This window comes from Streptomyces sp. NPDC041122 (genome assembly GCF_055592445.1).
In genome coordinates this window covers 732,575-787,973 of sequence record NZ_JBVIYQ010000003.1, presented here as the reverse complement: position 1 = coordinate 787,973, position 55,399 = coordinate 732,575, and the positions used below count along the sequence as shown (strand labels likewise).

Below are 55,399 nucleotides of genomic sequence, written 5' to 3'. Positions count from 1 at the left end.
CACCTCCGCGATGGCGAGGCCCTCGTAGGCGAAGCGCAGCACGAAGCAGCCGGCGACCGCCGCGGCCAGCGAGCCGACGGCGGCACCCGCGCGGCGTGCGCCGTAACCGCCGTCGTGGTCCACCCAGGTCGTCCCGAAGAAGCGGATGGGCTCGGGCCGCGGGCCGGGGGCGGTGGCGGTGGCAGGGCCGGGGGCGACGGGAACGTCCGCCGTGCCGGTGGACGGGCCCTGAGGCGCGTCTGGAGTGCCTGGGGTACCTCGGGTTCCCTGGATTCCCTGGGTGCCCTGGGTGCCTTGGGTGCCGGATTCATCGCTCACCGTTTGATTATCGCCTGCCGCGCGCAAGGCGACCGGAGAGCGGGAGAGCTCCCACCGCGCCCACGCACGCCCCGCCACGCCCTTTTCGTCCCCCGCCTTGCCAGGGCACACCGCCCGGCAGCTAGTTTGGGCAGCGTCATGCATGACGGCATGGAGGCATGACGGCATGAATACGTGAGGGCTCAGGGCCTACGGCACACAGGGTGCGACGCAGGACAGAGCCACGTAAACCGCGTAACCGGGAGCACGGGGGAGGTCGGTGGGCATGACGCTCCGTGGCGGCGACCCGGAGGAGATCGGCGGCTACCCGCTCGAGGCGCGCCTCGGTTCGGGCGGCATGGGCACGGTGTTCCTGGCGCGTACGGCGTCCGGGCGCCCCGTCGCGATCAAGCTGATCCACCGGCAGTTCGCGGACGACGAGGAGTTCCGGATCCGCTTCCGGCAGGAGGTGGCGGCGGCCCGCCGGGTCAGCGGCGCCTTCACCGCGGCCGTGATCGACGCCGATCCCGAGGCCGAGCACCCGTGGATGGCGACGACCTTCATCGAGGGGCACACCCTCGCCCAGCACATCGCCAAGAAGGGCCCCATCGGCGGCCCCGCGCTGCGCACCCTGGCCATCGGTCTGACGGAGGCGTTGCGCGACATCCACCGCGCCGGGGTCGTCCACCGGGACCTCAAGCCGTCCAACGTGGTCCTCTCCCCCGAGGGCCCGCGGGTCATCGACTTCGGGATCTCGCGCGCGACGGACCAGCAGACGCTGACGATGACGGGCCGGGTGATCGGCACGCCGCCGTTCATGTCGCCCGAGCAGTTGCAGGCGCCGCGCGGGGTCGGACCGCGCTCCGACGTGTTCTCGCTGGGCACGCTGCTGGTGTACGCGGCGACGGGGCAGGGTCCCTTCGACGCGGACAGCCCGTACATGACGGCCTATCAAGTGGTGCACGAGCCGCCGTCGTTGGGCTCGGTACCCGACACGCTGCGCGCGGTGGTCGAGCCGTGCCTCGACAAGGATCCCGAGGCGCGCCCCTCCGCGGACGAACTCCTCGTACGGCTGCGGGACCTGCCCGCCGACCTGGGCGGCGCGACGGGCCCCGCCGACGGGCCGCGGCGCAGCACCCGCGAGACCGACACCCAGCACCACCTGGCGACGGACGACCACACGCCGGTGCCGGGTCCGGCCGCCCCCTCCCGGACAACCCCGACCCCGGCCACCACTCCCAGCTCCGGATCCGAGACCTCCGGATCCGAGACCTCCGGATCCGACACCCCCGCATCCGGCACCCCCCACTCCTCCGGCACCCCCGAATCCGGCACGCTCCTCGGCCGTCGGCTGCGCCGCCGCTGGCGTCCCGTGCTCGCCGCCGCCGTGGCCGTGGCCGCGATCGGTGGCGGGGTCGCGCTGGTGCGGGCCGTCGGGTCCGACGGGAACGGCGGTACGGAGGCCAAGAGCCCCGACATCGCGGCGGCCGGGGCGCGGCTGCCCGGCGGGTTCCGGCCGTGGCACAAGACCGTGCCGGGCGGACGCGAGGACATCCCGGACGAGCTGCGCTGCGTCGCGCGCGACGACGCGCTGTTCTGCGGGGGCGGCGGGGTCGTCGCGACCCGGCTGCGGCTCTCCGACGGCTCCCGCGTCTGGTCGGAGAAGAGCCCCGGCGTCCCGGTGCAGGGCATGCACCTGGTGGGCATGACCGGCGACACCGTGCTCGGCTACCGCTTCGCGGCCGAGGGCGAGCCGGGCGACCCGCCCACCGAGGTCGTCGCCCTCGACGCCGACAAGGGCAAGGAGTTGTGGTCGGTGCCGTCCGGCGCGCAGTCGGCGGCCGTGACGGGCGGCCGTACGCGGGACGCCGCGGTGGTCGGCTCCACGGTCGTGACGGTCGACGCGTCGAACACCCGCTTCGAGGCCCGGCGGGCGCACTCCGGCGACGTGCGCTGGAAGCAGCCGTTCCCGGCGGGGAAGGAGTGCGCCCCGGTGCCGGCCGGCGGCACCCTGCTGTACGCGATGTGCGCGCCCCGCTCCGAGGTCGAGGCCGGCATGGTGCGCCACCCCACCCTGCACGTCGTCGACATGAAGTCGGGGGCGCTCGGGAAGACCATCTCGCTCCAGGGCCCCGTCCAGCCGGTCGGCACCACCGGTGACAGCCTCGTCCTGCTGCACACCCGGCGGAAGGGCTGGGAGACGTTCGGATACGACGGGGTCACGCGGGTGGACCGGAAGTCGCACGAGGTGACGTACTCGCGGCTGTCGAAGGTGTACTACGGGACGCCCGGCCTCGCGAACAACACCGTCGTCGTGAGCGGGCAGACCGGCGTCGTCACCGCCTTCGACCCGGCCACCGGCTGGAAGAAGTGGGACCGGCAGACCGGCGTCGAGGGCCTGTCGGGCCCGGTGGGCGGGGACGCCGGAGGTGACGGCGCCCTGTACCTCAGCTCGGCCAGCGGCCGGGTCGTCACGCTCTCCACTCGCAAGGGTGAGGTGCTCGCGACCACGGACCCGCGCGCCGAGGGCCTGGCGGGCGAGCAGAACGCAAGCCCGCGCGCGACCGTCGCCGGTGGTGTGGTGGTGGTGACGGCCGCCAAGAACACGGTGTTCGCCTACGACGCGGCGAAGCCGCCGCAGTCGGGCTGAGCGGCCGTACTCAGGCCGCCCCCGCCCCCGGATCTCAGCAGCGCGGCGCCACGTACCCGCTGCTGCCCGTACGGACGTACGTGTCCGAGATGTACCGGCCGCTGCCGATGCGGTCCCAGATCTTCGAGGTGCCGGTCGGACCCGTGACCGTCTCGCCGGGCCGCTGGCAGGAGATGGTGACGCGGGCGCCGGCGCGCAGGCTGCCGACCTTGCCGTACGAGGTGCCGGGTCCGGAGCGGACGTTGACGTCCGCGACGATCGGGTAGCTCCGGGCGGTCAGGGCCTCGACGGTCTCCGCCACGGCGGCCACGTCGACCACGGCGGCCACATCGACCACCGCGGCCGCATCGGCGGCACCCGTCCCGGCCGGCTCCTCGACGACTTCTGGTGTGATGACGTTCTCGCTCACAGTGCTCTCCCCCGTACGTAGAGAACGGCACGTAAAGAACGGCGCGGGCGCGCCCTCGGCGTGTGTTCCACACCAAGGACGCGCCCGCGCCCCAAAAGGTTTCGAGCCCCGGCCGGCGGCTCAGCCGAGTCGCGACACGTCCCGCACCGCGCCCTTGTCGGCGCTCGTGGCCATCGCCGCGTACGCGCGCAGGGCGGCGGAGACCTTCCGCTCGCGGGACTTCGGCGCGTACACCCCGCCGAGCGCCGCGCGGCGGGCGGCCAGCTCCTCCTCGGGGACGAGGAGTTCGATGGTGCGCCCGGGGATGTCGATGCGGATCCGGTCGCCGTCCTCGACGAGCGCGATCGTGCCGCCGGAGGCCGCCTCGGGCGAGGCGTGGCCGATCGACAGGCCCGACGTGCCGCCGGAGAAGCGGCCGTCGGTGACCAGCGCGCAGGCCTTGCCGAGGCCGCGGCCCTTCAGGTACGAGGTGGGGTAGAGCATCTCCTGCATGCCGGGGCCGCCCTTGGGGCCCTCGTAGCGGATGACGACGACGTCGCCCTCCTTCACCTGCTGGGTGAGGATCTTCTGGACGGCTTCCTCCTGCGACTCGCAGACGACGGCCGGGCCCTCGAAGGTCCAGATGGACTCGTCGACGCCGGCGGTCTTCACGACGCAGCCGTCCTCGGCCAGATTGCCCTTGAGGACCGCGAGGCCGCCGTCCGCGGAGTAGGCGTGGGCGACGTCGCGGATGCAGCCGTGCGCCGCGTCCGTGTCGAGGGTGTCCCAGCGCTTGGACTGCGAGAAGGCGGTGGCGGAGCGCTCGCAGCCGGGGCCCGCGTACCAGAGGTCGGTGGCCTCCTCACTGGCGCTGCCGCTGCGCACGTCCCAGGTGTCGAGCCACTCCTTGATGGAGGGCGAGTGCACGGTGTGGACGTCCTCGTTCAGCAGGCCGCCGCGGTACAGCTCGCCGAGGATCGCGGGGATGCCGCCGGCGCGGTGCACGTCCTCCATGTAGTACGTCTTCGAGCCCGCGACGTTCGGCGCGACCTTGGCCAGGCACGGGACGCGGCGCGAGACGGCGTTGATGTGGTCGAGGTTGTAGTCGACCTCGGCCTCCTGGGCGGCGGCCAGCAGGTGCAGGATCGTGTTCGTGGAGCCGCCCATGGCGATGTCGAGCGCCATGGCGTTCTCGAACGCGGCGTGGGTGGCGATGTTGCGCGGCAGGACCGAGGCGTCGTCCTCGCCGTAGTAGCGCTTGGTCAGCTCGACGACGGTCTCGCCGGCGCGCTCGTACAGCGCCTTGCGGGCGGTGTGGGTGGCGAGGACCGAGCCGTTGCCCGGCAGGGAGAGGCCGATGGCCTCGGTGAGGCAGTTCATCGAGTTGGCGGTGAACATGCCGGAACACGAGCCGCAGGTCGGGCAGGCGTTCTCCTCGATGCGGAGGATGTCCTCGTCGGAGATCTTGTCGTTGACCGCCTCCGACATGGCGTCGACCAGGTCGAGCGTGCGGACCGAGCCGTCGACCAGGGTGGCGCGGCCGGACTCCATCGGGCCGCCGGAGACGAAGACCGTCGGGATGTTGAGGCGCAGGGCGGCCATCAGCATGCCGGGGGTGATCTTGTCGCAGTTGGAGATGCAGATCAGGGCGTCGGCACAGTGCGCCTCCACCATGTACTCCACGGAGTCCGCGATCAGGTCGCGGGAGGGCAGCGAGTACAGCATCCCGCCGTGGCCCATCGCGATGCCGTCGTCCACGGCGATCGTGTTGAACTCGCGGGGGATGCCGCCGGCCGCGCTGATCGCGTCGGAGACGATGCGGCCGACCGGCTGCAGGTGGGTGTGGCCGGGCACGAACTCCGTGAAGGAGTTGGCCACGGCGATGATCGGCTTCCGCCCGATGTCGGCCCCGGGTACACCGGAGGCGCGCATAAGGGCGCGAGCGCCCGCCATGTTGCGGCCGTGGGTGACGGTGCGGGACCTGAGCTCGGGCATTGTCGCTCGCTCCTTCGGTGGGCCCCGGGCGGGGCCTTCGCGGCAGGGTATGACTTGCTGCCGAGCGTACGCCGCCGCTCCACGATCTGGACAGGCTGTCCGGATGCCGGGACGGGTGTCTCGCTGAGCGACCACCTCCGCCGGGACGGGCGCAGGGGCGGCCGCCGGCCGGGTGCCGGATCAGCCGTCGGCCAGGTGCCGGGTCAGGCGCCCGTCAGATGTCCCTGCACCACCGGAGCCACCCGCGCCACGAGCTGCTCCACGTCCGCCGACGCGAGCGGTTCGACCTTGATCACGTACCGCAGCATGGCGATGCCCACCAGCTGCGCGGCCGCGAGCTCGGCGCGCAGCTCCGCGTCCGGCAGGTCGAGGCGTCCGGCGACACGGGAGAGGAGCTGGGCGGCGACGAGGCGGCGGAAGACCGCGGCGGCCGTGTCGTTGTTCATCGCGGACCGCACGATGGCGAGCAGCGGGGCGCGGGTCGCGGGGTTCTCCCAGACACCGAGGATGAACCGGGTCAGCCGCTCGCCGACGCCGTCGAGGGGGCCCTCCTCGATCGCGGCGGGTGCCTCCAGGGCGGGCGCGAACGCGACGGTGACGGCCGCCTCGAAGACCTGTTCCTTCGTGCCGAAGTAGTGGTGCACGAGGGCCGGGTCGACGCCGGCGGCCTTGGCGATGCCGCGCACGGACGTCTTCTCGTAGCCGCGTTCGGAGAACTCCTCGCGGGCCGCGCCGAGGATCCGGTCGCGGGTCGCGGGCCCGGTCTCGGACTGCGTACGGGAGGGGCGGCCCCGGCGGCGCGGGGCGGGCGCCTGCGACGGTCCGCCGCGCGCGGGCCCGCCGCGGGTCATGAGCGGGGCACCCGCACGGCCGACGCCAGGTGCAGCCGCGTGTAGGCGAGCGCCTCGGCGAGGTCGGCCTCACGTTCGGCGCTGGACATCGCGCGCCGGGTGTTGACCTCGATGACGACGTGCCCGTCGAAGCCGGTCGTCGCCAGGCGCTCCAGGAGCTCGGCGCACGGCTGGGTGCCGCGGCCGGGGACCAGGTGCTCGTCCTTGGCGGAGCCCTTGCCGTCGGCGAGGTGGACGTGGCCGAGCCGGTCGCCCATGCGGTCGATCATCTCCATCGCGTCCGTGCGGGCGGTCGCGGTGTGCGAGAGGTCGACGGTGAAGTGGCGGTAGTCGTCCTTGGTGACGTCCCAGTCGGGGGCGTAGGCGAGCATCTCGCGGTCGCGGTAGCGCCAGGGGTACATGTTCTCGACGGCGAACCGCACGTCCGTCTCGTCGGCCATCCGCCAGATCCCGTCGACGAAGTCGCGCGCGTACTGCCGCTGCCAGCGGAACGGCGGGTGCACGACCACGGTCGAGGCGTCCAGCTTCTCGGCGGCGGCCTTCGCGCGCTGCAGCTTGACCCACGGGTCGGTGGACCAGACGCGCTGGGTGATCAGGAGGCAGGGCGCGTGGACGGCCAGGATGGGGATCCGGTGGTAGTCGCTGAGCCGGCGCAGGGCCTCGACGTCCTGGCTGACCGGGTCGGTCCAGACCATGACCTCGACGCCGTCGTAGCCGAGGCGCGCGGCGATCTCGAAGGCCGTCGCCGTCGACTCCGGATAGACCGAGGCCGTGGACAGGGCGACCTTCGCATCCGGGATGCGCACCACTGGTTCTGCCACGAAGGACAGCGTACGGGCCGCGTCCGGACGCCGGGGAGGTGGCCTCCCGCCGCCCTGGTCGGGGACGGTTCCGGACCGGCCGGGGGCCGTTCCGTTCCGCTCGGGGACGGCTCCGCCGCTTCGGTCCCGGCTCACGACGCGGGGAGGTGGTCGAGCCTGCGCAGGATCACGCCCTCGCGCAGCGCCCACGGGCAGATCTCCACCGTCTCGACCCCGAAGAGGTCCATCGCGCCCTCCGCGACGAGCGCCCCCGCGAGCAGCTGTCCGGCCCGGCCCTCGGAGACGCCGGGCAGCTCCGCGCGCTCCGCCGTGGTCATGGCGGCGAGCCGCGGCACCCAGTCCTCCAGGGACTTCCGCTTCAGCTCGCGCTGTACGTAGAGGCCCTCCGCCGAGCGCGCGGCGCCCGCGAGCCGCGCGAGCTGCTTGAACGTCTTCGACGTCGCCACGATGTGGTCGGGGGCACCGAGGCGGCTGAACTCCCCCACCGTACGGGCGATCTGGGCCCGCACATGGCGCCGCAGCGCCTTCACGTCGGACGGGTCCGGCGGGTCGGTGCCCAGCCAGGCGGCGGTGAGGCGTCCCGCGCCGAGCGGCAGGCTGGCCGCCGCGTCCGGCTTCTCGTCCAGGCCGTACGCGATCTCCAGGGAGCCGCCGCCGATGTCGAGGACGAGCAGCTTGCCCGCGGACCAGCCGAACCAGCGCCGGGCGGCGAGGAAGGTCAGCCGGGCCTCCTCCTCGCCGGACAGGACCTGCAGGTCGACGCCGGTCTCCTCCTTGACGCGCCCGAGCACCGCGTCGGCGTTGGTCGCCTCGCGCACGGCGGAGGTGGCGAACGGCAGCACCTCTTCCACGCCCTTGTCCTCGGCGGCCTCCATCGCCTCGCGGACGACGGTCACCAGACGGTCCACGCCGTCGGGGCCGATCGCCCCGGCGGCGTCGAGGAGTTGGGCCAGGCGCAGGTCGGCCTTGTGCGAGTGCGCGGGCAGCGGACGCGCACCGGGGTGGGCGTCGACCACGAGCAGATGCACCGTGTTCGACCCCACGTCGAGGACACCGAGTCTCATGTACGGAACGCTACGCCGCGCGGCGTGATCGTCTGGCCCCGGGCGGTCGGCCGCACGCATACCCTGGAGATGTGCCAAAGACGAAAAAGGCGAAGACCGACAAATCGAAGTCGGGGAAGTCGTCGACCAAGCAGGCCGCGTCGGAGAAGCCGACGAAGCAGGGAAAGCCACAGAAGGCGGAGAAGCCGGGCAAGTCGGGAACACCGGCCAAGCTGCCCAAGCAGGGCAAGTCCGGGGCTCCGGAGCCGGACGAGAAGGGGCTCGACTTCGCCCGTGCCTGGGTGGAGTTCCCCGATCCGGCGGACGACGAGCAGGTCTTCCGCTGCGATCTGACATGGCTGACCTCTCGCTGGAACTGCATCTTCGGGAGCGGCTGCCAGGGCATCCAGGCGGGCCGCGCCGACGACGGCTGCTGCACCCTGGGCGCCCACTTCTCGGACGAGGACGACGAGAAGCGCGTGGCCGGGTACGTGGAGCGGCTGACCCCCGACATCTGGCAGCACCACGACGTGGGCCGGGAGACCGGCTGGGTCTCCACGGACGAGGACGGCGACCGCCAGACCCGTCCGTACAAGGGGTCGTGCATCTTCCAGAACCGCCCCGGATTCGCAGGCGGCGCGGGCTGCTCGCTGCACATCCTGGCGCTCAAGGAGGGCCGCGAGCCGCTGGAGACGAAGCCGGACGTCTGCTGGCAGCTGCCGGTGCGGCGGACGTACGAGTGGATCGACCGGCCCGACGACACGCGCGTCCTGCAGGTGTCGATCGGTGAGTACGACCGGCGGGGCTGGGGTCCCGGCGGCCACGACCTGCACTGGTGGTGCACGTCGGCGACGTCGGCGCACGGCGCGGGCGATCCGGTCTACGTCTCCTACCGCCCCGAGCTGATCGAGCTGATGGGCAAGGAGGGGTACGACCGGCTGGTGGAGCTGTGCGAGGAGCGTCTCGCCGCCCAGCTGCCGATGCTCGCCCCGCATCCGGCGGACCCGACGACGGCGGTGCGTTAGGTCAGCTCGGGCTCGGGTCCCCGCTGCCTCCGGGCGGCGGGGTCGAGTCGCCGGGGCCCGGATCCGACGGAGTGGGCGTCGGGTCGGTGGGCGTCGGGGTCGGGTCGGGGTCGGAGGGCCCCGGGTCGGACGGGCCGGGATCCGAGGGGCCCGGGTCGGACGGGTGGGGGTGCGAGGGGCCCGGATCGGTGGGTCTGGGCGTCGGCCGGGGGCCCGGATGGTGCGGCGGCCGCCCGCCCCCGTGCCCGTCGATCGAGATGACCGCCCCCGAGGGGGCGACGGCGACCCGCGCGTGCCAGCGCCCGGCGGGCTCGCGGGAGTGGTCCACGTACACCTGGAGGGTGATGGACTCCCCCGGCGCGAGCGTCCCTGTCGAGCGGCTCAGATAGAGCCAGTACGCGCCCTCGCTCGCCGACCAGTGCACCGGTGCGCCGCCGGACGCCGTCAGCGTGATGAGGGTGGTGTCGCCGCTCGGCCGGGCCGCGACGGTCAGGCGCCCCGGGCCGGTCGAGGAGTGCGAGGGCGAGCCGCCGCTGATGACCTCCACGGAGACGTCGGGCGAGTGGCTGCCGGCGGTGAAGCGCGGCTCGGGGCCCTTGCGGGCGTTGCCGGCGTTCTCGTAGTCGTCCCGCGCGTGGTCACTGCCGCCCGGGCCGTCCTCGCTCGCGGTGACCGAACGGCCGTCGTGGCCCTCGCCGGTGAGCGGCGCGCCCCGGTAGGCGGACCAGAGGGCGAGCACCGGGGCGGCCACCACGGTGGCGACCACCGTGGTGGTGACGGCCCGCGCGCGCAGCCGGTCGCGGCGGGCCGCGTGGTCCTTGGGGTCCATCGGGAAGCCGCGCCGGTCGTAGCGCGGAACGCCGCCCCGCGCGCGTGGGGCGTGCGCCATCGCCAGGTGCAGGGCGGCGCGGGGCGCCTCGACGAGGGGGAGCGCGGCCGGGCTGACGGCGGTGCCCGGCCAGGCGCTGGAACCGGCGCGCTCCGCGGTGCGGCGGCAGTGCGGGCAGTCGTCGACGTGCCGGACGAGCTCACGGCGCAGCGCCGTGCCGAGCAGCAGCTGGTTGTCGCCGGTGAGGCGGGCCACGATGGGGCAGCTGCCGGTCTCCACGACGGCGAGGGCGGCGCGGGTGCGCTCGACCTCGCAGGCGGCGGAGGCGAGCAGGCCGCGCGCCTTGGTGAGGTCCATGCCGAGGACGGCGGCGACCTCGGCCGGGGTGAGCTGGTGCCGCACGGCCAGTTCGAGGGCCTCGCGCTGCTCGGGGGTGGTGCCGGCGGCCTCCGGCCAGGCGAGCTGCGCGAGTTCGCGGCGCCGCTGCCGTTCCGTTTCTTCGGATGCCGGGGGGTGGGGGGTGGGGGTGCCGGTGTTGTCGGCGGTCTTGGGGGCGCCGGCGCTCTTGGCGTCGTTACCGAAGCCGCCCTGGGCGTGCCGGCCCTCCCGGGTGCGCTTGGCCTCGGCCAGTCGGCGCAGGCAGACCCAGCGGGCGAGGGCGTAGAGCCAGGCCTTGAGGTCCTTGGCGGCCTCGGGGCCGCGGGTGCCGCGGCGCTCGGCGAGGTGGAGCACGTCCCCCAGCGCCGCGGTCGCCGCGTCGTGATCACAGAGCACGGAGAGGCAGTACGTGAACAGGCCGTCCAGATACGGCTCGTAGCGCGCGGGCGGCGCGGTCCGGGGCGCCGGGCGGGGCACCACGCGCTTGCGCGCGTCACGGTGCGCCCGGTGTGCGCCGGTTGCGTTCGTGGAAGTTTCCGGACTGCTGCTCATCACCCGTGCGAAGTTAGGCGGATGGTGCAGGCCCCTTCCTCTCTCTCGCTCTCTTTTAATCCTTACGGGTGAACAGATCCCTCAAAAGGGGACAGGAACTGCCGATTCCGTGGCCTGTGCTCCTACGCGGGGCGAGCGCGGGCCGGGTTGTCAGTGGGCTCGGTTACGGTTTCGAGCATGGCTGCCCGTACGAAATCCACCAAGGACCGTCCGTCCTACCGCTGCACCGAATGCGGTTGGCAGACGGCCAAGTGGCTCGGCCGCTGCCCCGAGTGCCAGGCCTGGGGGACGGTCGAGGAGTACGGCGCGCCCGCGGTCCGCACCACCGCCCCCGGCCGGGTCACCTCGTCCGCCGTGCCGATCGGCGAGGTCGACGGCCGCCAGGCCACCGCGCGTACGACCTCCGTGCCCGAGCTCGACCGGGTGCTCGGCGGCGGCCTCGTGCCCGGCGCCGTCGTGCTCCTCGCGGGCGAGCCGGGCGTCGGCAAGTCCACCCTGCTCCTGGACGTCGCGGCCAAGGCGGCCAGCGAGACGCACCGGACGCTCTATGTGACCGGCGAGGAGTCGGCGAGCCAGGTCCGGCTGCGCGCCGACCGCATCGGCGCCATCGACGACCACCTGTATCTCGCGGCGGAGACCGATCTGTCCGCCGTCCTCGGGCACTTGGACGCGGTCAAGCCCTCCCTGCTGGTCCTCGACTCGGTCCAGACGGTCGCCTCGCCGGAGATCGACGGGGCGCCCGGCGGCATGGCGCAGGTCCGCGAGGTGGCCGGCGCGCTGATCCGCGCCTCCAAGGAGCGCGGCATGGCGACCCTCCTGGTCGGTCACGTCACCAAGGACGGCGCGATCGCGGGCCCCCGCCTCCTGGAGCACCTCGTCGATGTGGTGCTCCAGTTCGAGGGCGACCGGCACGCGCGCCTGCGCCTGGTGCGCGGCGTCAAGAACCGGTACGGGACGACGGACGAGGTCGGCTGCTTCGAGCTGCACGACGAGGGCATCACCGGACTCGCCGACCCCAGCGGCCTCTTCCTCACCCGCCGCGCCGAGCCCGTCCCCGGCACCTGTCTGACCGTCACCCTGGAGGGCCGCCGCCCGCTGGTCGCCGAAGTCCAGGCGCTCACCGTGGACTCGCAGATCCCCAGCCCGCGCCGCACCACCTCGGGCCTGGAGACCTCCCGCGTCTCGATGATGCTCGCCGTCCTGGAGCAGCGCGGCAGGATCACGGCCCTCGGCAAGCGCGACATCTACAGCGCGACGGTCGGCGGCGTGAAACTGACCGAGCCCGCCGCCGACCTCGCCGTGGCCCTCGCGCTGGCCAGCGCGGCGAGCGACACCCCGCTGCCGAAGAATCTCGTGGCGATCGGTGAGGTGGGCCTGGCGGGCGAGGTCAGGCGGGTCACGGGCGTTCAGCGCAGACTGGCCGAGGCGCACCGCCTGGGCTTCACCCACGCGCTCGTACCGGCCGACCCCGGCAGGATCCCCGCCGGTATGAAGGTCATCGAAGTCGCCGACATGGGGGACGCCCTGCGTGTCCTTCCGAGGTCCCGTCGCCGAGAGGCCCCACGGGAGGAGGAAGAGCGCCGGTAGACTTTGCCCTGGTCTCGCCCATCCGTACGAAGCTCCGTACGCGGCACGGTGCCGGCAGAGGCTCGGACAACCTGCGACCGAGGGAGTGCAGTGGCAGCCAACGACCGGGGAGCGGTTCCCGGCAAGCCGGGTTCAAGTTCCGGCGCCGATGTGCTGATGCGCGCCTCTCTGAGCGCCGTCGCACCCGGCCAGGCACTCCGCGACGGCCTTGAGCGCATCCTCCGCGGCAACACCGGCGGTCTGATCGTCCTCGGCTGGGACAAGACCGTCGAGTCGATGTGCACGGGCGGCTTCATCCTGGACGTGGAGTTCACGGCGACGCGCCTGCGCGAGCTGTGCAAGCTCGACGGCGGCATCGTCCTGGACAAGGACATCACCAAGATCCTGCGGGCCGGCGTGCAGCTGGTGCCGGACCCGACGATCCCCACGGAGGAGACCGGCACGCGGCACCGCACGGCGGACCGCGTGAGCAAGCAGGTCGGCTTCCCGGTCGTCTCGGTCTCCCAGTCGATGCGGCTGATCGCGCTGTACGTGGACGGACAGCGCCGCGTCCTGGAGGACTCGGCGGCGATCCTCTCCCGCGCCAACCAGGCCCTGGCCACCCTGGAGCGGTACAAGCTCCGCCTCGACGAGGTCGCCGGCACGCTCTCCGCCCTGGAGATCGAGGACTTGGTGACGGTGCGGGACGTCACGGCGGTGGCGCAGCGCCTGGAGATGGTGCGCCGTATCGCGACGGAAATCGCCGAGTACGTGGTGGAGCTCGGCACGGACGGGCGGCTTCTCGCCCTCCAGCTGGACGAGTTGATCGCGGGCGTCGAGCCCGAGCGCGAGCTGGTCGTCAGGGACTACGTGCCGGAGCCGACGGCCAAGCGGTCGCGCACGGTCGACGAGGCGCTCGCGGAGCTGGACTCCCTCTCGCACGCGGAGCTCCTCGAACTCCCCACCGTGGCGCGTGCGCTGGGCTACACGGGCTCGCCCGAGGCGCTGGACTCCGCGGTGTCGCCGCGGGGCTTCCGTCTCCTGGCCAAGGTCCCCCGGCTCCCCGGCGCGATCATCGACCGCCTGGTGGAGCACTTCGGCGGCCTGCAGAAGCTGCTCGCCGCCAGCGTGGACGATCTCCAGACGGTGGACGGCGTGGGTGAGGCGCGGGCGCGGAGCGTGCGGGAGGGGCTTTCGCGGTTGGCGGAGTCCTCGATTCTGGAGCGGTACGTCTAGCCTTCGGCGTGCTGGTGTGGGGTCCGGGTCGTCCTACCTGGGCGGGTGCCTGCGACGGCTGGGCCGGTGCCTTTTGATGGTTGCCGGGGCCGCCCGGGGTTTTGCTGAGTGTGGCGGTTCCGGGACAGCAGTAAAGGGCGCTCCTGCGTCGCGTCGGCTTCGCCGATTCCGCTGCGCTCCACCCTTGACTGCTGCCCCTCCACCGCACGTAGACCTTGACCCGGACGGCCAGGGGTGGGGCGACGGAAAACCTCGGTCGGGTCATCCCCTTGCGTCGCCGGGTGCGGACCGGCCCAACGTCCGCCGACCTCAGCGTCGAGGTGCTGCCGGGGGCGGGAGGGGGCTGACCGGCACCTACTTCGGGAAAGTTGCGAATGAGTCCGCCGCGCGCCCCCCTTGAACTCCCAACGCGCCCCGCCCGAGTTCCGGAGAAGGGGATTCTTCCGGCAGCGCTCGGGGTGTGCAGGGGGCGCGCGGCCTCTCGCTTCGCAACTTTCCCGAAGTAGGTACCAGGGAGGCCAGTTCCACCCGGCCCGAGGCAGCCAGCCCCCGGCCCCGACAGCACCTCGACCCTGACGCGCGCTCGCGATGGGCCGGTCCGCACCCGGCGACGCAAGGGGATGGCCCGAGCGGCGGACCGGAAGTGGCCCCACCTGGACGGTGGGGGCGGCATACGTTGAGACGGGCCGCACCCGGCGACGCGAGGGGAGGACCCGACGGAGGTTCCCCGTCGCCCCACCCCTGGCCGTCCGGGTCGAAGGTCAGGTCGCGGTGGAGGGACGGCAGTCAAGGGTGGCCCGCAGGGCCATCGGCGAAGCCGACGCGCAGCGCCCTTTACTGCTGTCCCGGAACCGCCACGCTCGGCAGAACCCCGGGCGGCCCCGGGAACCATCAACGCGCCCGGCCCACCAACGTCCCCGGCAGACCCCGCCCCGTCTCGCCCCGCCCGCTCTCCAGGGGTCAGTCCTTTTCGAGGACGAAGGACGTTCGCGCCGTCCCCAGCCCCGGCGCCTTCGCCTCGACCAGATACGTCCCCGGCCCGGCCGACGCCGGCGAAGGCGTGGCGCACTCCGGCGCGCTGGCCCGCCGGTCCCACCGCACCTCGTGCGTGATCCGGCTCTCGCCCGGCACCCGCAGCAGCAGGCTGCCGTTGCCGGACGGGCAGTCGGCCGAGGACCAGAACTTCTCGTCGCCGTCGGCCTGAGTGATCGTCAGGACCGTTCCCTTGCCGCCGAGATCGACCTTGCAGGCCTTGCCCGCGCTGTTCTCGGCGATCAGCTCGAACTTCGGCTTCTCGTCGATCGCGTACCGGTTCTCGACACTGCGTACGGTCAACTTCACGGCGCCGCTGGTGCAGTTGGGCAGCCGCGACCCGGCCGGCAGCCGGTCGGCCGAACCACCGCCGCCGCCACCGCCCTTGCCGTCGTCGTCGCCACCGGAACCGCCGGAGCCCGAACCCTCCGAGCCCCCGGAGCCCCCGGAACCGCCCGAGCCGCCAGAGCCGCCCGAACCGCCGGAGCCGCCCGAACCGGAGTCGGAGCCTTCGCTCGAATCGTCCCGCCCGCCCGGGTGTTGACTGATCGCGGGCCCGGACCCGGTGGGTCCGGGAGTGATGGACGTGGCGGGTCCGTTGCCGCCCGGCCCGTCGGCGTTGTTCTTGCCGCCGCCGCCACCGGAGGTGACGACCCAGACGACAAGGAGCGCCAGCAGGCCGAGTACGGACAGCAGAACGGCCCTCCGACGCCAGTAGATGGTGGAGGGAAGCGGCCCGACCGGATTGCGCAGAGATCCCACGCCCAAACCTTACGAGAGATCCGCTCCTTCTCCCGCCCCACCCGCCGCCTTGAGCAACAAAGTTTGCGGATCATCATCCTGGAACCGGTCCGTGCCGCCCCGAACCGTCCTCCACCCCTGTCCGTCGTCAGGGGCTGTGACCGGACGAACGCCAGGGGTGACGATTGGGCCCCACTCCGTACCGTCCGCAATCATGGACACCATGAGCGACGACCTCTACCGCGACATCACCGACTTCGCCCACGACACACCGTCGTGGTTCCAGCACCTCGCGGAGGTGTGGACGGAGCTCGGCCTGCTGCTCTTCGGCGTGCTCTTCATCGTCGCCTGGTGGCGGGCCCGGCGCGGGGAGCCCCGCGCCCTGGCGATCGCGGTGCTCGCTCCGCTGACCACGGCGGTGGCGTACGTGTGCAGCGAGGTGGTCAAGTCCGCGATCGACGAGGAACGCCCCTGCCGGGCCGTGACCGGCGCGCTGAACCCCCTTGTCCAGTGCCCGCCGCACGGCGACTGGTCCTTCCCCAGCAACCACTCGACGATCGCGGGCGCCGCGGCCGTCGGCCTCGCGCTCGCCTGGCCGCGCATCGCGGCGCTCACGGTGCCGATGGCCGTGCTCATGGCCTTCTCGCGGGTCTTCGTCGGCGTGCACTACCCGCACGACGTGGCGGTGGGCCTGGTCTTCGGTGCGGTGATCGTCTTCGTCCTCGTACGGGTCCTGACGCGTCCCGTGGCGCGGATCACTCTGGCCATGCGGGGATCGTCGACCGGGGTCGTGAAGTGGTTCGCGGGTCCGGGCCCGCGGCGCGCCGCGGTGTCCGCCAACGCCTCCACCTCCGCTCCTTACGCGGCGCAGGGGCAGGCGCAGGTGCCGCCTCGTGGTGCGCCCTACGAGGCGCAAGACCCCGCCGCGTACGACCCCGCGGCGTACGACGCGCCGACCATGAGCTTCCGGCGCGACGACGTGCCCCGGCACTGAGCCGGCCGCGGCCGGTCAGGCTCCGTCCGGGACGAGCCCCGCTTCGTACGCGACGATCGCCGCCTGGACGCGGTTCCTGACCCCCAGCCGGTCGAGGACCGCGCTCACATATGCCTTGACCGTGCCTTCCACCAGGTGCAGCCGGGCGGCGATCTCCGGGTTCGACAGGCCCGCCCCGACCAGGCCGAGCACCTCGCGCTCGCGCGGGGTGAGCGCCTCGACGCGGGCGCGGGCGGTGGCGCCCCGGCCGAGGCGCCGGGCGCCGACGCCGTCGATGACGTGCCGGGCGACCCGGGGCGAGAGGAACGCGGCGCCGCCCGCCACCGCCCGTACGCCCGCGATGAGTTCGTGCGGGTCGCCGGACTTCAGCAGGAAGCCGGTGGCCCCGCCGCTCAGGGCCCGCGCGATGTAGGCGTCCTCGGAGAAAGTGGTCAGCATCGCGACACCGGTGCCGGGCAGCGTACGGACGATCTCCTCGCCGGCGGCGAGGCCGTCCAGGCGGGGCATGCGGATGTCGAGCAGGGCCACGTCGGGCCGGTGGGCCTGCGCGAGCGCCACCGCCTCGCGACCGTCGCCGGCCTCCGCGACGACCTCGATGCCGCGGCCCGCGGCGAGGATGGCGCGCACGCCGGCCCGGATCATGGCCTCGTCATCGGCGAGCAGCACGCGGATGGTGGACTCTCCCTGATCGCTGTACCCGTCGTTCACCGTGCGCGCTCCCTGTCCCTCTTGCTCCGCTGATTCTCACTCGCCGTGGGGATCACGGCCTTGTCCACGAGGCGGTCGCCTCCGGTGCCGTCCCTGGTGCCGTCCTTGTCGAAGCAGAGTCTGAAGTGGGTGACGGCGGTGAACAGTGCGCCGCTCGCGCGGTAGTACGCGCAGTCGGCGCCCGCGGGCGGCGGCGTCGGCGCCCGCTCCAGAGGCGGGTCGGAGACGGTCCGGTCCGGGAGGACGCGCTCCACTTCGGTGCGGGACTCGCCGGTGCGCAGGCGCGCGTAGTCGGCGGGGTCCAGGACGGAGTGGGTGCGGGAGTACGCGTACCAGGCGAAGGTTCCGCCGACGAGCAGCACACCCGTGGTGACGGCGGCACCGAACGCGATGACCGTGCGGCGCCGGGCGTGGAGCGGGGGCGGGGTCGTGGAGAGGAGCGGGGATGGCGCCACGGATGGTCCGTCGGGCGGCAGGCGGGCGGTCACGCGGAAGCCGTGGTCGTGCGGGCCGGCTTCGAGGGTGCCGCCCAGGTCCGTGACGTGGGTGCGCAGGGCGCGCAGGCCGGAGCCGCCGCCGGAGGAGGGCCGGGAACTGGGGTGGGCCGGGCGGCCGTTGGTGACGGTGACGGTCGTCGCGGGGGCGTGGCCGGTGACGCCGTCGGGGTGGTCGTGGGTCAGCGCCACGGTGACGGGGGCGCCGGGCGCATGTTTCGCCGCGTTGGTGAGGGCTTCCCGGACCACGCGGTGGGCGGTGGCGCGGGTGGACTCGGTGCGGGCGGGGTCGCCTCGCGGCGGGAGCGGGGCTCCCTCCTCGGCGTAGGTGATGTCCAGGCCCGACTCCGCGGCGCGGGCGACGAGCGCGGCGACGCTCTCGCCCGCCGGGGTCAGCGGGGCCTGTTCGTCGCCCTCCTCGCGGAGCAGGCCGATGATGGCGTGCAGGCGGTCCGTGGCCTGCGAGGCGGCGGCGCGGAGGTCCGCGGCGGCCTCGCGGTGCGGGTCCGGCAGATCGGGGGCGACCTGGAGGGCGCCCGCCCGTACGGCGATCAGACTCAGTTCGTGGCCCAGGGAGTCGTGCATGTCCTGGGCGATACGGGCGCGTTCGCGCAGCCGGGCGCGGTCGGCGACGATGCGCTGTTCGCGCTCCAGCTGGTCGGCGCGGGCCCAGCCGGCGGCGGCCAGTTCGCGGCCCTGCCGCCAGTAACGGCCCGCGAGCCAGGGGAAGACGGCGCCGAAGAGCAGCGTCGCCATGAGGACGAGCCACTCCACGATCGGGTCGACGTCCCGTACGGCGATCTTGGCGGTGCCGATGAGGGCGATGCCCCCGAAGGCGAGGAGGGCGGGGCGGACACGGTCCGCGCGGCGGCCGAGGAGCAGGGCGAGGACGGCGAAGGCGGGGCCGTAGGCGAGGGTGAAGAGGGAGGGGGCGGTGGCGAGGCCGAGAGCCGCCGGGAGGAGGAAGGCGAGGAGGGGGCGGGCGCGGGCGAGGGCGGTGGCGGCGGCGAGGGCGGCCAGGCCGGTGAGCTGCTGGGCGAGGGGGCGGGGTTCGTTCAGACCGAGCCGGTTCACGGTCAGGACGGGGGTGGCGAGGGCGGCCCAGAGGAAGAAGGGGCGTGCGAGGCGGCCTCCTGTGCGGGCGGTCGTGTGTCCGTCCTCGGTGCGGCGGTGTCCCTCGCCTGTACGTCGTTCCACGACGCCGACGGTACGTTTCGTGAGACGCCCCGCGCCCCTGCCGATCGTCAGGTCCACCTGCTCCCGCACCGTCCCGCCGCGGAGCGGCGGAGCACGGTGGCCCCCGGCCGCCCGCAGGGAGCGACCCCACCCGGGGCCCGAGGCCGTCCCGGCCCACCCCCCACCCGTAAAACCGCAAAGGCCCCCGCGTCGATGGACCCGCACCCCACCACCCCCGTGGCAGGATCGGAGGTGCCATGACTGCTCCCACGAAGCCCATGCCGAACGGCCCCGCCCCCCGACACGCCACCCACGCCGCCCCCACCGCCGGAGACGTCCCCGCATCCGTCGGTGAGGCCCTGCACACCCCCGTCATCGCGTGGTTCGACACGCACGCCCGTGATCTGCCGTGGCGTCGCGCGGACGCCGGGCCGTGGGGCGTGATGGTCAGTGAGTTCATGCTCCAGCAGACGCCGGTGAGCCGCGTGCTGCCCGTCTACGAGCAGTGGCTCGCCCGCTGGCCCCGCCCCGCCGACCTCGCCAAGGAGGCCCCCGGCGAGGCCGTCCGCGCCTGGGGCCGGCTCGGCTATCCGCGCCGCGCCCTGCGGCTGCACGGCGCCGCCGTCGCCATAACGGAGCGGCACGGCGGTGACGTACCCACGCAGCACGCCCAGTTGCTCGCGCTGCCCGGCATCGGCGAGTACACGGCGGCGGCCGTGGCCTCGTTCGCGTACGGGCAGCGGCACGCCGTCCTGGACACCAACGTCCGCCGGGTCTTCGCGCGGGCCGTGACCGGCGTCCAGTACCCGCCTAACGCGACGACCGCCGCCGAGCGCAAGCTCGCCCGCGCCCTGCTGCCCGATGACGAGCGCACCGCGTCCCGGTGGGCGGCCGCCTCCATGGAGCTGGGCGCCCTGGTCTGCACCGCCAGGAACGAGAACTGCGCGCAGTGCCCGATCGCCGCGCAGTGCGCCTGGCGCACGGCGGGCAAGCCCGCGCACGAGGGCCCGGCCCGCCGCGGCCAGACGTACGCGGGGACCGACCGGCAGGTGCGGGGCAAGCTGCTCGCCGTGCTCCGTGAGGCCGTGACGCCCGTGCCGCAGGCCGCGCTCGACCGGGTGTGGGGCGAGCCGGTGCAGCGGGCCCGGGCGCTGGACGGGCTGGTCGCGGACGGTCTCGTGGAGCCGCTGCCGGACGGCCTGTACCGGCTGCCCCTGACCTGACGCCCGCGGCTGTTACACAACCGACGTACAGCCGTGCGTCCGCCGCTGGCTGCTCCGCACAACCTCGTGACAACGCCTCCGTACCTTCATATCCGTACCGCGGAGCAGGGACAGCGGTCGGCAATGGGGACGGAACGGAGGCGGTTTGGTATGGCGCACGGCGAGGTGCTCGAGTTCGAGGAGTACGTCCGCACACGGCAGGACGCTCTGCTGCGCAGTGCCCGGCGCCTGGTCCCGGACCCCGTGGACGCCCAGGACCTGCTCCAGACCGCGCTCGTGCGGACGTACGGCCGCTGGGACGGCATAGCCGACAAGCGGCTCGCGGACGCCTATCTGCGCCGCGTCATGATCAACACGCGTACGGAGTGGTGGCGGGCCCGCAAGCTCGAAGAGGTGCCCACCGAGCAGCTGCCGGACGCGAGCGTGGAAGACTCCACCGAGCAGCACGCGGACCGCGCGCTGCTGATGGACATCATGAAGGTGCTGGCTCCCAAGCAGCGCAGCGTGGTCGTGCTGCGACACTGGGAGCAGATGTCCACGGAGGAGACGGCCGCCGCCCTCGGCATGTCGGCCGGAACGGTCAAGAGCACGCTGCACCGGGCGCTCGCCCGGCTCCGCCAGGAGCTGGAGAGCCGCGACCTGGACGCCCGCGCGCTCGAACGTGAGGAGCGGGAGAGTTGCGCGGCCTAGGCCCCCGGGCCAGAAAAAGCGTCAAGGCGGTGACCGCGGCGATGGCCGGGGTCGCCGCCCTCGGCCTTTTGCTCTCCGCCTGTGCGACGGGCGGCTCCGGCGCGCGCGACGAGGGCCCCGCCCGCAGCGAGCCCGTGGTCTCCACGGCTCCGTCCCCGTCGTCCTCGGCCGCCGTGCCGACGAAGAAGATCGACGCGGTGCGGCTCGTCAAGAACGACCCGAAGGTCAGCCCGGTCATCAAGCGTGAGCTGAAGCCGTGCGTGGGGAAGGCCTACCCGGTCGACGTGTCGTACGGGAACCTGACCGGAGGATCGTCCTCCGATGTCGTGGTGAACGTTCTGACCTGCGGTGACGCGGTGGGGATCGGCAGTTACGTGTACCGCGCCCAGGGCGACGAGTACAAGAATGTGTTCACGGCCGAGGAACCCGCCTCCGTCTACGCGGAGATCGACCGCGGCGACCTGGTCGTGACACAGCAGCTGTACGCGAAGGGTGACTCGGTGGCCTATCCATCCGGCGAGGAAGTGATCACGTACCGCTGGTCGTCGAACCGCTTCACCGAACAGGGGCGTACGCGCAACGACTTCGGCAACGCGGTGGACGAACCGACCGAACCGGCCGCGGACTGATCCCGGCTCCCCCGCCCCTCCCCCGTCTCTCTTCTCTTCTCCTCTCTTCCCTCCCTCACCACCGCCCCCCGCACCGCCGTACCCCGCACCGACAAGGACTGAGAGCACCCGATGGCAGAGCAGACCCACGTCCTGTTCGTCGAGGACGACGACGTCATCCGCGAGGCGACCCAGTTGGCCCTGGAGCGTGACGGCTTCGCGGTGACCGCGATGCCCGACGGCCTCTCGGGCCTGGAGGCGTTCCGCGCCGACCAGCCGGACATCGCCCTGCTCGACGTGATGGTGCCGGGCCTCGACGGCGTCTCGCTGTGCCGCCGCATCCGCGACGAGTCCACGGTCCCGGTCATCATGCTGTCGGCGCGCGCCGACTCCATCGACGTCGTGCTCGGCCTGGAGGCCGGCGCCGACGACTACGTGACCAAGCCGTTCGACGGTGCCGTCCTGGTCGCCCGGATCCGCGCCGTCCTGCGCCGCTTCGGCCACGCCAGCGGGCCGGGTTCGGCGGCGTCCGGTCAGGAGGAGGGCGACACGGCGGACGGCGGCGTGCTGCACTTCGGCGACCTGGAGATCGACACGGTCGGCATGGAGGTGCGCAAGGACGGGGCGCCGGTGGCGCTGACGCCGACCGAGATGCGCCTGCTGCTCGAATTCTCGTCCGCGCCCGGCACGGTCCTCTCCCGCGACAAGCTCTTGGAGCGCGTGTGGGACTACGGCTGGGGCGGTGACACCCGCGTCGTCGACGTCCATGTGCAGCGGCTGCGTACGAAGGTGGGCCAGGACCGCATCGAGACGGTCCGCGGCTTCGGCTACAAGCTCAAGGCGTGAACGAGCGCGTGAACCCGTGCGTGAACCCGCGCGTGAACCCGCGCGTGAGCGCAACCGACCCATTCGACGCACCCAGGGGACGACACATATGAACGGGGGACGCAGGGCGGTCGAACGCGTCCGTGAGCGGTTCCGGGCCGGCCTGCACCTGCGGACGGGCGTGCGCTGGAAGATCGCCGCGGCCATCGCACTGGTCGGCGCGCTGGTCGCCATCGCGCTGAGCCTGGTCGTGCACAACGCCGCACGCGTCTCGATGCTCGACAACGCGCGCGACGTGCAGGACGAGCGCATCCAGTTCGCCCTGCGGCTCTACTCCTCCGCCTCCCAGCGGCAGACCCTGCAGTTCGGCACGAAGGTCGACGACCCGGGGCTCCCGCAGGAGCTGCGGCAGAAGGTCCTCCGGGGCCGCCGCGCCACCTTCGTCGAGGAGAAGACCGACGGCGTGCCCGACATCTGGGCCGCCGTGCCGCTCGCCGACGGGCACGTCCTCTCACTGCACTCGCGGTTCACCGACCGCAGCGCCACCGTCATGAAGGACCTCGACCAGGCGCTGGTCATCGGCTCGATCACGGTCGTCTTCGGCGGCTGCGCGCTGGGCGTGCTGATCGGCGGCCAGCTGTCGCGCCGGCTGCGCAAGGCGGCGACGGCGGCGAGCGAGGTCGCCCAGGGGCAGACGGACGTCAGCGTCCGCGAGGCCATCGGCGGCGTCATGCGGGACGAGACCGACGACGTGGCGAGCGCCGTGGACGCCATGGCCGACGCACTCAAGCAGCGCCTGGAGGCCGAGCGCCGGGTCACCGCGGACATCGCGCACGAGCTGCGCACGCCGGTGACCGGGCTGCTCACGGCCGCCGAGCTGCTGCCGCCCGGCCGCCCGACGGAGCTGGTCAGGGACCGGGCGCAGGCGATGCGCACGCTCGTCGAGGACGTACTGGAGGTGGCGCGGCTCGACTCCGCCGCCGAGCGGGCCGAGCTGCAGGACATCACCCTCGGCGAGTTCGTGTCCCGGCGGATGGCGGTCCTGACCACCGACGTGACGGTGACGGTCGTGCACGAGTCGGAGGTCACCACCGACCCGCGCCGTCTGGAGCGCATCCTCGGCAACCTCGTCGCCAACGCCACCAAGCACGGCAAGCCGCCCATCGAGGTCAGCGTGGAGGGCCGGGTCGTCCGGGTCCGCGACCACGGCCCCGGTTTCCCCGAGGCGCTCCTCAACGAGGGGCCGAGCCGTTTCCGTACCGGCAGCGCCGACCGGGCGGGCCACGGGCACGGCCTCGGCCTGACGATCGCGGCGGGCCAGGCCCGGGTGCTCGGCGCGCGGCTCACCTTCCGCAACGTACGCCCGGCGGGGGCGTCGCCCGACGAGCCGGCCGAGGGCGCGGTGGCGGTGCTGTGGCTGCCGGAGCACGCGCCGACGAACACGGGGAGCTATCCGGTGCTTCAGCTGCCGGACAACTTCTGAGGGCGCTTCGAGGCACGATCACGACGACGGCCCCCGGCGCCGCAGCGCCGGGGGCCGTCGTCCGCCGAGGCGGGGCAGGCAGGGGTCAGACGGGTTCCGCTACCGTCGTCCCGGACGGCCGCGCGGAGTCCCCACCCGCGTTCCCGGCCGCCTTGTCCGCACCGTCGGCCGTCTTGCCGGCGCCGTCGGCCGTAGCCCCGGCGCCGTCGACCATCTTCTCCGCACCGTCGAGGGCCGCGCCCTTATCGAGGGCCGCACCCTTGTCGGCGACGGCAGCCTTGTCCGCCGGCCCCGAGCCCCGCAGCGGGACCTCCTTCACGAAGAGCGCGGCGAGCAGCGCGGCGACGCTGATCGCGGCGCCCAGCAGGAAGGCCGAGTGCGTACCGGCCGACACCGCGTGCTGGTACGCGTCCTGCACGGCCTCCGGCAGCGCCGCGAGGCGCGGGCCGGACAGCTGCGAGGTCTCCTGGGTGGCGTGACCGCCCATCGCCCCGGCCCGCTCGGCCATCACGTCGGCGACGCGGTTGTTGAAGAGCACACCCATGATCGCGACGCCGAAGGAGGAGCCGAGCGTACGGAAGAGGGTGGCCGAGGACGACGCGACGCCCATGTCCTTCATCTCGACGCTGTTCTGCGCGACGAGCATCGTGATCTGCATCAGGAAGCCCATGCCGGCGCCGAGCACGGCCATGTAGAGACCCGAGGTGAGGCGGGTGGTCTCGGTGTCCATCCGCGACAGCAGGAAGAAGCCGGTGATCATCAGGACGGTGCCGACGATCGGGAAGGCCCGGTACTTGCCGGTGGAGGTGGTGACCCGGCCTGCGACCATCGAGACGGCCATCATCGACAGCAGCATGGGCAGCAGCAGCAGACCGGAGTTGGTCGCGGACGCGCCCTGCACGGTCTGCTGGTAGAGCGGCAGGAAGAGCATCGCGCCGAACATCACGAAGCCGGTGATGAAGCCGATCACGGCCATCAGCGAGAAGTTGCGGCTGGTGAAGATGTGCAGCGGCAGAATCGGTTCGGCGGCCTTCTTCTGGACGAAGAGGAAGCCGACGAGCGAGGCGACGCCGATGCCGATGAGCTCCATGATCACGGCGGAGCCCCAGGCGTACTCCGTGCCGCCCCAGGTGGTGACCAGCACGAGCGCGCTGATGCCGACGGTGAGCAGGGCCGCGCCGAGGTAGTCGATGCGTCCCTGCGCCTTCTTCTTGGGCAGGTGCAGGACGGCGGTGACCATCGCGAGGGCGACAACGCCCAGCGGCAGGTTGATGTAGAAGGCCCAGCGCCAGCCGAGGTGGTCGGTGATGGAGCCGCCGACGAGCGGGCCGCCGATCATCGCGACCGCCATGACGCCGGTCATCATGCCCATGTACTTGCCGCGCTCCCGCGGCGGCACCAGGTCACCGATGATCGCCATGACGCCGACCATCAGTCCGCCCGCGCCGAGCCCCTGGATCGCCCGGAAGCCGATGAGCTGGGTCATGTCCTGCGCCATGCCGCTGAGCGCGGATCCGGCGAGGAAGATGACTATGGCGGTGAGGAACGAGCCCTTGCGCCCGTACATGTCGCCGAGCTTGCCCCAGATGGGGGTGGAGGCGGCGGTGGCCAGGGTGTAGGCGGTGACGACCCACGACAGGTGTTCCATGCCGCCGAGGTCGCCGACGATGGTCGGCATCGCGGGGCTCACGATCATGTTGTCGAGCATCGCGAGCAGCATCGTGATCATCAGCGCCATCAGGACGACGCGCACGCTGCGCGGCTGCGGCTCGGCCTTCGCCGGCGGTCCTGCCGTCATCGCCGACGGGCCCGCCTGCGCCGGTGGCCCCGCCTGCGCCACCGGCCCGGCCTCGGTCTTCTCTGCCATGTTCCCCACTCCCCGTACTCCCCGCCCTGTCCTGGGCCGATCCCGGAACCCCGGCACTTACTTGCCGCCCGGCTAGTTGTCTACACTGAGGGAAGGTAGACCCCTAACTAGCCGGGCGTCAAGTAAGTTAATTCGAAGTTCAGTGGAGTCGAGGAGCACCCCGATGGGCACGCGCACAGGCACGAGCAAGCAGCAGCGCCGCGGGAACACACGTCAACGCATCCAGGACGTGGCCCTCGAACTCTTCGCCGAGCAGGGGTACGAGAAGACCTCGCTCCGGGAGATCTCGGAGCGCCTCGACGTCACAAAGGCGGCGCTCTACTACCACTTCAAGACCAAGGAAGACATCCTGACCAGCATCTTCGATGACCTGACCAGGCCCATCGACGAGCTGATCGCCTGGGGCCACGAGCAGCCGCAGCCGGTCTCGCTGGAGATCAAGACCAAGGTCCTGACCCGCTACAGCGAGATCCTCATCGAGGCGGCGCCGCTCTTCCGCTTCATGCAGGAGAACCAGGCCACGGTGCGCGACCTGAAGACCGGCGAGAGCTTCAAGGACCGCATGCTGGGGCTCTACGACCTCCTCAAGGACCCCGAGGCCGCCATGTCCGACCAGGTGCGCTGCTTCAGCGCGCTCTTCACCATGCACGGCGGGATGTTCGTGCTCAAGGACGTCGAAGGCGACCCCGAGGAGAAGCGCGAGGCCATCCTGGAGGTCGCCATCGATCTGGTGACACGGGCGCACACGGGCGCCTGATCACCGGCTGCGGAGGTACGGGTCAGACCTTCACGCCCACCGAGTGGAGGAAGGCGACCGGGTCGACGGCCGAGCCGTAGTTCGGGTTGGTGCGGATCTCGAAGTGCAGGTGGGGACCGCTGGAGTTGCCGGTGTTGCCCGACTGGGCGATGTGCTGGCCGGTGCCGACGGTCTGACCCACCCGGACGTCGATCCGGGAGAGGTGCGCGTACTGGGAGAACGTGCCGTTGCTGTGCTTGATCACGACGGCGTTGCCGTACGCGGGGCCGTCACCGGCGCCGACGGGGCCGGCCTTGACGACGGTGCCGCCGTGCACGGAGGCGACCGGGGTGCCGACCGGCACGGCGAAGTCCTGGCCGGAGTGCTTGCTCGACCACATGGTGCCGCCGAGGCCGAACTTGGCGGAGAGCGTGTAGTTGCTGACCGGGTCGACCCAGGCGGCGGCCTTGGCGGCAGCGGCCTTCTTGACGTCGGCGGCCTTCTTGGCCTGCGCCTCGGCCTTCTTCGCCTGCGCGTCGGCCTGCGCCTTGACCGAGTTCACGGTGACGCCGGGCAGCGCGCCGCCGCCCTGCGCCTCACCCGCGGCGACCGAGACCCCGCCGCCGAGGACCGCCGACGCGCCGACGCCGAGGGCGAGCACGGCCACGCGGGTACCGAGGAACGAGGAACGGGGGGTCTGGGTGCGCTTGAGCATGAGGATGTCCTCCGGGGTGTACGACGGCGACGCCTGACGCGACGACCGAGGGGGGCATGAACGGACCCGGCGGGCGGAGGGGGCGGGTGGGTCACCCACGTCCCCGTGGACCGCGCTTCACCGGGTCGGCCATCCCTTGGTAACCCCGGTCCCCACGGATGCTCAAACCCCCCTTCTACTACCCGGAGCCGTAGCGGGGCGGCAGCATTTAGTCCCCTTGAGCCTCTGAAATCCGGACAATTCCCCCTTGCCAGGAAACGGGCATGTTCGGCCCCGACCCTGGTTTACCCGCACGTCGGGCGACCCCCGAGCTCCCGACCGCACCCCGCGCGGACCGGCCCCACGGGGGCGCGACGGAGGTCCCGGAGGGTGCGGGCCGAAGGTCCCGAACGCACCTCCCCCGAGGTCGACTATTCCGTCTAGTACGTGACGTAGGTCCTGTGCGCCATGTCACCGGCGCGGAAGATCCACGGGCCGCGAATGTGACGCCGGGCACGGCACCGCGGCCCCGTCGCCGCCGCCCCGTCACCGGTTGAGCTGGAACCACACGCCCTTGCCGGCACCGACGGGAGTCACGCCGCACAGGTCCGACAGCGCGGCCACGAGGAAGAGCCCACGCCCGCCGTCGTCCCCGGCGCGGGCCCGCCTGGGCGCGGGCAGCCGCTCACTCCCGTCGTAGACGGCGATCCGTACGTGGGTCTCGGCGACGGCCGCCCGCAGGTGGACGTCACCCCTGGCGTGCCGGTGCACGTTGGTCACCAGCTCGGAGGTGCAGAGTGCGGCGGCGTCACCGAGGTGACCGAGACCGAGGGTCTCCAGGGTGCCGCGCACGAAGTCCCGGCAGACCTTGGCGCATTGGGCTCCGCCCGGGGTGAACAGGGTGTAGGTCTGGGGGAGTTCGGGTTCGCGCGGGATGACCGCGCAGGGGCTTTCGGGTACGCCCATCGGACGCCTCCATGGCGTTGGGTCGCTGCTTCGACGGATGGACCGACCCCCACGACCCGACCGCAGTGGCCTACCACCCCTCGCGGGCAACTCCGCTTCCGGCACGGGGAGTTGGTATGGGCGGTGCGCTTCTGCGGGCGGGCATGGCGGTGTTACTGCGTCGACAGCGAGGCCTCCGGCTTCGGTGCGTGAGCGTCGCCGTACCCAAGGTAGCGATGAAGGGCTTACTTGTTCAACCTGGTTGCCCTCTTTGGTGGACCCGGATGCCCCGGCCGGGCAAACTGACCCCACCTTCGAGAAGAGAGACAGCGTTGGCACTGCGAACAGCTCCGACCGAGCGGCAGCTCCGACTCGGAGTCGAGCTCCGGAGGTTGCGCGAGGACAGCGGCTTCACCGTGCAAGCAGCCGGTGAGGTGATCGGGATGGGCAGGGTGCATCTGACCCATGCGGAGAACGGCCGCACGCCGATCTCCGCCGAGCGCATCCGCACCTTGTGCCAGGCATACGGGGTTACTAGTTCACCCTATGTGGACGCGCTGGTGAGACTCGGACAGGCGACAGGCAAGGGCTGGTGGACCAGCTACAAGTCCCAACTACCAGCTCCAGCGGTTGATCTGGCAGAGCTGGAGTCCGAGGCCGTGCAGCTCCGCTCGTACGAGTCGCTGTTCCTGCCGGGCCTCTTCCAAGTGGCGGGCTACACGCGCGCCATCTTCGACGCGAGCGACACCGTCACCTCGACGGCAGAGGTCGAGACCGCTGTACGTTTCCGTCTGGCACGCCAACGTGTGCTTGTCGACGACCGTCCGCCCCACATCCACGCCGTCATCCACGAAGCTGCCCTCCACATGCGGTTCGGTGGCGCGCAGGTCATGCACCAGCAACTGCTCAAGCTGGTGGAGCTGGCCGAACTCCCGCACGTGACCATCCAGATCGTGCCCTTCTCGGCCGTCGCCGTATCGGCACTCACCACCCCGTTCTGCCACATCGCCTCGCACGGCGGCGCGCTGGAGACCGTTCTGATGGAGCATCCCGCACAGTCGATGTTCCTCCACGGTCAAGCCACCGTCACCAAGTACCGCCACCAATTCGATCGGCTCGGCGCAGCCGCACTCCCGCCCATCGACGCAACGGTGATCCCCGTCAAGCACGGGGCACGCGATTCGCTGGGCCTTGTCCAACACATCCTGTACACCCTTCTGGGAGCGCAAGCATGAGCACGCCGGACTGGCAGAAGTCCTCCTTCAGCGGAGATCAGGCGAACTGTGTCTACGTAGCCGCCGTCGACCCCGACGACCGGATCCGCCTCCAGGAGAGCGACGACCCCACGACCACCCTCACCCCGACCCGCAAGGCCCTGGCGGCCCTCATACGCACGCTCCGGCCGCACGTTCGGTGCGCGACACCAACCGGCCCCGTGTAAAGGCACGCTGCGCGATTGTGCAACAGCCCGTTGCACAATCGCCCCGCGCCCACGCCACGTCAGCAAAAAAGGGGCTGCCCCGGACCATACGAAGTGGTCCGGGGCAGCCCCCTTGAAACGTGAACCCCGCGGGGCTACGCCTCCTTGCTCAGATTCGGGCCCGCGCCGCCACCCGCGGCCGACTCGATCGGCGGCACGTCGGGCAGCGCCGCCTTCTCCTCGCCACGGAAGGTGAACGTGGCGGTGTCGCCCTCGCCCTCCGTGTCGACGACCACGATGTGGCCGGGGCGCAGCTCGCCGAAGAGAATCTTCTCGGAGAGGGTGTCCTCGACCTCGCGCTGGATCGTGCGCCGCAGCGGACGCGCGCCGAGCACCGGGTCGTAGCCCTTCTTGGCGAGCAGCTCCTTCGCGGACTGGGAGAGCTCGATGCCCATGTCCCGGTCCTTCAGGCGCTCGTCCACCTTGGTGATCATCAGGTCGACGATCTGGAGGATGTCGTCCTGGCTGAGCTGCGGGAAGACGACGACGTCGTCCACGCGGTTCAGGAACTCCGGGCGGAAGTGCTGCTTCAGCTCGTCGCTGACCTTGTTCTTCATCCGCTCGTAGTTGGACTTCGTGTCGCCCTGGGCCGCGAAGCCCAGGTTGAAGCCCTTGGAGATGTCACGGGTTCCAAGGTTGGTCGTCATGATGATGACCGTGTTCTTGAAGTCCACGACGCGGCCCTGGGAGTCGGTCAGGCGACCGTCCTCCAGGATCTGCAGGAGCGAGTTGAAGATGTCCGGGTGGGCCTTCTCCACCTCGTCGAAGAGGACGACGGAGAACGGCTTGCGGCGGACCTTCTCGGTCAGCTGGCCGCCCTCTTCGTACCCCACGTAACCGGGGGGCGAACCGAAGAGACGCGAGACCGTGTGCTTCTCGCTGAACTCCGACATGTCGAGGGAGATCAGCGCGTCCTCGTCGCCGAAGAGGAACTCGGCGAGCGCCTTCGAGAGCTCGGTCTTACCGACACCGGACGGGCCGGCGAAGATGAACGAGCCACCGGGGCGCTTGGGGTCCTTGAGGCCCGCACGCGTACGCCGGATCGCCTTCGAGAGCGCCTTGACGGCGTCCTTCTGGCCGATGACGCGCTTGTGGAGCTCGTCCTCCATGCGCAGCAGACGCGAGGACTCCTCCTCGGTCAGCTTGAAGACCGGGATGCCGGTGGCAGTCGCGAGGACCTCGGCGATCAGCTCGCCGTCGACCTCGGCGACGACGTCCATGTCGCCGGCCTTCCACTCCTTCTCGCGCTTGGCCTTCGCGGCGAGCAGCTGCTTCTCCTTGTCACGGAGAGAAGCCGCCTTCTCGAAGTCCTGGGAGTCGATGGCCGACTCCTTGTCGCGGCGCACGCCCGCGATCTTCTCGTCGAACTCGCGGAGGTCCGGCGGCGCGGTCATCCGGCGGATGCGCATCCGGGAACCGGCCTCGTCGATCAGGTCGATCGCCTTGTCCGGCAGGAAGCGGTCCGAGATGTACCGGTCGGCCAGGGTGGCGGCCTGGACCAGCGCCTCGTCCGTGATGGAGACCCGGTGGTGGGCCTCGTAACGGTCGCGCAGACCCTTGAGGATCTCGATGGTGTGCGGCAGCGACGGCTCCGCGACCTGGATGGGCTGGAAGCGGCGCTCGAGGGCCGCGTCCTTCTCCAGGTGCTTGCGGTACTCGTCGAGCGTGGTGGCGCCGATGGTCTGGAGCTCACCGCGGGCCAGCATCGGCTTCAGGATGGAAGCCGCGTCGATGGCGCCCTCGGCGGCACCCGCACCCACGAGCGTGTGCAGCTCGTCGATGAACAGGATGATGTCGCCGCGGGTGCGGATCTCCTTGAGGACCTTCTTGAGGCGCTCCTCGAAGTCACCGCGGTAGCGGGAACCGGCGACCAGGGCACCGAGGTCGAGGGTGTAGAGGTGCTTGTCCTTGAGGGTCTCGGGCACCTCGCCCTTGACGATGGCCTGGGCGAGGCCCTCGACGACGGCGGTCTTGCCGACGCCGGGCTCACCGATGAGGACCGGGTTGTTCTTCGTACGGCGGGACAGCACCTGCATGACCCGCTCGATCTCCTTCTCGCGCCCGATGACCGGGTCGAGCTTGGACTCACGAGCGGCCTGGGTGAGGTTCCGGCCGAACTGGTCGAGGACCAGGGACGTGGAGGGCGTGCCCTCGGCAGGACCGCCGGCGGTGGCGGTCTCCTTGCCCTGGTAGCCGGAGAGCAGCTGGATGACCTGCTGCCGCACCCGGTTGAGATCGGCGCCCAGCTTGACCAGGACCTGGGCGGCGACGCCCTCGCCCTCGCGGATCAGGCCGAGCAGGATGTGCTCCGTGCCGATGTAGTTGTGGCCCAGCTGAAGGGCCTCGCGGAGCGACAGCTCCAGGACCTTCTTGGCACGGGGGGTGAAGGGGATGTGGCCGGACGGAGCCTGCTGGCCCTGCCCGATGATCTCCTCCACCTGCTGGCGGACCGCCTCGAGCGAAATCCCGAGGCTCTCCAGGGCCTTAGCGGCGACACCCTCGCCCTCGTGGATCAAGCCCAGGAGGATGTGCTCGGTGCCGATGTAGTTGTGGTTGAGCATCCGGGCTTCTTCCTGAGCCAGGACGACAACCCGCCGCGCGCGGTCGGTGAACCTCTCGAACATCGTTAATCGCTCCTCAGAGCGGTCAGGCAGTAAGGGGTCGGTCCCCTCCCTGTCCTTCCGCAGCTTAGTCCCGCAAGCGGGGACCGCTCATTCCAACTGCCGACACCGGGCCCCCTTCGCAGGGGAAGTCCTGACCTCGAACGCCGACAACTGCTCCAACCCGATGGTGCGAGACGATGTTCCCGCAGGCCAGGCAGTTACCCCCACCATCACTACGCCGATGGCGAACGTGAGGTGCCGCGGACCGCGTGTCGCCCCTTCCCACTAGGGATGTCTTACCCGTCAGACCTGACACTCCATGCGGCGCGCCCCGGTTCCCTCAGCTACGGGCGAACACCCTTGCGCCGCCGGGTACCCCCTTACGCCCCCTTTTCGGACGCGTAACGCGTTCAGACCGCTACCTTCCGTAACTCCGGTGCCTCGCGGGCTGTTTCTCCGACATGGCTCCCACAGTTCCTCAGCCCCGTATGCCGGCCGAGCGGAACGATCCGGTGCGGCGGTGGTACGAGAACGAGCTCGGCTGGGCGACCGCCCCCGGGCCCGGCCCGGTGCGTCTGGTGACGGGGCTGCGCTTCGACGTCCTGCAGCTGCCCGCGGAGGCGGGCTTCGCGGCGCTGCGGCACCTCGGGCCGAAGGCTCCGGTGGCGCTGCGCGGGGCAACGATGTGGCTCCTGGTCGGCGCGGGAAGCGCGGACGAGCTGCCGGGGCTGCTCGACTGGCTGGAGTGGGGAGGCATCCCGCTCGGCCTCACCGCGATCGGGGCGGGCGGGCGGATCGACGCGCCCACGCCCCCGGGGTGGTCCGGCTCGCGGGGGGCCGCCGTCTGGCTGCGACCCCCGGAGCCCGGCTGTGAGGTGGAGCCGACGCTGCCTGCGCCGGTGTCCCTGCCCGCGACCGCGGGGAGCGGCACCGCGCTCCGCAGCGACCCCGCCGTGGGCTCCGGTCTCGTACGGCTGGTGGACACGGCGGCGACGAACTGCCACCGGGTCCGGCTGCGGCGCCGCAGCCGTCAGCCGTTGGCCTTCTCGTAGGCCTCGCGAATGGAGGCGGGGACACGGCCGCGGTCGTTGACCTCGAAACCGTTCTCCTTCGCCCAGGCGCGGATCGCGGCGGTGTCCTGGCTGCCGCTGGACGCGGCCGCACGGGCCTTGCCGCGGCCGCCCGAGCCACGGCCTCCGGTGCGCCGACCGGCCTTGACGAAGTCCTCGAGGGCGCCTCGGAGCTTGTCCGCGTTGGCCGTGGTGAGGTCGATCTCGTAGGACTTGCCGTCCAGCGCGAACGTCACGGTCTCGTCTGCCTCGCCACCGTCGAGGTCGTCGACAAGAAGGACCTGAACCTTCTGTGCCACCGGATTTCCTTTCATCGATAACTGTGGGGCCGGGCCGCGCGGCACACGCCGCCGATTCCTCGGCCCCTTGTTATATGCAGTACTGCAGTACGTCGGAAAGCAAACCGCTTTTGCCGGAAAAACACAAACCCCTGGGAGAGACCGGGGACCCCGGGAAGCCCGGAAACGTGCGCGTTTCGGACATAGGGCACCGGGGCAGGCTGCCGCCAGGAATACCCGTGTTCCGTCCTTGCCCCGTTCACTGTTCCGTCACGCTTCCCGCCGCGGCGATCACAGATGCAGAAGCATCCGGCTGTTGCCCAAGGTGTTCGGTTTCACTCGTTCGAGGCCGAGGAACTCCGCGACGCCCTCGTCATAGGAACGCAGGAGCTCGCTGTAGACATCTCCGTCGACCGGAGTCTCGCCGATCTCCACGAAGCCGTGCTTCGCGAAGAAGTCGACTTCGAAGGTGAGACAGAAAACCTTGCGGACGCCGAGCCAGCCCGCGGTCTGGAGCAACTTGCCCAACAGTTGATGTCCCACTCCGGCCCCCTTGACCTCCGGGTTCACGGCGAGGGTGCGGACTTCCGCGAGGTCTTCCCACATCACGTGCAGAGCGCCGCAGCCGACCAACTCCGCGTTGTCGTCGCGTTCCGCCACCCAGAACTCCTGGATGTCCTCGTAAAGGGTCACCGTCGCTTTGTCCAGGAGGATGCGCTCGCGGACGTAGGAGTCGAGGAGCCGGCGCACGGCCGGCACATCGGAGGTTCGCGCCCTGCGGACGGAGACCGCTTTTGCGCTGAGTTCGCTGAGTTCGTTGCGTTCGTTGCGTTCGTTGCGTCCGGGGACCTCTGCTGGCATGAGCGGACGCTATCGCTCTGCGGCGCGCTCCGCCGAGCCGGGGTTCTCCGGGCCTTGGACGATACGCATCGCGTCGCTCAGCGCTTCGCGCTGTTCCTCCGACATCATGCCGAAGAAGGCGACGAGAGCGGCCGCGGGGTTGTCGCTCCGGGACCAGGCTTCGTTCATCAGTGCGGCTGCGTAGGCGGCGCGCGTGGAGACCGCCTCATATCGATAGGCGCGACCTTCCGCTTCGCGGCGCACCCAGCCCTTCTGATGGAGATTGTCCAAAACGGTCATGACGGTCGTGTACGCGATGGAGCGTTCCTGCTGAAGGTCTTCCAGGACTTCCCGAACGGTCACGGGGCGGTTCCACTTCCACACCCGCGTCATGACAGAGTCTTCGAGTTCTCCCAATGGACGAGGCACAGCAGAACAATAGTGGGAGACGTCACTATTGGCGTGATGTATGAGGGACGTGGCGTACCCCTAATTCTGCAACAAAAAGGGCGTACGACTCGAAACGCATGAGTCGTACGCCGGTGAGGGGCGGGCCGGCCGGGGTGCGGCGCCGGTCAGGCCCCGTTGGTCTTCGGGCTCTGGTGGACGGCTTCGGCGCGGGAGATCGCGGCGTCGACGGCCGCGTCCTCCTTGGTCTTGTTGGCGCCGCCCTGGGACTTCACGATCGTCACGATGAGCCAGGTGAAGAACACGGCCATCACTACCGGGGGCACGAGCGCGGAGACGTAGTCCATGCCCCCAGGGTAGCTAGCCCGCGGCGAGCTGGTGCGGCGGGGCCGCGGGCGCCTCTGGGCGGCGCTTCGGCGGGAAGACCTCCGCAGGGGTGGGGACCGGGCGGGGCGGCGCGGGGGTGGGGGCCGGACGGCGTTCGGCGGGCGTCTTGGGCCGGGGGGCCGCGGGGTCCGCCGCGTCGGAGGCGTAGGGGGCGTCGGGGGCGGCGGCGGTGGCGGACGCGTGCAGGCCGCCGGGCAGGGCGAGCAGGCGGGTGCGGGTACGGGTGGCGGGGGCGGGGATCGCGGCGCGCTCGGCCACGGGGACGGCGCGGCCCGCGAGACGGGCGCGCACGGACCGTTCGGCCAGGGCGCGGCAGCGGTCGAGGAGGACGGCGGCGACCGGGTTGCCGCGCAGGGCGCGCAGCGCCGCGAGGTCGTCCGCGCCGGGCAGGTAGCCGGTGGCGAGGACGTCGTCGAGGAGTCCGAGGTAGCCGGATGCGGTGCCGGGCAGTGCCGCGCGGTACCGGGCGAGGTCGGCCACGAGGAAGGCGCGCAGCCGGGCGCCCTCGCGCACCGCTTCGTCGACCGATTCGGCGAGACGCAGACAGTCCTGGACGTCCTCGTCCGCGGCGGGGCTGGGGTGCAGGGCGAGGGCCAGGGCGCGACGGAGCACACGCAGCTCCTCCGCGCTGAAGGCCATGCCGCCTCGGGATCCGTATGGCGTGGGCATGGACTGACGATACGCGCAAACTGGACAAAATCGGCTTAACGCCAGTGCGTGGCGTCTTCGCTGGGGTGGCTACTTCTGGGCCTGCGCCTTATTCGCGCCGCGTGCCCGCTTCGCGGGCTTTTCCCCGCCCGCCCTCTTCACCCCCGGGCGGGCTCGATGACCTCGTGGAGGGTGCGGGGCGGTCTCCTGTTGGGCCTGCGCTTTACTCGCGGCGCGTGCCCGCTGCGCGGGCTTCTCCCCACCCGCCCGCCCTCTTCATGCCCCGGGGCGGCCGGGGTTTCGTGGCGTCCTAGTCCGCGCGGCGGCGTAGCAAGGCGTAGGTCACCGCTCCTATGCCCAGCGCTGCCACCGCCGCGACCGCCAGCCACGGCAGGATGCCCGCGCCCGCCCCTGCCAGGGCCGGGGCGTGCGGCGGGGCCGCGGACACCGCCGTCCACGCGGCCGCCACCACAAAACGTCTCTTGCGCCTCATCCGCCCCAGCCCGCCCTACCCGCCCTAGCCCCCGTCCCTGCGCAGACTCTTGCAGAAGGCGGAGGGTAATGCACACGAGGGCAGCAGCAATCGGTCAGGAACGGGCGATGTTCCGCTCGTAGACGAGGCGGAGACCGATCAGCGTCAGCCATGGTTCGTGCTCGTCGATGACGGTCGCCTCGCCGAGCACCATCGGGGCCAGACCGCCCGTCGCGATCACCGTCACGTCGTCCGGATCGCCGCCCGCGCCCGCGAGTTCGCGCGCCATGCGATTCACGACCCCGTCGACCTGGCCCGCGAAGCCGTACAGGATGCCCGCCTGCATGGCCTCCACGGTGTTCTTGCCGATGACGCTGCGCGGCCGGGCCAGCTCGATCTTGCGGAGCTGCGCGCCCCGTACGCCGAGGGCCTCCACGGAGATCTCGATGCCGGGGGCGATGACGCCGCCCGCGTACTCCCCGCGCGCGGAGACCGCGTCGAAGGTCGTCGCGGTGCCGAAGTCGACGACGATCGCGGGGCCGCCGTAGAGCTCGACCGCCGCGACCGCGTTGATGATGCGGTCGGCGCCGACCTCCTTGGGGTTGTCCATGAGGATCGGGACGCCGGTCTTGATGCCCGGCTCGACCAGGACCGCGGGGACGTCCCCGTAGTACCTGCGGGTGACCTCGCGCAGCTCGTGCAGGACGGAGGGGACCGTCGAACAGATCGCGATGCCGTCGATGCCGTCGCCCAGCTCGTCGCCGAGCAGCGGGTGCATGCCCATCAGGCCCTGGAGCAGGACGGCGAGTTCGTCGGCCGTGCGACGGGCGTCGGTGGAGATGCGCCAGTGCTCGACGATGTCCTCGCCGTCGAAGAGGCCGAGGACGGTGTGGGTGTTGCCGACGTCGATGGTGAGGAGCATCAGTCCCGCACCGCTTCCCGCAGGTCGAGGCCGATGTCGAGGATCGGGGAGGAGTGCGTGAGCGCGCCGACCGCGAGGTAGTCGACGCCCCGCTCCGCGTACGCCCGGGCGTTCTCCAGGGTGAGGCGGCCGGAGGATTCGAGGAACGCGCGGCCCGCCACGATGGCGACCGCCTCCTCGGTCTCGCCCGGCGTGAAGTTGTCCAGGAGGATCAGGTCGGCGCCCGCGTCGACGACCTCGCGCAGCTGGTGCAGCGTGTCGACCTCGACCTCGATGGCGAGGCCCGGGAACTGCTCCCGTACGGCCTTGAAGGCCTCGGCCACGCCGCCCGCGGCGACCACGTGGTTGTCCTTCACCAGAGCCGCGTCGGAGAGCGACATGCGGTGGTTGACGCCGCCGCCCATGCGCACCGCGTACTTCTCCAGGGCGCGGTAGCCGGGCGTCGTCTTGCGGGTGTCGCGGACCTTCGCCTTCGTGCCCTCCAGCGCGTCCGCCCACGCGCGCGTGGCGGTCGCGATGCCCGACAGGCGGCACAGCAGGTTCAGCGCGCTGCGCTCGGCGGTGAGCAGGTCGCGGGTGCGGGTGGTGACGCTCAGCAGGACGTCGCCGGGCTCGACGCGGTCGCCGTCCTCGACGTGCCGCTCGACCTCGAACTCCTCTTCGCAGACCACGGAGAGGACCGCCTCGGCGACGCGCAGGCCCGCCACCGTGCCGGCCTCGCGCGCGGCGAAGTCCGCGGTGGCGACGGCGTCCTCGGGGATGGTCGCGTCCGTGGTGACGTCCACGCCGCCGGCCAGGTCCTCCTCGATGGCCATGTGCGCGATGTCCTCGATCTGCAGCGGGTCGAGGCCCGCCTCGGTCAGGAGCAGCGCGAGAGCGGGGTCGAGGCCGCACTCCAGGGGGTCGAACGCTTCGTCACCGCCGCCGCAGCCGCAGGCATCGCCGCAGCCACCGCCCGCGGCTGAGGGGCTGGCGAGGGGGAGGTCGTCGGGGGTGCTCACGGTCACTGCTCCTGGGGACTGGGACGGGTCGGAGGGAAGTCGTGGGTCTCGGTGGTGTGCGCCGCCAGCGTCCGGTCCGGATTCAGGCGTACGACGATGTGGCGCCGCCAGGCGGTGTCGTCGCGGTCGGCGTGGTCCTGGCGCCAGTGGCAGCCGCGCGTCTCCTCGCGCCGCTGGGCCGCGGCCACCAGGACCCGCGCGACGCAGAGGAGGTTGGTGGCCTCCCAGGTGTCCACGCCGGGCTCGGCGGTCTTGCCGTGTTCGGCGAGGGCGCCTGCGGCCTCGGCGTGGATGCGGGTCAGCTGGGCCGCGGCTTCGGTGAGGGACTCCGCGGAGCGCAGGACGCCGGCGCCCTCGGTCATGACGCGCTGGATGGCGAAGCGGGCCTCGGACGGCAGCAGCGGGTGCGTGGGCGTCTCGGGCTGGGTGACCGGGGCGGGCACGCGCGCGTGGAGGGTGTGCTCCGCGTGCCGCGCGACGATGTCGTCGGCGATGCGCTCGGCGTAGACCAGGCCTTCCAGCAGGGAGTTGGAGGCGAGCCGGTTGGCGCCGTGGACGCCGGTGCAGGCGACCTCTCCGCAGGCGTACAGGCCGGGGACGGTGGTGCGGCCGTGCCGGTCGGTGCGGACGCCTCCGGAGGCGTAGTGCGCGGCGGGGGCGATCGGGACCGGCTCGGTGACCGGGTCGATGCCGTGGGCGCGGCAGGCGGCGAGGATCGTCGGGAAGCGGCTGCGCCACATGTCGGCCCCGAAGTGCCGGGCGTCCAGGTACATGTGGTCGGTGCCCTTGTCGAGCATGCGGCGCGTGATGCCCTTGGCGACGACGTCGCGCGGCGCGAGCTCGGCCAGCTCGTGCTGTCCGACCATGAAGCGCACGCCGTCGGCGTCCACGAGGTGGGCGCCCTCGCCCCGGACGGCTTCGGAGACCAGCGGCTGCTGGCCCTCGGCGTCCGCGCCGAGGAAGAGCACCGTGGGGTGGAACTGCACGAACTCCAGGTCGGAGACCTCGGCGCCGGCCCGCAGGGCGAGCGCGACGCCGTCGCCGGTGGAGACGGAGGGGTTGGTCGTCGCCGAGAAGACCTGGCCCATGCCGCCGGTCGCGAGGACCACCGCGGGGGCGTGGACGGCGCCCACGCCGTCGTGCTGCCCCTCCCCCATGACGTGCAGGGAGACGCCGGCGGTGCGGCCCTCGGCGTCGGTCAGGAGGTCGAGGACGAGGGCGTTCTCGACGGTCGGTATGCCGCGCGCGCGGACCGCCTCGACCAGGGCGCGGGAGATCTCCGCACCGGTCGCGTCGCCGCCGGCGTGCACGATGCGGCGGCGGTGGTGGCCGCCCTCGCGGGCCAGCTCGATGACGCCTTCGTCGTCCCGGTCGAAGTGGGCGCCGGTCTCCATGAGGCGGCGTACGGCGCCGGGGCCCTCGGTGACGAGGGTGCGCACGGCCTCCTCGTCGCACAGGCCCGCGCCCGCCACGAGCGTGTCGTCCAGGTGCTGTTCGGGGGTGTCGCCCTCGCCGAGCGCCGCGGCGACGCCGCCCTGCGCCCAGCGGGTGGAGCCGTCGTCGAGGCGGGCCTTGGTCACCACGACGGTCTTCAGGCCGGCCGCCGAGGCGCGCAGGGCGGCCGTCAGACCGGCCACTCCGGAGCCGACGACCACGACGTCGGCGTCGAGGGACCAACCGGGGGCGGGTGCGTACAGCCGTATGCCGGTGGCGCTCATGCGGGGACTCCGTTCAACCGTACGGACGCTGTGCTCGGTCGCGGGTGGCGCGCGCTCATACGGCGGCTCCGAACGTCAGCGGGATGTTGTCGATCAGTCGCGTCGAGCCGACCCGGGCGGCGACGGCGAGGACGGCCTCGCCCTGGTGGCCGGGGCGGACCTCGGTGAAGTCGGCGGGGTCCACCAGCGCCACGTAGTCCAGCTCCAGCGGGGGGCTCAGGCGGGCCGCGTCGTCCAGGACGAGGCGGGCGGCCGCGACGACGGCGGCGGGTCCCGCGGACGCGGAGGGCTCCGCGGAGTACGCCACCGCGTGCGCGTCGGCCGCCGCGCGGGACTCGCCGATCTCGCTGAGGGCGACGGCACGCGCGCGCGTGGCGGGGGCGCTCGCGGCACGCGCGCGCAGGGCCTCCTGTGCGGCGTGCCGGTCGCGGCCGGCGAAGAGGGCCTGGGAGAGGGCGAGGGCGGTGCGCCGCTCGTCCGGGGAGAGGTAGCGGTTGCGGCTGGAGAGGGCCAGGCCGTCGTCCTCGCGGACGGTGGGGACGCCGACGATCTCCGCGGGGAAGTTCAGGTCGCGGGCCATGCGGCGGATCAGGGCGAGCTGCTGGGCGTCCTTCTGCCCGAACAGGGCAACGTCGGGCGCGGTCAGGTGCAGCAGCTTGGCGACGACGGTGAGCATGCCGTCGAAGTGGCCGGGCCGGGTGGCGCCCTCCAGGACGGTGCCCATGGGGCCCGCGGTGATGCGGACCTGGGGCTCGCCGCCGGGGTAGACCTCGTCCACGGCGGGGGCGAACACGACGTCCGCGCCCGCCTGTTCGGCGATCTTGACGTCGGCTTCGAGGGTGCGGGGGTAGCGGTCGAGGTCCTCGCCCGCCCCGAACTGCAGGGGGTTCACGAAGACGGTGACGACGACCTCGCCCTCGGGGCCCGCGGCGCGGCGGGCGGCGCGGATCAGCGAGGCGTGTCCGTCGTGCAGGGCGCCCATGGTCATGACGACGGCCCGGCGGCCCGCACGCGCGCGTGTGCGGAGGGCCGCGGCGGTGTGCAGCAGGTCGACGCTCATCGGGTCGGGGCGCGTCGGGCCGGTGCTCATCGGTCTCCCCCTTCGGTGCCGCCGGTGCCGGCCGCGCCGTGGGCGAGGACGCCGAGGAGGTCCTCGGCGAGCTCCGGCTTGAGCAGGCCGTGGGCGAGGGCGCGGTCGGCGGTGGCGCGGGCCATCGCGAGATAGCCGGCGACGGTCTGCGGGGCGTGCTTGCGCAACTCCGCGACATGCGCGGCGACGGTACCGGCGTCGCCGCGCGCGACGGGGCCGGTGAGGGCGGCGTCGCCGGAGCGCAGGGCGTTGTCGAGGGCGGCGCCGAGCAGCGGGCCGAGCATCCGGTCCGGGGCGGTGACGCCGGCGTCCCGGAGCAGGTCCATGGACTCGGCGACCAGTGTGACCAGGTGGTTCGCGCCCAGGGCGAGGGCCGCGTGGTAGAGCGGGCGCTTCTCCTCGGCGATCCACTCGGGTTCGCCGCCCATCTCGATGACCAGCGCCTCGGCGGCGAGCCGCAGTTCCTCGGGCGCGGTGACGCCGAAGGAGCAGCCGGCGAGGCGCTGGACGTCGACGGCGGTGCCGGTGAACGTCATGGCGGGGTGCAGCGCGAGCGGCAGGGCGCCGGCGCGCAGGGCGGGGTCGAGGACCTGGGTGCCGTACCGCCCGGAGGTGTGCACGAGGAGCTGGCCGGGGCGGACGGCGCCGGTCTCGGCGAGGCCCTCGACGAGGCCGGGCAGCGCGTCGTCGGGGACGGTCAGGAGGACCAGGTCGGCGCGGTCCAGGACCTCGGCGGGCGGGACGAGGGGCACGTCGGGAAGCAGGGCGGCGGCTCGTCGTACGGAACTGTCGGAGACCCCGGACGCGGCCACCGGGCGGTGCCCGGCGAGCTGCAGCGCCGCGGCGAGGGCGGGGCCGACCCGGCCCGCTCCCACGACTCCCACGGTGAGCCTCGCGGGGCGGTCCCGCGGGTCTGGCTGATGCGATGCGTTCACGCTGCGGCGCCTTCCGTTCCAGTCCGCTCGGGGTACCGGACGATTTCTCGTCATGTTAACGCGATCGGTCGGCGCCGCGTCTGCCGCTGTCCACAGGCTGGGGGTATTCGTATGACCGGAGGCCGCGGGCGGTCCATGCTCTGAGGATGCCCTCCCACAGCGCAGTCGAAGAGCGGTCCGAGCCACCGGAACGGCTCCCGTCGGACCGGCGCCGCGCCGCCCACCGGGGCGCGGCCCGCACCCTGCACCGCGCCGCCGTCCACATCCCGCTGACCGAGCGCCTCTCGGCCCTGGCGGCCGCCGCCCCCGAGGTCGTCGGCCCGGACGAGCCCGCCGACCTGTACGGCGACTCCGTCGTGGCCGCCCTGGAGGCCGAGGTCGCGCGGCTGCTCGGCACGCAGGACGCGGCGTTCTTCCCGACCGGCACCATGGCGCAGCAGGTCGCGCTGCGCTGCTGGGCGGGCCGTACCGGGAACGCCACCGTGGCGCTGCACCCGAAGGCGCACCCCGAACTCCACGAGGGCGGCGCCTTCTCCGTGCTCAGCGGGTTGCGGACGGTGCACCCGACGGGCGAGCCGCGGCTGCCGACGGCGGACGAGGTGCGGGACTTCGAGGAGCCCTTCGGGGCGCTGATGCTCGAACTGCCCCTCCGGGACGTCGGTTACGTCCTGCCGGAGTGGGAGGAGCTGACGGCGGTCGTGGCGGCGGCCCGCGAACGGGACGCCGTCGTGCACTTCGACGGCGCCCGTCTGTGGGAGTGCACGGACCACTTCGGGCGCGGCCTCGACGAGATCGCCGGGCTCGCCGACTCGGTGTACGTGTCGTTCTACAAGTCCCTCGAAGGGCTGGGCGGCGCCGCGCTGGCCGGTCCGCGCGCGCTCGTGGCGGAGGCCAGGGTGTGGCGCCACCGCTACGGGGGGCAGGTGTTCCAGCAGTTCCCCACGGCGGTCTCCGCGCTGCTCGGCCTGAAGCACGGGCTGCCCCGGCTGCCCGGGTACGTGGCCCACGCGCGCGTGGTCGCCGAGGCGCTGCACGAGGGGTTCGCGGCGGCCGGGGTGCCCTTCTCGCGCGTCCACCCCGAGCGCCCGCACACCCATCAGTTCCAGGTGTGGCTGCCGTACGCGCCGGAGGTGCTGGACGAGGCCTCCGTGGCGCAGGCCGAGGAGACCGGCACGCTGCTCTTCGGGCGCTGGTTCCCGGACGGCCCGCCCGGCCTCTCGGTCACGGAGGTCACCGTGACCGAGGAGGGCCTGGCGTGGACGGCCGACGACGTCAAGGAAGCGGTCGCGGAGTTCGTGCGCCGGCTCCCCCGTTGAGCCGGCCGCCGTGCGCGAGCCGGGCCAGGGCGGCACGGAACCGGCCGTGGGCGGGGCGTTCCGCCACCACGGCACGGAAGCGTCCGTAGTCGCGGACCTCGCGGACGGCCTGCCAGTCGCCCTGGCCGGGGGCGGGCGGCGTCGGGGCGCCGTGCTGGGCGGCGCGGTAGGCGTCGAGGAGGTACTGCTGGGTGACGCTCATGGCGGAACACCTCTCGTAATAAATGGTACTTAACGGACATCGATGGGCTGGGGGTGCCGGAGGGGATGGTCGGATGCGGGTTGGCGGCTGTCGGTCGGGGAGCGCGGGCCCGCCGGGTGGCGGGGCGGCTCCTCGTCGTCGGCCCCCGTCCTCGGAACGCGGCGGCTCCCCGTCCGTACGGGGCGTCGGTCGCGGCGACGCTGCCGCGTTTTCCGATGACCACAGCTTGCTCCCGCCGCCCCGCCGGCGTCGCGTCGATTGACGTGCACCGTCAATCGACGGCCGCGCTGTCGGTGGCACGGTGCACCATGGGGCCATGAGCGTGCGCATCGACATCACCGGGCTGACCCAGGAGCGCATTCACGTCGTGCCCTCCCCCCTGGCCGAGCTCGGCATGGCGCTGCACGCGCTGTCCGAGCCGGGCCACCACCCGGGGCTCCAGGGGTGGGTGACGGCCGTCTCCGCGCGCCTGGACCCGTGCCTGGCGGACCGCATGTGCGAGGCCGACTTCCTGTGGCGCACGACGTTCTCGGACGTGTTCGCGCCGTTCGCCGGCGTCCAGGGGATGAACACCCTGCCCGGCGCCACGCTCGCCGAGGAGCTCGACCTGCTGGACAAGCTGACCGACGAACAGTTCGTGGACGCCGCCCTGGAGTTCACCTGTCAGTCGACGTACTCGGAGCCGAACCGCGACATCCTGGCCGACCCCGCCGTGCAGCGCCGCGCGCTCGACCTGGCGGCGGCCCGCGGGCCCCAGCAGGTGCGGTTCACCAAGCGGCTGCTCAGCGACCCACCGGTCGTCCGCGCGTGGCTCCGCACCCTCCTGGAGGACTGCGAGGAGGCGTTCTTCGCGGACACCTGGGCCCGGCTGCACCATCAACTGGCCGCGGACGCCCGGCACAAGACCGACCTGCTGCGGCGCAAGGGCCTCGCGGAGACCCTGAAGGCGGTCTCCGGGGCGCTCTCCCTCGACGAGAGCGGCCGGACCATCACCGTCGACAAGATCACCGAAGGCCAGACCCACACGGCCTCCGGAGGCCTCGTCCTCGTCCCGACCAGCCTCGGCTGGCCGCACCTCATGGTCCTGCACCGCAAGGGCTGGCAGGCGTCGGTCACGTACCCCGTCAACAGCCCCGGCCTCACCTCGCCGCCCACGGTCGAGCAGCTCACCCGCCGCATGGCCGCGCTCGCCCACCCGGTGCGGATGCGGCTGTGCCGGCACCTCGCGCGCGGGGCGTACACCACGAGCGAGCTGGCCGACTCGCACGGCATGTCGGCGCCGGAGATATCCCGGCACCTGAGCGTCCTGAAGAAGGCCGGCCTGATCACCACCCGGCGCCGCGGGCGCTATGTGCAGCACCAGCTGGACATCAGCGTGGTCTCACGCCTCGGCAGCGACTTCATCGAGGGCGTCCTGCGGTAGGCCGAGGGCGTCTTGCGTCGGACCGAGGTCACCCCGCGACAGGCGCGGGCCTACGCGCCCCCGGCCCGCACGAGCCCCGTCTCGTACGCGAGGACGACGACCTGCACCCGGTCCCGCAGCTCCAGCTTGGTCAGGATGCGTCCGACGTGCGTCTTCACGGTCGCCTCCGACAGGACGAGGCGCGCCGCGATCTCGCCGTTCGACAGGCCCTGCGCGACCAGGATCATGACCTCGCGCTCACGGTCGGTGAGCCGCTCCAGCCGCTTGTTCCGCGGCTGTCCGCCGGTGTTCGGCAGCATCGGCGCGAAGCGGTCGAGGAGCCGGCGCGTGGTGGACGGCGCGACCACCGCGTCGCCGCTGTGCACGGAGCGGATCGCGGCGAGCAGCTCGCCCGGCGGCACGTCCTTGAGCATGAAGCCGGACGCGCCCGCCTTCAGCCCCGAGAAGGCGTACTCGTCGAGGTCGAAGGTGGTCAGGATCAGCACCTTCGGGGGGTTCGCGTCCTGGCAGATGCGCCGGGTCGCCTCCACGCCGTCCAGCTTCGGCATGCGGACGTCCATCAGCACCACGTCGACCGCGGTCGACCGCAGCACCTCAAGGGCCTCGACGCCGTCACCCGCCTCGGCCACGACGTCCATGTCCGGCTGGGCGGCGAGCACCATCCGGAACCCGGTGCGCAGCAGCACCTGGTCGTCGACGAGCATCACGCGGATCGACATCGAGGGGTCCCTTCGGGGGAGTTGCGGGGAGGTTGCGGGAAGTCGGGAAGTTCGGTGCGGTCTTCAGTGTGCGGGCTTGAGCGGCAGCAGCGCGCTGATGCGGAACCCGCCGCCGGGGCGCGGCCCCGCGTCCAGGGTGCCGCCGACCATGCCGACGCGCTCCCGCATGCCGATCAGGCCGTGCCCGCTTCCGTCGGCCCCGCCGTCCTCGTACAGCTCGTGCGGCGCGCCCTTGCCGTCGTCCTCGACGAGCAGCCCCAGGCCGTCGTCGAAGTAGACCAGGCGCACGCTCGCCCCCGCGTTCTCCCCGCCGTGCTTGCGGGTGTTGGTGAGCGCCTCCTGCACGATGCGGTAGGCGGTCAGTTCGACGCCGCTGGGCAGCGGGCGCGGGGTGCCCTCCACCTTGAAGTCGACGGGCAGCCCCGCCGTACGGACCTGTTCGATGAGCTCGTCGAGCTGCTCGACGTCGGGCTGCGGGACGTACTCGCCGCTCTCCTCGGGCTCGCCGGTGCGCAGCACGCCGAGCAGCCTGCGCATCTCGGCCAGCGCCTGCCTGCCGGTGCCCGAGATGGTCTCCAGGGCCTTCCTTGCCTGGTCGGGCGCGCTGTCCAGGACGTACGCGGCGCCGTCGGCCTGGACCACCATCACGGAGACGTTGTGCGCGACGACGTCGTGCAGCTCGCGGGCGATCCGGGCCCGCTCGGCGGCCACCGCGACCTTCGACTGCGCCTCGCGCTCCTTCTCCAGGCGGTCGGCGCGCTCCTCCAGCTGGGCGAGGTAGGCGCGGCGGGTGCGGATGGAGTCGCCGAGGACCCAGGCGAGGGCGAAGGGCACTATCTGGAAGATCGTGAAGAGGACGTTGCCGACGGCGCTGGTGTTCTCCGTCGGCCAGCGCATCATGGCGAGCGGTGCCGCGCACAGGCCGCCGATCAGCGCGAACCGTGAGGCCCACGTCGCGCCGACGGCCGCCGCCGTGTAGATGATCACCAGCATCGCGAAGTCCGCGGGCATCGTCCGCACGTCGAAGACGAGCTGGACGAAGCCGATGACCGCGGCGAGCACCAGCATCTTCCCGGGCGCCCGCCGACGCAGCGCCACCACCACGGAGAGGCCGACGGCGACCGGGATCGCCGCGACGCCCGGGTCGTATCCGTTCCCCTCGGAAATCGTCACCAGACCGATCCCGGAGATCCCGAGGAGGACGAAGGCCCAGAAGCCGTCGACCCATGTCGGGTGTCTGCGGAAGAAGTCATAGAGGCGCTGCACGTAACCCAGCGTAGGCAGCCCCGCGAGCCCCTCGGGTCAACCGGAGGTCCGATCCCTGTCGGGCACATGTACTCCCCAAGGTGGAGGCCCGCTTACCCTGCGGGCTGTGACGAACGACGACACCGGGGCGGGCACGCGCGCCCCGCGCGGCTGGCGCGAGGCGACGGAGGCCGCCCTGTACGGCCCCGACGGCTTCTACCGCTGCCCCGAGGGGCCCGCGGCCCACTTCCGCACTTCCGTGCACGCCTCGTCCCTGTACGCGTCCGCCGTGGCACGTCTGCTGTGCCGGCTGGACGCGGCGCTCGGTCACCCGGACGAGGTGGCCTTCGTGGACATGGGGGCGGGCCACGGCGAACTGACCACGGGCGTCCTGGCGGCGCTCCCCGCCGACGTGGCGGCACGCGTACGCGCGTACGCGGTGGAGCGCGCCGGGCGCCCGGCCGGTCTCGACCCGCGCATCGACTGGCGGGCCGCGCCGCCCGTCGGCGTCACGGGGCTGCTCTTCGCCAACGAGTGGCTGGACAACGTCCCCCTGGACGTCGTCGAGGTGGCGCCCGACGGGACGCCCCGTCTCGTGCTCGTGGACGACGCCGGCGCCGAGTCGCCCGGCGGCCGCGTCGAGGGGCCGGACGCCGACTGGCTGGCGCGCTGGTGGCCGCCGGCCTCCGAGCCCGGTCTGCGCGCGGAGATCGGCCGCCCCCGAGACGAGGCGTGGGCGGCGGCCGTGGGGGCCCTGGGGCGCGGTCTCGCGGTCGCGGTCGACTACGCCCACGCCCGGGACGCCCGGCCGCCGTTCGGGACGCTGACGGGCTTCAGGGCGGGCCGCGAGACGGCGCCCGTGCCCGACGGCAGCTGTGACATCACCGCCCACGTGGCGCTGGACGCCTGCGCGGGCGAGGGCGCGGCGCTGCTCGACCAGCGGGCGGCCCTCGGCGCGCTCGGCGTGAGCGGCGGACGCCCGCCGCTGGCCCTCGCCTCCAGCGACCCGGCCGGCTACGTACGGGCCCTCGCGCGCGCGGGCGAGGCGGCGGAGCTCACCGCGCCCGGCGGCCTCGGCGACTTCGGCTGGCTGCTGCAGCCGGTGGGCGTGGACCTGGCGGCCGTGCTGCCTGAGTCGGTCGCGCCGGAGGAGGGGGCGACCGATGCGAGGTCGACCGCTGCGGGAGCGGGTGGCGCGGGAGCCGCGGGCCTACTTGTCGATGTCCCCGACCACGAAGAAGAGTGACCCGAGGATCGCCACCATGTCCGCGACCAGCTGCCCCGGGAGCAGCTCGGCCAGCGCCTGGATGTTGTTGTACGAGGCCGAGCGCAGCTTCAGGCGGTACGGGGTCTTCTCGCCCTTGCTGACGAGGTAGTAGCCGTTGATGCCGAGGGGGTTCTCGGTCCACGCGTAGGTGTGGCCCTCCGGCGCCTTGAGGACCTTGGGCAGGCGCTGGTTGATGGGGCCCTGCGGGAGCTCCGCGAGCCGGTCGAGACAGGCGTCCGCGAGGTCGAGGGCGTTGTGCGTCTGCTCCAGGAGGCACTCGAAGCGGGCCAGGCAGTCCCCCTCCTGGCGCGTGACGACCTTCAGGGTGTCCTGGAGTTGCCCGTACGCGAGGTACGGCTCGTCACGGCGCAGGTCGAAGTCGACTCCGGAGGCGCGGGCGATGGGGCCACTCACTCCGTAGGCGTGCACCGCCTCGGCCGTGAGGACACCGACACCGCGCGTACGGCCGCGGAAGATCTCGTTGCCGAGCACCAGACGGTCGTACACGTCCATCCGCGAACGCACCGACGCGACGGCCGCACGCGCGCGCGTGGGCCACCCGGCGGGGAGGTCCTCCTTGAGGCCGCCCACACGGTTGAACATGTAGTGCATGCGGCCGCCGGAGATCTCCTCCATCACGTTCTGGAGCTCCTCGCGCTCGCGGAACGCGTGGAACACCGGGGTGATGCCGCCCAGTTCGAGCGGGTACGACCCGAGGAACATCAGATGGTTGAGCACGCGGTTCAGTTCGGCGAGCAGGGTGCGCATCCAGACGGCCCGCTCGGGCACCTCCATGCCGAGCATCCGCTCCACGCCGAGCACGACACCCAGCTCGTTCGAGAACGCCGACAGCCAGTCGTGGCGGTTGGCCAGCATCACGATCTGCCGGTAGTCCCGGGCCTCGAAGAGCTTCTCCGCGCCGCGGTGCATGTAGCCGATGACCGGCTCCGCGTGCTGGATGCGCTCGCCGTCCAGGACCAGGCGCAGGCGGAGCACGCCGTGTGTGGACGGGTGCTGGGGGCCGATGTTGAGCACCATGTCGGTGCTCTCGGCCGCCCCGCCGATGCCGAGCGTGGTCTCCGTGGGGGTCTGCGGCGTGGTCTCCGTCGTGGGACTCATGGCGACAGTCTCTCGTACGGGCGGCCGGGCGCAGCGGCGTGGGCGCCCGGCTGTCACAGGGCGTACGTACGCTGGGGGCATGGAAACGGGGACGGCGGGGCCCGCAGGACCGGTGGACGACGCGCGTGCGGAGCCAGTGTGGACCGGGCTGCCGCGCGGGCTGCTGCGGCTGCGGCGGCTCCTCCTGGTGGTCTGGCTGGTGCCGCTCGCGGCCGCCGTCGGTGTGCTGCTCGGCCTCTTCGCGGGCCCGGCCTGGGCCGCCTTCGCGCTGGTGCCGCTCGCCGCGGTGGCCTGGGGCTGGCCGGTCCTCGGACGGAACTGGCGCTCGTGGCGGTACGCGGAGCGCGCCGACGACCTGCTCATCAGCCGGGGCGTGCTCTGGCACGAGGAGACGGTGGTGCCCTACGGCCGGATGCAGCTCGTCGAGGTCACGTCCGGCCCGGTGGAGCGGCGCTTCGGCCTGGCGAGCGTCCAGCTGCACACGGCCGCGGCGGCCACCGACGCGTGCATCCCCGGCCTCCTCCCCGAGGAGGCCGAACGCCTCCGCGACCGCCTGACGGAGCTCGGCGAGGCCCGATCGGCGGGGCTGTGAGCGGGGTCCGGGAGAACGGTGAGGCCGAGGGCCGCGAGGTGCTCGGGGGCGCCGACGCGGGCGGCACGGACGCGGACGGCACCGACACGGACGGCACCGACACGGGCGGCACGCCGACCGCCACGAAGACGGACCACGCCACCGGAGACGACGCCACGGGACGCGGTACCGGAGGCGACACCGGAAGCGAGCGGCGGCTGCACCCCGTCACGCCGCTGCGCCGCGCCTGGGCGCCCTTCGCGATCGTGGTCGGCTGGGCGGTCCACGATCCGAACGGCGCGCAGCAGCGCCTCTCCCAACTGACCGCCACCACCCTGCTCCTGGCCGGCGCCGCCGTCACCCTCGGCGGCGCCCTCTACGGCTTCCTGAGCTGGTGGTTCACCCACTTCTCGGTCACCGACACCGAACTGCGCATCCGCACCGGCCTGTTCTTCCGGCGCACCGCCCACATCCGGCTCGACCGGCTCCAGGCCGTCGACGTGACGCGACCGCTGCTCGCGCGTCTCGCGGGCGTCGCCAAGCTCAAGCTGGACGTCGTCGGCGCGGAGAAGAAGGACGAGCTGGCCTACCTGGGCGAGCGCGAGGCCGCCGAGCTGCGGGCCGAACTGCTCGCGCGGGCGGCCGGTTTCGCCCCCGAGCAGGCGCGCGAGGTCGGCGAGGCGCCCGTACGGGACCTGCTGCACGTGCAGCCGCGCATGCTCGCGGTCTCGCTGCTGCTGACCGGCGGCCCGTGGGCGCTGCTCATCGCCGCGCTCGTGGTGCCCACGTTCCTCTGGCTCGCCACGCACAACGCCTGGACGGTCCTCGCGACCGCCGTCCCCATGCTGGGCGGCGCGTTCGCGAGCAGCGGCGGCCGCTTCATGAAGGAGTACGACTGGACGGTGGGCGAGTCCCCGGACGGCCTCCGCATCGACTACGGCCTGCTCGACAAGGCCCACGAGACGGTGCCGCCGGGCCGCGTGCAGACCGTGCACATCGTGCAGCCGCTGCTGTGGCGGCGGCTCGGGTGGGTGCGGGTCGAGCTGGACGTGGCGGGGTCGGCCAACGGCGTCCTGGTGCCGGTGGCGCCGCGCGCGCAGGCGGCCGCGGTGATCGGCCGGATCCTGCCGGGCGTGCGGGTGCCGGACGCGGACGAGCTCGTACGGCCGCCCGCGCGCGCGGCGTGGTGCGTGCCGCTCTGGTGGAAGGGGTACGGGCTCGCGATCACCGAGGAGGTCTTCGCGGCACGCCATGGCCTGCTCAAGCGCCGCCTCTCGCTGGTACCGCACGCGAAGGTGCAGAGCGTGCGGCTCTCCCAGGGCCCGTGGGAGCGGTACAAAGACGTGGCCGACGTACGGGTGGACACGGGCGCCAACAAGACGGTGACGGCCCGCCTGCGCCCCACGAAGGACGCGAGGGCCCTCCTCGCCGCCCAGGCGGACCGCTCCCGCACAGGCCGCAGACAGGCCCGCCCGGACCGCTGGATGTCCTGACACCCCTCACCAGGACGCGGGCAGCACCCCATACAGCTCAGGGGCGCGGGGAACCGCGCAAAAAACCGCCAAACCCAGCGGAGCGCTCACGCGCGCAAGGCCGTCCTCAGTCCCGCCACATCGATCTGTTCCGTCTCGTCATGGGCCGTCAGGTCGATGACCTGGCCGACACCCCGCGCCGCGTCGTCCTCGGGCGCGTTCTTGAACTCGCCCTCGGCCTCCGCCTTGTGGACCGCGAGGGCCTCCTCGCCCACCACGTCGGCGAGGTCCTCGTTCTGCACGGCCTCCAGCGCCGCAGGCGCCACGTTCTTCGTGCCGAAGAAGTCGAAACCGCCCTGGGGAACGGGGCGCCGCACCTGCGCGGGCGGCGCGACGGCGACCGCGCGCTCGTGCCCGCCCTGTCCGTCGGCCGCCCCGGGCTTCCCCCGCGACTCGCCCTCCGCCTCGGACGGAGCCCCGGGCGCCGTCCGCGGGGTCATGCGGTCGAGCGCCGCGTTGGCCCGCAGGAACAACGACGGCGTGGGACTCGTACCGGGCCTTTCCGAACGGCCGGCGGAAGCGGAGGCCCCACCACCGGAACGCTCCCCGGAAGCCGCCCCGGCCGCACGCCCCGGCACCTCACCGCGCCCCGGCGCCTCACCCTGCACCGGCACGGACCCCCGAACCGGCGCCCCGCCAGGCACCACGGGCACCAAGTCCTCGGCACCACTGCCGGAACCGGAAGAACCGGGGGCCGCTCCGGAGGAGTCGCCCCGCACCGAGCCCTCGGCAGACCCCGAGCCCGCAGCCGGCCCCGCGCCCGTGCCCGCCGCGGGCAACGCCGGCGTCGGCGAAGATGCCTCGATGGCGAGCAGCCGCCGCCCCTCCAGGGCGCTGGCCCGCTCCGTCTCGGCGGTGGCGTACCGCCGCAGCAGCGCCGCGTGTTCGTTGCGCAGCGCCGCCAGCTCGGACCGCTTGGCGCGCAGCTTCGTCTCCAGGCGCGCCCGCAGCTCGCGGGACTCCTCGAGGTCGGACTCGGCCTCGGCTATCCGTTCCTCGTGGCGCCACTCGTCGCTGGCGCGGGCCCGGCCGAGCTCGGCGACGCGCTTGCCGGCCGCCTGGTCCCAGCGCCGCATGACGACCGAGCCGACGACGGCAGCGGCGGCCGCGGCCGCAACCAGACCGCGGAGCACGATCGGTTCCGCGAACATCCAGGCGCTGCCCGCGCTGAGGACGGAGACGCCGGCGATCGTCGACGGAGGAAGCAGCCTGTGCAGGGGTGGGGAATGGCGGTGACGTCCACGTGGCATGGCCAGAAACTTACCGCGCGTAGGCGAAGTGTGGTGCCCCGCCCGGCAAAAAGCAGGCGTCTCATCCATATCCCGCCACAACTCCCCACCCCTCGGCCGCATTGCTCCAGCGGTCAACTTCCGCGGTGACCATGCGACTTCTCCGGCATTTTCTTGATCAACTTCTCCTCGGCCCCGCGCCCGCGCCGGAGAACGGGGCCGAGAACGAGTCCAGCAACGGGACCGGGAACGGGACCGGGAACCCGGTCCCTAGATCAGGCCCTTCGACTTCAGATACTCGTTCGCGACATCCGCTTCCTTCTGCCGCTCCTCGTCGACCTTCCGGTTGAGTTCGATGAGGTCGTCCGTCGTGAGCGTCTCCGTCAGCTTCCCGAGCGCGTCGGCTATCTCCTTGCCGCCGGCCTCCTTGGCGTTCACCACGGGAAGGATGTTGTCCGCGTTCTGCAGCTTCTTGTCGTCCTGAAGGATGACGAGGTCGTAGTTCTTCAGCGTCGCGTCGGTCGTCGTGGTCAGCACCAACTGGTCCGTGCCGTTCTTGACGGCCTGCTTGGACTGCGTGGTGCCGACGCCCTTGGGGTCGATTCCGTCGACGTCGATGCCGTACTTCGACTTCAGGCCCGGCGCGCAGAACGGCCGGGTCTCGCATTCGTCGCCCGCCGCGATCTTGACCTTCTCGCCCGACCTGCCGAGATCCGAGAGGGTCTTGAGCTTGTGCTTCTTCGCGTATTCCCTGGAGACCGCGAACGCGTTCTGGTCGACCGCCTTGCCGGCCGGAAGCACCTTCAGGCCCTGCGGCTTCGCGAGCTTCTCAAGGGCGCTCACCGTGGTGTCCAGATCGCTGGAGGCCACGGTCTTCGCCTTCGGGCCGTTCTTCTCCAGGTTGAGGAATTCCGCGAGCGTCGCCGCGTATTCGGGCGCGACGTCGATGGAGCCCTTCTTCAGTTCGGGCTTGTAGATCTCGCGGTTCTGCACGGTCTTGACCTGCGCGTCATAACCGGCGTGCGACAGGACGCCCGCATACAGCTCGGCGAGCACCTTCTGTTCGGTGAACCGCGCGGAGCCCACCACGATCGATCCCTTGCCGCCATCGCCCGCCTTGTCCGACCCCTTGTCCTCCAGGTCGTCCCCGCCGCACGCGGCGAGTCCCGCGGTCAGCGCCACCACGGCCGCGGCCGCCCCTGCCATCCGTCGCGCGCGACGCGTTGTGCTGTTCATCGGTGAACCACCATTTCGAAAGGGAAGGAACAAAACTCGCCGTACCGGCCCGCGTCCTAGCGCCGCATCGGGTCGAAGAGGCGTCCGGCCGCCACCAGGACGCCCTCGACCAGCAGCGCGAGCAGCGCCACGAGGACGGCGCCCGCCACCACTTGGGGGGTGTTCTGCAGGTTGAAGCCGGCCGTGATGATCCGGCCGAGGCCGCCCTCGCCCGCCATCGCGGCGAGCGTGGCCGTGGCGACGACCTGCACGCCGGCGGACCGGACGCCGGTCATGATCAGCGGGTACGCGAGCGGCAGCTCGACCCGCGCGAACAACTGGCCGCCGCTCATGCCCATGCCGCGCGCCGCCTCCACCACCGACCGGTCCACCTCGCGCATCCCGAGGTAGGCGTTGGTGAGCAGCGGCGGGACGGCGAACAGCACCAGCGCGATCAGCGTCGGCGCGTCGCCGTGCTCACCGAGCGGGGTGAGGGTGAGCAGGATCAGCAACGCCAGCGTGGGCACCGCGCGGCCGACGTTGGAGATGTTGACCGCGAGGGCGCCGCCCCGGCCGATGTGGCCGAGGTAGAGCGCGAGGGGCAGCGCGATGGCGCAGGCGACCGCGAGGCAGACCCCGCTGAAGTACAGGTGCTCGGCGAGGCGGTGCCACACCCCCTTCTCGCCCTGCCAGTTGGCGCCCGTGGTCAGCCAGTCGTACGCCCCGGTGATCGCGTTCATGCAGGCTCCGCCACCTCGGCCGTGGCCGCCTTCCGCGCGGCACGGCTCGTCCGTATTCGTTGGGCCCTCGTCCACGGCGTCAGCCACCGCTGGAGCCCCAGCAGCAGCAGGTCGGCGACGACGGCGAGGAGCACGCAGAGCACCGAGGCCGTGAGCACCTGGGCCTTGAAGGTCGTGTCGAGGCCGTCGAGGATGAGGGTGCCGAGGCCGCCGTAGTCCACGATGGCGCCGACGGTGGTCAGGGCGACCGTGGAGACCGTGGTGATGCGGATGCCGGCCAGCAGGGCGGGCAGCGCGAGCGGCAGCTCCACCTCCCACAGCAGCCGCACCGGCCCGTACCCCATCCCCTTGGCGGCGTCCCGCGCCTCGTCGGGGACGGCCTGGAGCCCGGCCAGGATGTTCCGCACGAGGACCGTCAGGGAGTACAGCACGAGGCCCGTGACGACCAGCGAGGCCGAGAGCCCGAAGAAGGGCAGCAGCAGCGAGAACATCGCCAGCGAGGGGATCGAGTAGAGCACGGTCGTCACGCCCAGGATCGGTCCCGCGAGGAACCGCAGGCGGCGCGCGAGCAGCGCGAGGGGCAGGGCGACCGCGACGCCGATGGCCACGGAGACGACCGTGATTCCCACGTGTTGCAGGGTCGCGTCGATCAGCTCCTGGCTGCGGGAGCGGAGATATTCCCCGCAGATCCAGTCGTTCGTCACCAGACAGTTCTGCTCGGCCACGCGCCCCACCTCCCCCGAATCCCCGGACGTATGCCGTACACACGTCCCCCCGTGTTCTGGCGACCCTAACGCGCGGCACCGACAATCGCAGAGACTCCCCGTGCGGCCGCGGAGACTCGTTGTACTGCCGCAACATGGCCTTAACGCAAAGCCCGCCACCGCCCTCCACAATGGGGAACCATGATCCGGTTCGAGCACGTCACCAAGCGCTACGACGACGGCACCACGGCCGTCGACGACTTGTCCTTCGAGGTCGCCGAGGGCGAACTGGTCACGCTCGTGGGCCCGTCGGGCTGCGGCAAGACGACGACCATGAAAATGGTGAACCGGCTCATCGAGCCGAGCGAGGGCCGGATATACGTCGACGGCGACGACATATCCGGAATCGATCCCGTGC

General features: G+C 72.3%; 53 protein-coding genes (2 of these 53 cut by a window edge). 20 read left to right on the top strand and 33 right to left on the bottom strand.

Annotated elements, in window-relative coordinates; translation table 11 throughout:
• Window positions 1-273 carry the 5' end (the start) of an EamA/RhaT family transporter gene (locus ACZ6B8_RS15980; RefSeq protein WP_471607569.1) on the bottom strand. 297 nt of this gene lie to the left of the window's left edge, so only the first 273 of its 570 coding nucleotides appear in the window; it begins with the start codon at window positions 271-273; the stop codon falls past the left edge of the window.
• A gap of 310 nt (window positions 274-583) precedes the next feature.
• Here ACZ6B8_RS15980 and ACZ6B8_RS15975 point away from each other — a divergent pair, with 310 nt between their 5' ends.
• Entirely contained in the window at window positions 584-2,947 is a 2,364-nt protein-coding gene (locus ACZ6B8_RS15975; protein WP_471607547.1) for a protein kinase domain-containing protein, read from the top strand.
• Window positions 2,948-2,981: 34 nt separating this feature from the next.
• On the opposite strand, the gene ACZ6B8_RS15970 is transcribed toward ACZ6B8_RS15975, so the two are convergent.
• The 5 genes from ACZ6B8_RS15970 to ACZ6B8_RS15950 form a co-directional block, all read right to left on the bottom strand.
• Window positions 2,982-3,356 (bottom strand): SH3 domain-containing protein, encoded by a 375-nt coding sequence (locus ACZ6B8_RS15970; protein ID WP_471087650.1) that lies wholly within the window; start codon window positions 3,354-3,356, stop codon window positions 2,982-2,984.
• A 120-nt stretch (window positions 3,357-3,476) separates the two neighbouring features.
• On the bottom strand, window positions 3,477-5,330 hold the full coding sequence (ilvD, locus tag ACZ6B8_RS15965; RefSeq protein WP_471087647.1) for a dihydroxy-acid dehydratase: 1,854 nt from the start codon (window positions 5,328-5,330) through the stop codon (window positions 3,477-3,479).
• Window positions 5,331-5,533: 203 nt separating this feature from the next.
• Window positions 5,534-6,181 carry a TetR/AcrR family transcriptional regulator gene (locus ACZ6B8_RS15960; protein WP_471087644.1) on the bottom strand — a complete coding sequence of 216 codons (648 nt, stop codon included), beginning with the start codon at window positions 6,179-6,181 and terminating at the stop codon, window positions 5,534-5,536.
• Window positions 6,178-7,002 carry a sugar phosphate isomerase/epimerase family protein gene (locus ACZ6B8_RS15955; protein ID WP_471087641.1) on the bottom strand — a complete coding sequence of 275 codons (825 nt, stop codon included), beginning with the start codon at window positions 7,000-7,002 and terminating at the stop codon, window positions 6,178-6,180. The genes ACZ6B8_RS15960 and ACZ6B8_RS15955 overlap by 4 nt, the downstream gene beginning before the upstream one ends.
• Window positions 7,003-7,133: 131 nt before the next feature.
• The gene (locus ACZ6B8_RS15950) at window positions 7,134-8,066 is read right to left on the bottom strand and encodes a Ppx/GppA family phosphatase (RefSeq protein ID WP_471087638.1); all 933 of its coding nucleotides are present in this window, start codon (window positions 8,064-8,066) and stop codon (window positions 7,134-7,136) included.
• Between the two features lie 71 nt (window positions 8,067-8,137).
• On the opposite strand from ACZ6B8_RS15950, the gene ACZ6B8_RS15945 reads away from it, so the two are divergent.
• Window positions 8,138-9,070, top strand: a complete 933-nt coding sequence (locus ACZ6B8_RS15945) for a DUF3109 family protein (RefSeq protein ID WP_471087635.1) — start codon at window positions 8,138-8,140, stop codon at window positions 9,068-9,070.
• 1 nt (window position 9,071) lies between these two features.
• Here ACZ6B8_RS15945 and ACZ6B8_RS15940 read toward each other — a convergent pair whose 3' ends face one another.
• Entirely contained in the window at window positions 9,072-10,829 is a 1,758-nt protein-coding gene (locus tag ACZ6B8_RS15940; RefSeq protein ID WP_471607546.1) for a BACON domain-containing protein, read from the bottom strand.
• A gap of 177 nt (window positions 10,830-11,006) precedes the next feature.
• Between ACZ6B8_RS15940 and radA the strand changes: the two genes are divergently transcribed.
• Complete coding sequence (gene radA, locus ACZ6B8_RS15935) at window positions 11,007-12,416, top strand: DNA repair protein RadA (protein ID WP_471087629.1); 1,410 nt, start codon at window positions 11,007-11,009, stop codon at window positions 12,414-12,416.
• 90 nt (window positions 12,417-12,506) lie between these two features.
• The gene (disA, locus tag ACZ6B8_RS15930) at window positions 12,507-13,631 is read left to right on the top strand and encodes a DNA integrity scanning diadenylate cyclase DisA (RefSeq protein ID WP_471087627.1); all 1,125 of its coding nucleotides are present in this window, start codon (window positions 12,507-12,509) and stop codon (window positions 13,629-13,631) included.
• A 960-nt stretch (window positions 13,632-14,591) separates the two neighbouring features.
• Here disA and ACZ6B8_RS15925 read toward each other — a convergent pair.
• Window positions 14,592-15,425, bottom strand: a complete 834-nt coding sequence (locus ACZ6B8_RS15925) for a hypothetical protein (protein ID WP_471607545.1) — start codon at window positions 15,423-15,425, stop codon at window positions 14,592-14,594.
• Window positions 15,426-15,618: 193 nt separating this feature from the next.
• On the opposite strand from ACZ6B8_RS15925, the gene ACZ6B8_RS15920 reads away from it, so the two are divergent.
• The gene (locus ACZ6B8_RS15920; RefSeq protein WP_471087621.1) at window positions 15,619-16,398 is read left to right on the top strand and encodes a phosphatase PAP2 family protein; all 780 of its coding nucleotides are present in this window, start codon (window positions 15,619-15,621) and stop codon (window positions 16,396-16,398) included.
• Window positions 16,399-16,413: 15 nt separating this feature from the next.
• Here the strand turns inward: ACZ6B8_RS15920 and ACZ6B8_RS15915 are convergent, their stop codons facing one another.
• A complete protein-coding gene (locus ACZ6B8_RS15915; protein WP_471087709.1) occupies window positions 16,414-17,040 on the bottom strand; it encodes a response regulator in 627 nt (208 codons plus the stop codon).
• A 62-nt stretch (window positions 17,041-17,102) separates the two neighbouring features.
• A complete protein-coding gene (locus ACZ6B8_RS15910; RefSeq protein ID WP_471607544.1) occupies window positions 17,103-18,797 on the bottom strand; it encodes a sensor histidine kinase in 1,695 nt (564 codons plus the stop codon).
• A gap of 236 nt (window positions 18,798-19,033) precedes the next feature.
• On the opposite strand from ACZ6B8_RS15910, the gene ACZ6B8_RS15905 reads away from it, so the two are divergent.
• From ACZ6B8_RS15905 to cseC, 5 genes are all read left to right on the top strand, one after another.
• Window positions 19,034-19,999: an HhH-GPD family protein gene (locus ACZ6B8_RS15905; protein WP_471607543.1), complete on the top strand. Its 966-nt coding sequence runs from the start codon at window positions 19,034-19,036 to the stop codon at window positions 19,997-19,999.
• A gap of 150 nt (window positions 20,000-20,149) precedes the next feature.
• Complete coding sequence (locus tag ACZ6B8_RS15900; protein ID WP_055567865.1) at window positions 20,150-20,689, top strand: SigE family RNA polymerase sigma factor; 540 nt, start codon at window positions 20,150-20,152, stop codon at window positions 20,687-20,689.
• A gap of 41 nt (window positions 20,690-20,730) precedes the next feature.
• Window positions 20,731-21,318 (top strand): hypothetical protein, encoded by a 588-nt coding sequence (locus tag ACZ6B8_RS15895; protein WP_471087706.1) that lies wholly within the window; start codon window positions 20,731-20,733, stop codon window positions 21,316-21,318.
• Window positions 21,319-21,429: 111 nt separating this feature from the next.
• The gene (gene cseB / locus ACZ6B8_RS15890) at window positions 21,430-22,143 is read left to right on the top strand and encodes a two-component system response regulator CseB (protein ID WP_471087610.1); all 714 of its coding nucleotides are present in this window, start codon (window positions 21,430-21,432) and stop codon (window positions 22,141-22,143) included.
• An 88-nt stretch (window positions 22,144-22,231) separates the two neighbouring features.
• Window positions 22,232-23,605 (top strand): two-component system sensor histidine kinase CseC, encoded by a 1,374-nt coding sequence (gene cseC, locus ACZ6B8_RS15885; RefSeq protein ID WP_471087607.1) that lies wholly within the window; start codon window positions 22,232-22,234, stop codon window positions 23,603-23,605.
• A gap of 85 nt (window positions 23,606-23,690) precedes the next feature.
• On the opposite strand, the gene ACZ6B8_RS15880 is transcribed toward cseC, so the two are convergent.
• Window positions 23,691-25,403 carry an MDR family MFS transporter gene (locus ACZ6B8_RS15880; RefSeq protein ID WP_471607568.1) on the bottom strand — a complete coding sequence of 571 codons (1,713 nt, stop codon included), beginning with the start codon at window positions 25,401-25,403 and terminating at the stop codon, window positions 23,691-23,693.
• A 232-nt stretch (window positions 25,404-25,635) separates the two neighbouring features.
• Here ACZ6B8_RS15880 and ACZ6B8_RS15875 point away from each other — a divergent pair, with 232 nt between their 5' ends.
• Window positions 25,636-26,229, top strand: a complete 594-nt coding sequence (locus ACZ6B8_RS15875; protein ID WP_471607542.1) for a TetR/AcrR family transcriptional regulator — start codon at window positions 25,636-25,638, stop codon at window positions 26,227-26,229.
• A gap of 22 nt (window positions 26,230-26,251) precedes the next feature.
• On the opposite strand, the gene ACZ6B8_RS15870 is transcribed toward ACZ6B8_RS15875, so the two are convergent.
• Window positions 26,252-26,923: a M23 family metallopeptidase gene (locus ACZ6B8_RS15870; protein WP_471607541.1), complete on the bottom strand. Its 672-nt coding sequence runs from the start codon at window positions 26,921-26,923 to the stop codon at window positions 26,252-26,254.
• Between the two features lie 525 nt (window positions 26,924-27,448).
• The gene (locus ACZ6B8_RS15865; protein ID WP_471607540.1) at window positions 27,449-27,868 is read right to left on the bottom strand and encodes an ATP-binding protein; all 420 of its coding nucleotides are present in this window, start codon (window positions 27,866-27,868) and stop codon (window positions 27,449-27,451) included.
• A gap of 215 nt (window positions 27,869-28,083) precedes the next feature.
• Here ACZ6B8_RS15865 and ACZ6B8_RS15860 point away from each other — a divergent pair, with 215 nt between their 5' ends.
• Both ACZ6B8_RS15860 and ACZ6B8_RS15855 read left to right on the top strand, forming a co-directional pair.
• Window positions 28,084-29,082 carry a helix-turn-helix domain-containing protein gene (locus ACZ6B8_RS15860; protein ID WP_471607567.1) on the top strand — a complete coding sequence of 333 codons (999 nt, stop codon included), beginning with the start codon at window positions 28,084-28,086 and terminating at the stop codon, window positions 29,080-29,082.
• A complete protein-coding gene (locus ACZ6B8_RS15855; RefSeq protein WP_471607539.1) occupies window positions 29,079-29,288 on the top strand; it encodes a DUF397 domain-containing protein in 210 nt (69 codons plus the stop codon). Before ACZ6B8_RS15860 ends, ACZ6B8_RS15855 begins: the two co-directional genes overlap by 4 nt.
• Before the next feature lie 134 nt (window positions 29,289-29,422).
• Here ACZ6B8_RS15855 and ACZ6B8_RS15850 read toward each other — a convergent pair whose 3' ends face one another.
• On the bottom strand, window positions 29,423-31,951 hold the full coding sequence (locus tag ACZ6B8_RS15850) for an ATP-dependent Clp protease ATP-binding subunit (RefSeq protein WP_362997179.1): 2,529 nt from the start codon (window positions 31,949-31,951) through the stop codon (window positions 29,423-29,425).
• Between the two features lie 467 nt (window positions 31,952-32,418).
• Here ACZ6B8_RS15850 and ACZ6B8_RS15845 point away from each other — a divergent pair, with 467 nt between their 5' ends.
• Entirely contained in the window at window positions 32,419-32,982 is a 564-nt protein-coding gene (locus ACZ6B8_RS15845; RefSeq protein ID WP_471087586.1) for an SCO3374 family protein, read from the top strand.
• Here the strand turns inward: ACZ6B8_RS15845 and ACZ6B8_RS15840 are convergent.
• The 11 genes from ACZ6B8_RS15840 to ACZ6B8_RS15790 all read right to left on the bottom strand — a co-directional run bounded on the left by ACZ6B8_RS15840 (window position 32,961) and on the right by ACZ6B8_RS15790 (window position 41,699).
• Window positions 32,961-33,299, bottom strand: coding sequence for a histone-like nucleoid-structuring protein Lsr2 (locus tag ACZ6B8_RS15840; protein ID WP_355811185.1), 339 nt, complete (start codon window positions 33,297-33,299; stop codon window positions 32,961-32,963). The two genes, ACZ6B8_RS15845 and ACZ6B8_RS15840, sit on opposite strands and share 22 nt — an antisense overlap.
• Window positions 33,300-33,569: 270 nt before the next feature.
• A complete protein-coding gene (locus ACZ6B8_RS15835) occupies window positions 33,570-34,139 on the bottom strand; it encodes an amino-acid N-acetyltransferase (protein ID WP_471087583.1) in 570 nt (189 codons plus the stop codon).
• Between the two features lie 9 nt (window positions 34,140-34,148).
• Window positions 34,149-34,535 carry a BlaI/MecI/CopY family transcriptional regulator gene (locus ACZ6B8_RS15830; protein ID WP_358778474.1) on the bottom strand — a complete coding sequence of 129 codons (387 nt, stop codon included), beginning with the start codon at window positions 34,533-34,535 and terminating at the stop codon, window positions 34,149-34,151.
• A gap of 158 nt (window positions 34,536-34,693) precedes the next feature.
• Window positions 34,694-34,873, bottom strand: a complete 180-nt coding sequence (locus tag ACZ6B8_RS15825) for a hypothetical protein (protein ID WP_471087580.1) — start codon at window positions 34,871-34,873, stop codon at window positions 34,694-34,696.
• A gap of 13 nt (window positions 34,874-34,886) precedes the next feature.
• Window positions 34,887-35,582 (bottom strand): hypothetical protein, encoded by a 696-nt coding sequence (locus tag ACZ6B8_RS15820; protein ID WP_471607538.1) that lies wholly within the window; start codon window positions 35,580-35,582, stop codon window positions 34,887-34,889.
• A gap of 289 nt (window positions 35,583-35,871) precedes the next feature.
• Complete coding sequence (locus ACZ6B8_RS15815) at window positions 35,872-36,054, bottom strand: hypothetical protein (RefSeq protein ID WP_471607537.1); 183 nt, start codon at window positions 36,052-36,054, stop codon at window positions 35,872-35,874.
• A 94-nt stretch (window positions 36,055-36,148) separates the two neighbouring features.
• Window positions 36,149-36,955: a type III pantothenate kinase gene (locus tag ACZ6B8_RS15810; protein WP_471087571.1), complete on the bottom strand. Its 807-nt coding sequence runs from the start codon at window positions 36,953-36,955 to the stop codon at window positions 36,149-36,151.
• Window positions 36,955-37,956: a carboxylating nicotinate-nucleotide diphosphorylase gene (gene nadC / locus ACZ6B8_RS15805; RefSeq protein ID WP_471087568.1), complete on the bottom strand. Its 1,002-nt coding sequence runs from the start codon at window positions 37,954-37,956 to the stop codon at window positions 36,955-36,957. Before nadC ends, ACZ6B8_RS15810 begins: the two co-directional genes overlap by 1 nt.
• 2 nt (window positions 37,957-37,958) lie before the next feature.
• Window positions 37,959-39,674: an L-aspartate oxidase gene (locus ACZ6B8_RS15800; RefSeq protein ID WP_471607536.1), complete on the bottom strand. Its 1,716-nt coding sequence runs from the start codon at window positions 39,672-39,674 to the stop codon at window positions 37,959-37,961.
• A 55-nt stretch (window positions 39,675-39,729) separates the two neighbouring features.
• On the bottom strand, window positions 39,730-40,734 hold the full coding sequence (gene panC, locus ACZ6B8_RS15795) for a pantoate--beta-alanine ligase (protein WP_471087703.1): 1,005 nt from the start codon (window positions 40,732-40,734) through the stop codon (window positions 39,730-39,732).
• Between the two features lie 26 nt (window positions 40,735-40,760).
• Window positions 40,761-41,699, bottom strand: coding sequence for a Rossmann-like and DUF2520 domain-containing protein (locus ACZ6B8_RS15790; protein WP_471087561.1), 939 nt, complete (start codon window positions 41,697-41,699; stop codon window positions 40,761-40,763).
• A 146-nt stretch (window positions 41,700-41,845) separates the two neighbouring features.
• Here ACZ6B8_RS15790 and ACZ6B8_RS15785 point away from each other — a divergent pair, with 146 nt between their 5' ends.
• Window positions 41,846-43,015, top strand: a complete 1,170-nt coding sequence (locus ACZ6B8_RS15785) for a threonine aldolase family protein (protein WP_471087557.1) — start codon at window positions 41,846-41,848, stop codon at window positions 43,013-43,015.
• Here ACZ6B8_RS15785 and ACZ6B8_RS15780 read toward each other — a convergent pair.
• Window positions 42,972-43,217, bottom strand: a complete 246-nt coding sequence (locus ACZ6B8_RS15780) for a hypothetical protein (protein ID WP_471087553.1) — start codon at window positions 43,215-43,217, stop codon at window positions 42,972-42,974. The two genes, ACZ6B8_RS15785 and ACZ6B8_RS15780, sit on opposite strands and share 44 nt — an antisense overlap.
• Before the next feature lie 316 nt (window positions 43,218-43,533).
• Between ACZ6B8_RS15780 and ACZ6B8_RS15775 the strand changes: the two genes are divergently transcribed.
• Window positions 43,534-44,640 carry a DUF5937 family protein gene (locus ACZ6B8_RS15775; protein ID WP_471087550.1) on the top strand — a complete coding sequence of 369 codons (1,107 nt, stop codon included), beginning with the start codon at window positions 43,534-43,536 and terminating at the stop codon, window positions 44,638-44,640.
• A gap of 50 nt (window positions 44,641-44,690) precedes the next feature.
• Here ACZ6B8_RS15775 and ACZ6B8_RS15770 read toward each other — a convergent pair whose 3' ends face one another.
• Both ACZ6B8_RS15770 and ACZ6B8_RS15765 read right to left on the bottom strand, forming a co-directional pair.
• Entirely contained in the window at window positions 44,691-45,359 is a 669-nt protein-coding gene (locus tag ACZ6B8_RS15770) for a response regulator transcription factor (protein WP_471087547.1), read from the bottom strand.
• 63 nt (window positions 45,360-45,422) lie between these two features.
• Window positions 45,423-46,625 (bottom strand): sensor histidine kinase, encoded by a 1,203-nt coding sequence (locus ACZ6B8_RS15765; protein WP_471087544.1) that lies wholly within the window; start codon window positions 46,623-46,625, stop codon window positions 45,423-45,425.
• A gap of 106 nt (window positions 46,626-46,731) precedes the next feature.
• Here ACZ6B8_RS15765 and ACZ6B8_RS15760 point away from each other — a divergent pair, with 106 nt between their 5' ends.
• Window positions 46,732-47,850 carry an SAM-dependent methyltransferase gene (locus ACZ6B8_RS15760; RefSeq protein ID WP_471087540.1) on the top strand — a complete coding sequence of 373 codons (1,119 nt, stop codon included), beginning with the start codon at window positions 46,732-46,734 and terminating at the stop codon, window positions 47,848-47,850.
• Here the strand turns inward: ACZ6B8_RS15760 and ACZ6B8_RS15755 are convergent.
• Entirely contained in the window at window positions 47,815-48,990 is a 1,176-nt protein-coding gene (locus ACZ6B8_RS15755; protein ID WP_471087537.1) for an NADH-quinone oxidoreductase subunit D, read from the bottom strand. The genes ACZ6B8_RS15760 and ACZ6B8_RS15755 overlap by 36 nt on opposite strands.
• A 79-nt stretch (window positions 48,991-49,069) precedes the next feature.
• Here ACZ6B8_RS15755 and ACZ6B8_RS15750 point away from each other — a divergent pair, with 79 nt between their 5' ends.
• Window positions 49,070-49,582, top strand: a complete 513-nt coding sequence (locus tag ACZ6B8_RS15750; protein WP_471087534.1) for a PH domain-containing protein — start codon at window positions 49,070-49,072, stop codon at window positions 49,580-49,582.
• Entirely contained in the window at window positions 49,579-51,054 is a 1,476-nt protein-coding gene (locus ACZ6B8_RS15745; RefSeq protein WP_471087530.1) for a PH domain-containing protein, read from the top strand. The genes ACZ6B8_RS15750 and ACZ6B8_RS15745 overlap by 4 nt, the downstream gene beginning before the upstream one ends.
• Before the next feature lie 86 nt (window positions 51,055-51,140).
• Here ACZ6B8_RS15745 and ACZ6B8_RS15740 read toward each other — a convergent pair whose 3' ends face one another.
• From ACZ6B8_RS15740 to ACZ6B8_RS15725, 4 genes are all read right to left on the bottom strand, one after another.
• Window positions 51,141-52,343 (bottom strand): hypothetical protein, encoded by a 1,203-nt coding sequence (locus tag ACZ6B8_RS15740; protein ID WP_471607535.1) that lies wholly within the window; start codon window positions 52,341-52,343, stop codon window positions 51,141-51,143.
• Window positions 52,344-52,592: 249 nt separating this feature from the next.
• On the bottom strand, window positions 52,593-53,558 hold the full coding sequence (locus tag ACZ6B8_RS15735) for an ABC transporter substrate-binding protein (RefSeq protein ID WP_471607534.1): 966 nt from the start codon (window positions 53,556-53,558) through the stop codon (window positions 52,593-52,595).
• 56 nt (window positions 53,559-53,614) lie between these two features.
• Window positions 53,615-54,277 carry an ABC transporter permease gene (locus ACZ6B8_RS15730; protein WP_362374785.1) on the bottom strand — a complete coding sequence of 221 codons (663 nt, stop codon included), beginning with the start codon at window positions 54,275-54,277 and terminating at the stop codon, window positions 53,615-53,617.
• Window positions 54,274-55,002: an ABC transporter permease gene (locus tag ACZ6B8_RS15725; protein WP_471607533.1), complete on the bottom strand. Its 729-nt coding sequence runs from the start codon at window positions 55,000-55,002 to the stop codon at window positions 54,274-54,276. Before ACZ6B8_RS15725 ends, ACZ6B8_RS15730 begins: the two co-directional genes overlap by 4 nt.
• Before the next feature lie 180 nt (window positions 55,003-55,182).
• On the opposite strand from ACZ6B8_RS15725, the gene ACZ6B8_RS15720 reads away from it, so the two are divergent.
• On the top strand, window positions 55,183-55,399 hold the 5' end (the start) of the coding sequence (locus tag ACZ6B8_RS15720) for an ABC transporter ATP-binding protein (protein WP_471607532.1). Its footprint extends 941 nt past the window's final position; only the first 217 of its 1,158 coding nucleotides appear in the window; it begins with the start codon at window positions 55,183-55,185; the stop codon falls past the right edge of the window.

Coding starts and splice junctions, on each gene's coding strand:
- ACZ6B8_RS15905 (WP_471607543.1), top strand. CDS start 19,034: ATGACTGCTCCCACGAAGCCCATGCCGAACGGCCCCGCCCCCCGACAC.
- cseC (WP_471087607.1), top strand. CDS start 22,232: ATGAACGGGGGACGCAGGGCGGTCGAACGCGTCCGTGAGCGGTTCCGG.
- ACZ6B8_RS15810 (WP_471087571.1), bottom strand. CDS start 36,955: ATGCTCCTCACCATCGACGTCGGCAACACCCACACCGTCCTCGGCCTC.
- ACZ6B8_RS15975 (WP_471607547.1), top strand. CDS start 584: ATGACGCTCCGTGGCGGCGACCCGGAGGAGATCGGCGGCTACCCGCTC.
- ACZ6B8_RS15755 (WP_471087537.1), bottom strand. CDS start 48,990: ATGAGTCCCACGACGGAGACCACGCCGCAGACCCCCACGGAGACCACG.
- ACZ6B8_RS15940 (WP_471607546.1), bottom strand. CDS start 10,829: ATGAGCAGCAGTCCGGAAACTTCCACGAACGCAACCGGCGCACACCGG.
- ACZ6B8_RS15820 (WP_471607538.1), bottom strand. CDS start 35,582: ATGCCCACGCCATACGGATCCCGAGGCGGCATGGCCTTCAGCGCGGAG.
- ACZ6B8_RS15770 (WP_471087547.1), bottom strand. CDS start 45,359: ATGTCGATCCGCGTGATGCTCGTCGACGACCAGGTGCTGCTGCGCACC.
- ACZ6B8_RS15920 (WP_471087621.1), top strand. CDS start 15,619: ATGGACACCATGAGCGACGACCTCTACCGCGACATCACCGACTTCGCC.
- ACZ6B8_RS15950 (WP_471087638.1), bottom strand. CDS start 8,066: ATGAGACTCGGTGTCCTCGACGTGGGGTCGAACACGGTGCATCTGCTC.
- ACZ6B8_RS15895 (WP_471087706.1), top strand. CDS start 20,731: ATGGCCGGGGTCGCCGCCCTCGGCCTTTTGCTCTCCGCCTGTGCGACG.
- ACZ6B8_RS15845 (WP_471087586.1), top strand. CDS start 32,419: ATGCCGGCCGAGCGGAACGATCCGGTGCGGCGGTGGTACGAGAACGAG.
- ACZ6B8_RS15900 (WP_055567865.1), top strand. CDS start 20,150: ATGGCGCACGGCGAGGTGCTCGAGTTCGAGGAGTACGTCCGCACACGG.
- cseB (WP_471087610.1), top strand. CDS start 21,430: ATGGCAGAGCAGACCCACGTCCTGTTCGTCGAGGACGACGACGTCATC.
- ACZ6B8_RS15870 (WP_471607541.1), bottom strand. CDS start 26,923: ATGCTCAAGCGCACCCAGACCCCCCGTTCCTCGTTCCTCGGTACCCGC.
- radA (WP_471087629.1), top strand. CDS start 11,007: ATGGCTGCCCGTACGAAATCCACCAAGGACCGTCCGTCCTACCGCTGC.
- ACZ6B8_RS15740 (WP_471607535.1), bottom strand. CDS start 52,343: ATGCCACGTGGACGTCACCGCCATTCCCCACCCCTGCACAGGCTGCTT.
- panC (WP_471087703.1), bottom strand. CDS start 40,734: ATGAGCGTCGACCTGCTGCACACCGCCGCGGCCCTCCGCACACGCGCG.
- ACZ6B8_RS15960 (WP_471087644.1), bottom strand. CDS start 6,181: ATGACCCGCGGCGGGCCCGCGCGCGGCGGACCGTCGCAGGCGCCCGCC.
- ACZ6B8_RS15860 (WP_471607567.1), top strand. CDS start 28,084: ATGAAGGGCTTACTTGTTCAACCTGGTTGCCCTCTTTGGTGGACCCGG.
- ACZ6B8_RS15780 (WP_471087553.1), bottom strand. CDS start 43,217: ATGAGCGTCACCCAGCAGTACCTCCTCGACGCCTACCGCGCCGCCCAG.
- ACZ6B8_RS15775 (WP_471087550.1), top strand. CDS start 43,534: ATGAGCGTGCGCATCGACATCACCGGGCTGACCCAGGAGCGCATTCAC.
- ACZ6B8_RS15875 (WP_471607542.1), top strand. CDS start 25,636: ATGGGCACGCGCACAGGCACGAGCAAGCAGCAGCGCCGCGGGAACACA.
- ACZ6B8_RS15915 (WP_471087709.1), bottom strand. CDS start 17,040: ATGATCCGGGCCGGCGTGCGCGCCATCCTCGCCGCGGGCCGCGGCATC.
- ACZ6B8_RS15735 (WP_471607534.1), bottom strand. CDS start 53,558: ATGAACAGCACAACGCGTCGCGCGCGACGGATGGCAGGGGCGGCCGCG.
- ilvD (WP_471087647.1), bottom strand. CDS start 5,330: ATGCCCGAGCTCAGGTCCCGCACCGTCACCCACGGCCGCAACATGGCG.
- ACZ6B8_RS15880 (WP_471607568.1), bottom strand. CDS start 25,403: ATGACGGCAGGACCGCCGGCGAAGGCCGAGCCGCAGCCGCGCAGCGTG.
- ACZ6B8_RS15815 (WP_471607537.1), bottom strand. CDS start 36,054: ATGAGGCGCAAGAGACGTTTTGTGGTGGCGGCCGCGTGGACGGCGGTG.
- ACZ6B8_RS15800 (WP_471607536.1), bottom strand. CDS start 39,674: ATGAGCGCCACCGGCATACGGCTGTACGCACCCGCCCCCGGTTGGTCC.
- ACZ6B8_RS15785 (WP_471087557.1), top strand. CDS start 41,846: ATGCCCTCCCACAGCGCAGTCGAAGAGCGGTCCGAGCCACCGGAACGG.
- ACZ6B8_RS15835 (WP_471087583.1), bottom strand. CDS start 34,139: ATGCCAGCAGAGGTCCCCGGACGCAACGAACGCAACGAACGCAACGAA.
- ACZ6B8_RS15730 (WP_362374785.1), bottom strand. CDS start 54,277: ATGAACGCGATCACCGGGGCGTACGACTGGCTGACCACGGGCGCCAAC.
- ACZ6B8_RS15825 (WP_471087580.1), bottom strand. CDS start 34,873: ATGGACTACGTCTCCGCGCTCGTGCCCCCGGTAGTGATGGCCGTGTTC.
- ACZ6B8_RS15750 (WP_471087534.1), top strand. CDS start 49,070: ATGGAAACGGGGACGGCGGGGCCCGCAGGACCGGTGGACGACGCGCGT.
- ACZ6B8_RS15850 (WP_362997179.1), bottom strand. CDS start 31,951: ATGTTCGAGAGGTTCACCGACCGCGCGCGGCGGGTTGTCGTCCTGGCT.
- ACZ6B8_RS15855 (WP_471607539.1), top strand. CDS start 29,079: ATGAGCACGCCGGACTGGCAGAAGTCCTCCTTCAGCGGAGATCAGGCG.
- ACZ6B8_RS15865 (WP_471607540.1), bottom strand. CDS start 27,868: ATGGGCGTACCCGAAAGCCCCTGCGCGGTCATCCCGCGCGAACCCGAA.